56 protein-coding genes and 1 pseudogene (1 of these 57 only partly in view) are annotated in these 54996 nt (G+C 67.8%); 38 read left to right on the top strand and 19 right to left on the bottom strand.

The window, feature by feature from the left end; genetic code table 11:
- On the bottom strand, positions 1–985 hold the 5' portion of the coding sequence (locus tag J0J10_RS22470) for a phosphoserine transaminase (protein WP_291649394.1). It extends 218 nt beyond the left edge of the window; the window shows 985 of its 1203 coding nt (coding positions 1–985); it begins with the start codon at positions 983–985; its stop codon lies off the left edge, out of view.
- A 407-nt stretch (positions 986–1392) separates the two neighbouring features.
- On the opposite strand from J0J10_RS22470, the gene J0J10_RS22465 reads away from it, so the two are divergent.
- The 12 genes from J0J10_RS22465 (at position 1393) to J0J10_RS22410 (ending at position 13031) form a co-directional block, all read left to right on the top strand.
- Complete coding sequence (locus J0J10_RS22465; protein ID WP_291649392.1) at positions 1393–2106, top strand: 2OG-Fe dioxygenase family protein; 714 nt, start codon at positions 1393–1395, stop codon at positions 2104–2106.
- A gap of 64 nt (positions 2107–2170) precedes the next feature.
- The gene (locus J0J10_RS22460; protein WP_291649390.1) at positions 2171–2869 is read left to right on the top strand and encodes a phosphatidylserine decarboxylase; all 699 of its coding nucleotides are present in this window, start codon (positions 2171–2173) and stop codon (positions 2867–2869) included.
- 169 nt (positions 2870–3038) lie between these two features.
- On the top strand, positions 3039–3857 hold the full coding sequence (locus J0J10_RS22455; RefSeq protein ID WP_291649388.1) for a glutamine amidotransferase: 819 nt from the start codon (positions 3039–3041) through the stop codon (positions 3855–3857).
- Complete coding sequence (glyA, locus tag J0J10_RS22450; RefSeq protein ID WP_291649386.1) at positions 3854–5089, top strand: serine hydroxymethyltransferase; 1236 nt, start codon at positions 3854–3856, stop codon at positions 5087–5089. Before J0J10_RS22455 ends, glyA begins: the two co-directional genes overlap by 4 nt.
- A gap of 172 nt (positions 5090–5261) precedes the next feature.
- The gene (gene hemA / locus J0J10_RS22445) at positions 5262–6512 is read left to right on the top strand and encodes a 5-aminolevulinate synthase (protein WP_291649384.1); all 1251 of its coding nucleotides are present in this window, start codon (positions 5262–5264) and stop codon (positions 6510–6512) included.
- Between the two features lie 327 nt (positions 6513–6839).
- Positions 6840–7682, top strand: coding sequence for a hypothetical protein (locus J0J10_RS22440; protein ID WP_291649382.1), 843 nt, complete (start codon positions 6840–6842; stop codon positions 7680–7682).
- A gap of 126 nt (positions 7683–7808) precedes the next feature.
- On the top strand, positions 7809–8594 hold the full coding sequence (locus J0J10_RS22435; protein ID WP_291649380.1) for a DeoR/GlpR family DNA-binding transcription regulator: 786 nt from the start codon (positions 7809–7811) through the stop codon (positions 8592–8594).
- A 47-nt stretch (positions 8595–8641) separates the two neighbouring features.
- Positions 8642–9673, top strand: a complete 1032-nt coding sequence (phnD, locus tag J0J10_RS22430) for a phosphate/phosphite/phosphonate ABC transporter substrate-binding protein (protein WP_291649378.1) — start codon at positions 8642–8644, stop codon at positions 9671–9673.
- Positions 9673–10512 carry a phosphonate ABC transporter ATP-binding protein gene (gene phnC, locus J0J10_RS22425; protein ID WP_291649376.1) on the top strand — a complete coding sequence of 280 codons (840 nt, stop codon included), beginning with the start codon at positions 9673–9675 and terminating at the stop codon, positions 10510–10512. Before phnD ends, phnC begins: the two co-directional genes overlap by 1 nt.
- A complete protein-coding gene (phnE, locus tag J0J10_RS22420; protein WP_291649374.1) occupies positions 10509–11315 on the top strand; it encodes a phosphonate ABC transporter, permease protein PhnE in 807 nt (268 codons plus the stop codon). The genes phnC and phnE (J0J10_RS22420) overlap by 4 nt, the downstream gene beginning before the upstream one ends.
- Entirely contained in the window at positions 11312–12148 is an 837-nt protein-coding gene (gene phnE, locus J0J10_RS22415; RefSeq protein ID WP_291649372.1) for a phosphonate ABC transporter, permease protein PhnE, read from the top strand. Before phnE (J0J10_RS22420) ends, phnE (J0J10_RS22415) begins: the two co-directional genes overlap by 4 nt.
- A complete protein-coding gene (locus J0J10_RS22410) occupies positions 12126–13031 on the top strand; it encodes a TIGR01459 family HAD-type hydrolase (RefSeq protein ID WP_291649369.1) in 906 nt (301 codons plus the stop codon). The genes phnE (J0J10_RS22415) and J0J10_RS22410 overlap by 23 nt, the downstream gene beginning before the upstream one ends.
- Positions 13032–13145: 114 nt before the next feature.
- Here J0J10_RS22410 and J0J10_RS22405 read toward each other — a convergent pair whose 3' ends face one another.
- Positions 13146–13598 (bottom strand): hypothetical protein, encoded by a 453-nt coding sequence (locus J0J10_RS22405; protein ID WP_291649367.1) that lies wholly within the window; start codon positions 13596–13598, stop codon positions 13146–13148.
- Between the two features lie 135 nt (positions 13599–13733).
- Here J0J10_RS22405 and J0J10_RS22400 point away from each other — a divergent pair, with 135 nt between their 5' ends.
- Both J0J10_RS22400 and J0J10_RS22395 read left to right on the top strand, forming a co-directional pair.
- Positions 13734–13943, top strand: a complete 210-nt coding sequence (locus J0J10_RS22400; protein WP_291649365.1) for a hypothetical protein — start codon at positions 13734–13736, stop codon at positions 13941–13943.
- 102 nt (positions 13944–14045) lie between these two features.
- Entirely contained in the window at positions 14046–14693 is a 648-nt protein-coding gene (locus J0J10_RS22395) for a hypothetical protein (RefSeq protein WP_291649363.1), read from the top strand.
- Positions 14694–14726: 33 nt separating this feature from the next.
- Here the strand turns inward: J0J10_RS22395 and J0J10_RS22390 are convergent, their stop codons facing one another.
- Entirely contained in the window at positions 14727–14999 is a 273-nt protein-coding gene (locus J0J10_RS22390) for a hypothetical protein (RefSeq protein ID WP_291649361.1), read from the bottom strand.
- A 256-nt stretch (positions 15000–15255) separates the two neighbouring features.
- Between J0J10_RS22390 and J0J10_RS22385 the strand changes: the two genes are divergently transcribed.
- Positions 15256–16002, top strand: a complete 747-nt coding sequence (locus tag J0J10_RS22385; protein ID WP_291649359.1) for a transporter substrate-binding domain-containing protein — start codon at positions 15256–15258, stop codon at positions 16000–16002.
- Between the two features lie 3 nt (positions 16003–16005).
- Here the strand turns inward: J0J10_RS22385 and J0J10_RS22380 are convergent, their stop codons facing one another.
- From J0J10_RS22380 to J0J10_RS22355, 6 genes are all read right to left on the bottom strand, one after another.
- The gene (locus J0J10_RS22380) at positions 16006–16950 is read right to left on the bottom strand and encodes a threonine ammonia-lyase (protein WP_291649357.1); all 945 of its coding nucleotides are present in this window, start codon (positions 16948–16950) and stop codon (positions 16006–16008) included.
- Positions 16947–17987 (bottom strand): succinylglutamate desuccinylase/aspartoacylase family protein, encoded by a 1041-nt coding sequence (locus J0J10_RS22375; RefSeq protein ID WP_291649355.1) that lies wholly within the window; start codon positions 17985–17987, stop codon positions 16947–16949. Before J0J10_RS22375 ends, J0J10_RS22380 begins: the two co-directional genes overlap by 4 nt.
- A 111-nt stretch (positions 17988–18098) precedes the next feature.
- A complete protein-coding gene (locus tag J0J10_RS22370) occupies positions 18099–18881 on the bottom strand; it encodes a transporter substrate-binding domain-containing protein (protein ID WP_291649352.1) in 783 nt (260 codons plus the stop codon).
- A gap of 40 nt (positions 18882–18921) precedes the next feature.
- Entirely contained in the window at positions 18922–19653 is a 732-nt protein-coding gene (locus tag J0J10_RS22365; protein ID WP_291649351.1) for an amino acid ABC transporter ATP-binding protein, read from the bottom strand.
- The gene (locus tag J0J10_RS22360; protein WP_291649350.1) at positions 19640–20290 is read right to left on the bottom strand and encodes an amino acid ABC transporter permease; all 651 of its coding nucleotides are present in this window, start codon (positions 20288–20290) and stop codon (positions 19640–19642) included. Before J0J10_RS22360 ends, J0J10_RS22365 begins: the two co-directional genes overlap by 14 nt.
- On the bottom strand, positions 20287–20949 hold the full coding sequence (locus tag J0J10_RS22355) for an amino acid ABC transporter permease (protein WP_291649348.1): 663 nt from the start codon (positions 20947–20949) through the stop codon (positions 20287–20289). The genes J0J10_RS22360 and J0J10_RS22355 overlap by 4 nt, the downstream gene beginning before the upstream one ends.
- Positions 20950–21111: 162 nt before the next feature.
- Here J0J10_RS22355 and J0J10_RS22350 point away from each other — a divergent pair, with 162 nt between their 5' ends.
- The 3 genes from J0J10_RS22350 (at position 21112) to J0J10_RS22340 (ending at position 22676) form a co-directional block, all read left to right on the top strand.
- Positions 21112–21897, top strand: a complete 786-nt coding sequence (locus J0J10_RS22350; RefSeq protein WP_291641770.1) for an IclR family transcriptional regulator — start codon at positions 21112–21114, stop codon at positions 21895–21897.
- A 122-nt stretch (positions 21898–22019) separates the two neighbouring features.
- Positions 22020–22229, top strand: a complete 210-nt coding sequence (locus tag J0J10_RS22345; protein WP_291641772.1) for a hypothetical protein — start codon at positions 22020–22022, stop codon at positions 22227–22229.
- A 120-nt stretch (positions 22230–22349) separates the two neighbouring features.
- Complete coding sequence (locus J0J10_RS22340; protein WP_291641774.1) at positions 22350–22676, top strand: polyhydroxyalkanoic acid system family protein; 327 nt, start codon at positions 22350–22352, stop codon at positions 22674–22676.
- Positions 22677–22685: 9 nt separating this feature from the next.
- Here J0J10_RS22340 and J0J10_RS22335 read toward each other — a convergent pair whose 3' ends face one another.
- Genes J0J10_RS22335 through J0J10_RS22325 form a run of 3 tightly spaced genes read right to left on the bottom strand, consistent with a single transcriptional unit; the run spans position 22686 to position 25650 of the window.
- Positions 22686–23621, bottom strand: a complete 936-nt coding sequence (locus J0J10_RS22335; RefSeq protein WP_291649346.1) for a site-specific tyrosine recombinase XerD — start codon at positions 23619–23621, stop codon at positions 22686–22688.
- A gap of 10 nt (positions 23622–23631) precedes the next feature.
- Complete coding sequence (locus tag J0J10_RS22330) at positions 23632–23775, bottom strand: histidine kinase (protein ID WP_291641778.1); 144 nt, start codon at positions 23773–23775, stop codon at positions 23632–23634.
- A gap of 30 nt (positions 23776–23805) precedes the next feature.
- Positions 23806–25650 carry an aminodeoxychorismate synthase component I gene (locus tag J0J10_RS22325; RefSeq protein WP_291649344.1) on the bottom strand — a complete coding sequence of 615 codons (1845 nt, stop codon included), beginning with the start codon at positions 25648–25650 and terminating at the stop codon, positions 23806–23808.
- 145 nt (positions 25651–25795) lie between these two features.
- Here J0J10_RS22325 and J0J10_RS22320 point away from each other — a divergent pair, with 145 nt between their 5' ends.
- From J0J10_RS22320 to J0J10_RS22310, 3 genes are read left to right on the top strand one after another with little or no spacing between them, the layout of a single operon-like run.
- Entirely contained in the window at positions 25796–26377 is a 582-nt protein-coding gene (locus tag J0J10_RS22320; RefSeq protein WP_291649342.1) for a shikimate kinase, read from the top strand.
- Positions 26374–27519, top strand: coding sequence for a 3-dehydroquinate synthase (aroB, locus tag J0J10_RS22315; RefSeq protein ID WP_291649340.1), 1146 nt, complete (start codon positions 26374–26376; stop codon positions 27517–27519). Before J0J10_RS22320 ends, aroB begins: the two co-directional genes overlap by 4 nt.
- A gap of 10 nt (positions 27520–27529) precedes the next feature.
- Positions 27530–28837 carry an HlyC/CorC family transporter gene (locus J0J10_RS22310; RefSeq protein ID WP_291640782.1) on the top strand — a complete coding sequence of 436 codons (1308 nt, stop codon included), beginning with the start codon at positions 27530–27532 and terminating at the stop codon, positions 28835–28837.
- A gap of 6 nt (positions 28838–28843) precedes the next feature.
- Here J0J10_RS22310 and J0J10_RS22305 read toward each other — a convergent pair whose 3' ends face one another.
- Entirely contained in the window at positions 28844–29173 is a 330-nt protein-coding gene (locus J0J10_RS22305; RefSeq protein WP_291649338.1) for a DUF1330 domain-containing protein, read from the bottom strand.
- Positions 29174–29276: 103 nt separating this feature from the next.
- Positions 29277–31085, bottom strand: coding sequence for a glucan ABC transporter ATP-binding protein/ permease (locus tag J0J10_RS22300; protein ID WP_291649336.1), 1809 nt, complete (start codon positions 31083–31085; stop codon positions 29277–29279).
- A gap of 239 nt (positions 31086–31324) precedes the next feature.
- Here J0J10_RS22300 and J0J10_RS22295 point away from each other — a divergent pair, with 239 nt between their 5' ends.
- Positions 31325–32095 (top strand): motility protein A, encoded by a 771-nt coding sequence (locus tag J0J10_RS22295; protein ID WP_291640776.1) that lies wholly within the window; start codon positions 31325–31327, stop codon positions 32093–32095.
- A 14-nt stretch (positions 32096–32109) separates the two neighbouring features.
- Entirely contained in the window at positions 32110–32934 is an 825-nt protein-coding gene (locus J0J10_RS22290; RefSeq protein ID WP_291649335.1) for an OmpA/MotB family protein, read from the top strand.
- Between the two features lie 18 nt (positions 32935–32952).
- Here the strand turns inward: J0J10_RS22290 and J0J10_RS22285 are convergent, their stop codons facing one another.
- Both J0J10_RS22285 and J0J10_RS22280 read right to left on the bottom strand, forming a co-directional pair.
- Positions 32953–33435, bottom strand: a complete 483-nt coding sequence (locus J0J10_RS22285; RefSeq protein WP_291649333.1) for a CAP domain-containing protein — start codon at positions 33433–33435, stop codon at positions 32953–32955.
- 43 nt (positions 33436–33478) lie between these two features.
- On the bottom strand, positions 33479–36082 hold the full coding sequence (locus J0J10_RS22280; RefSeq protein ID WP_291649331.1) for a DUF3772 domain-containing protein: 2604 nt from the start codon (positions 36080–36082) through the stop codon (positions 33479–33481).
- 441 nt (positions 36083–36523) lie between these two features.
- Between J0J10_RS22280 and J0J10_RS22275 the strand changes: the two genes are divergently transcribed.
- The 7 genes and pseudogenes from J0J10_RS22275 to J0J10_RS22240 all read left to right on the top strand — a co-directional run bounded on the left by J0J10_RS22275 (position 36524) and on the right by J0J10_RS22240 (position 42462).
- Positions 36524–36991, top strand: a complete 468-nt coding sequence (locus J0J10_RS22275) for a (2Fe-2S)-binding protein (RefSeq protein WP_291640769.1) — start codon at positions 36524–36526, stop codon at positions 36989–36991.
- 90 nt (positions 36992–37081) lie between these two features.
- A complete protein-coding gene (locus J0J10_RS22270; protein WP_291649330.1) occupies positions 37082–39271 on the top strand; it encodes a xanthine dehydrogenase family protein molybdopterin-binding subunit in 2190 nt (729 codons plus the stop codon).
- 116 nt (positions 39272–39387) lie between these two features.
- On the top strand, positions 39388–39849 hold the full coding sequence (soxX, locus tag J0J10_RS22265) for a sulfur oxidation c-type cytochrome SoxX (protein WP_291649314.1): 462 nt from the start codon (positions 39388–39390) through the stop codon (positions 39847–39849).
- Positions 39812–40305 (top strand): annotated as a pseudogene (locus J0J10_RS22260) (thiosulfate oxidation carrier protein SoxY). Before soxX ends, J0J10_RS22260 begins: the two are co-directional and overlap by 38 nt.
- 4 nt (positions 40306–40309) lie before the next feature.
- Positions 40310–40636, top strand: coding sequence for a thiosulfate oxidation carrier complex protein SoxZ (soxZ, locus tag J0J10_RS22250; protein WP_291649288.1), 327 nt, complete (start codon positions 40310–40312; stop codon positions 40634–40636).
- A gap of 7 nt (positions 40637–40643) precedes the next feature.
- Positions 40644–41402 carry a sulfur oxidation c-type cytochrome SoxA gene (gene soxA, locus J0J10_RS22245; protein WP_291649280.1) on the top strand — a complete coding sequence of 253 codons (759 nt, stop codon included), beginning with the start codon at positions 40644–40646 and terminating at the stop codon, positions 41400–41402.
- Positions 41403–41475: 73 nt separating this feature from the next.
- On the top strand, positions 41476–42462 hold the full coding sequence (locus J0J10_RS22240) for an alpha/beta hydrolase (protein ID WP_291649278.1): 987 nt from the start codon (positions 41476–41478) through the stop codon (positions 42460–42462).
- Positions 42463–42467: 5 nt separating this feature from the next.
- On the opposite strand, the gene J0J10_RS22235 is transcribed toward J0J10_RS22240, so the two are convergent.
- Complete coding sequence (locus J0J10_RS22235) at positions 42468–43586, bottom strand: ROK family protein (protein ID WP_291649276.1); 1119 nt, start codon at positions 43584–43586, stop codon at positions 42468–42470.
- A 203-nt stretch (positions 43587–43789) separates the two neighbouring features.
- On the opposite strand from J0J10_RS22235, the gene J0J10_RS22230 reads away from it, so the two are divergent.
- From J0J10_RS22230 to J0J10_RS22215, 4 genes are all read left to right on the top strand, one after another.
- On the top strand, positions 43790–44269 hold the full coding sequence (locus tag J0J10_RS22230; RefSeq protein ID WP_291649273.1) for a DUF2938 domain-containing protein: 480 nt from the start codon (positions 43790–43792) through the stop codon (positions 44267–44269).
- A gap of 39 nt (positions 44270–44308) precedes the next feature.
- A complete protein-coding gene (locus J0J10_RS22225) occupies positions 44309–45544 on the top strand; it encodes a metal-dependent hydrolase family protein (protein WP_291649271.1) in 1236 nt (411 codons plus the stop codon).
- A gap of 4 nt (positions 45545–45548) precedes the next feature.
- Entirely contained in the window at positions 45549–46286 is a 738-nt protein-coding gene (locus J0J10_RS22220; RefSeq protein ID WP_291649264.1) for a spermidine synthase, read from the top strand.
- Between the two features lie 72 nt (positions 46287–46358).
- Positions 46359–46547 carry a DUF3008 family protein gene (locus tag J0J10_RS22215; protein ID WP_291649263.1) on the top strand — a complete coding sequence of 63 codons (189 nt, stop codon included), beginning with the start codon at positions 46359–46361 and terminating at the stop codon, positions 46545–46547.
- A 15-nt stretch (positions 46548–46562) separates the two neighbouring features.
- Here J0J10_RS22215 and J0J10_RS22210 read toward each other — a convergent pair whose 3' ends face one another.
- A complete protein-coding gene (locus J0J10_RS22210) occupies positions 46563–47753 on the bottom strand; it encodes an MFS transporter (RefSeq protein WP_291649262.1) in 1191 nt (396 codons plus the stop codon).
- Positions 47754–48133: 380 nt separating this feature from the next.
- Between J0J10_RS22210 and J0J10_RS22205 the strand changes: the two genes are divergently transcribed.
- Positions 48134–49387, top strand: coding sequence for an MFS transporter (locus J0J10_RS22205; RefSeq protein ID WP_291640743.1), 1254 nt, complete (start codon positions 48134–48136; stop codon positions 49385–49387).
- A gap of 21 nt (positions 49388–49408) precedes the next feature.
- On the opposite strand, the gene J0J10_RS22200 is transcribed toward J0J10_RS22205, so the two are convergent.
- The gene (locus J0J10_RS22200; protein WP_291649261.1) at positions 49409–49783 is read right to left on the bottom strand and encodes a hypothetical protein; all 375 of its coding nucleotides are present in this window, start codon (positions 49781–49783) and stop codon (positions 49409–49411) included.
- Positions 49784–50107: 324 nt separating this feature from the next.
- Between J0J10_RS22200 and cas9 the strand changes: the two genes are divergently transcribed.
- The 3 genes from cas9 to cas2 are packed head-to-tail and all read left to right on the top strand — an operon-like array spanning position 50108 to position 54705.
- A complete protein-coding gene (gene cas9, locus J0J10_RS22195; RefSeq protein WP_291649260.1) occupies positions 50108–53392 on the top strand; it encodes a type II CRISPR RNA-guided endonuclease Cas9 in 3285 nt (1094 codons plus the stop codon).
- 3 nt (positions 53393–53395) lie between these two features.
- The gene (gene cas1, locus J0J10_RS22190; protein WP_291649259.1) at positions 53396–54370 is read left to right on the top strand and encodes a type II CRISPR-associated endonuclease Cas1; all 975 of its coding nucleotides are present in this window, start codon (positions 53396–53398) and stop codon (positions 54368–54370) included.
- Positions 54367–54705: a CRISPR-associated endonuclease Cas2 gene (cas2, locus tag J0J10_RS22185; RefSeq protein ID WP_291649258.1), complete on the top strand. Its 339-nt coding sequence runs from the start codon at positions 54367–54369 to the stop codon at positions 54703–54705. The genes cas1 and cas2 overlap by 4 nt, the downstream gene beginning before the upstream one ends.
- Positions 54706–54996: the final 291 nt, after the last annotated feature.

Raw genomic sequence — 54996 nt, 5'->3', positions numbered from 1 at the left:
GCCCCTGCTCGGCTGCGTCGAGCGCCCGCACTTCCGGCGCAACGATCTGGAGACAGAGCGCGGTGCAGGACCGCGTCTCGGCGTTCTGCGCCAGGAGCCCGGCCCATGCGCTGCGCTGCACCCAATCCGAGACGATGGCGAGATTGCCCTCGCAGCGCCTGATCAGCGCGGGCAGTCCACCGAGCTCCTCGGCCCAGGCCAGCCCGTCGATCGCATCCTCCACCGCCAGCAGGGAGGGCGTATTGATGGTCTCGCCTTCAAAGATCGTCTCGATCAGCCTGCCGCCCTTGGTCATGCGGAAAAGCTTGGGCATCGGCCAGGGCGGCACATGGCTCTCGAGCCGCTCGACCGCACGCGGGCCGAGCACCAGCATGCCATGGGCGCCTTCGCCGCCGAGCACCTTCTGCCAGGACCAGGTGACGACATCGAGCTTGCGCCAGGGTAGGTCCATGGCGAAAGCAGCCGAGGTCGCATCGCAGATCGTCAGCCCGGCGCGATCATCGGCGATCCAGTCGCCATTCGGCACGCGCACGCCCGAGGTCGTGCCGTTCCAGGTGAAGACGACGTCGCGCGCGGCATCGACCTGCCCGAGATCGGGCAATGCGCCATAGGCGGCGGTCATCACGCGGGTGTCCGCGATCCGAAGCTGCGTGGTGATGTCGCTCACCCATTCCTGCCCGAAGCTCTCCCAGGCGAGGACATCGACGCCGCGCGGCCCGAGCAGCGACCACAGCGCCATCTCGACCGCACCGGTATCCGAGGCGGGAACGATGGCGATGCGATAATCCTCCGGCACGCCCAGAATGGCGCGCGTCCGGCCGATCACCTCAGCGAGCTTGGCCTTGCCGGGCACCGATCGATGCGAGCGGCCGATGAGGGCCTCGCTCAACACCGCCGGCCCCCAGCCATAGCGCTTGGCGGAGGGCCCCGACGAGAAATGCGGATTGCGCGGACGTTCGGTCGGCTTGATCGGCTGATTGGACACGTGTCTGCCTTTTGAGCGGCTCGGGCGGCGCAGAGCGCCGCTTCCGCCCGACGATCTGCCGACCGGGCCGCGGGCTCATGGGAGAAGCCGAGATTCGACCGTGCGCCGGGCGGATTGAAGCGCCGGATCACAACGCGGCGCTGGGCCGGTTCGGTGCCGGAGCCGAGGCGGCTCGCCCGACCGGCTCCTCGCATTTCTGCAAACCGGACCTGTCTGCCGGGCCACTGCGCTCCTAGCCATCGAGCGTGTTCCTCCGGAGATGGAGCCTGTTCAGCTTGACTGCGACCCGTCCGCCGCCTCTGCCGGTCCTCACGCGCCCGGCCCGGTCACCCCGCTCCCGATCGCGAGGCGCGCCCGGGCCAGACGGCTCCGCCGCATCGCAAACCGCGGGCAGGCGCGATCCGGAAATGCCCGGCCAGCTCGCACAGGAACTGGACGAGCACGGCTTCGTGCGCATGTCCGGCGCTCGCATGCGCGGTTTGCTGGGCGCGGGACCGCTGTCCGAATGGTCGCGCCTGAGAGCGAGCTGGGAGCTTCTACCTATCGAGGAAGGCATCGCCGCCAATGGCGGCTCTGCGCGACGACGGGGCGCGGTCTTCCTCATCGGCCAGAATTTCATCTGGCGCCGGACGCCGAGATCGCAATCTCAGGATGGCGAGCGCTTGCGGTTCCCGAGTGAGATCGGAACCGGGGTGGCGCCGATGGCGGCCGATGCCACCAGCGGCGCGCTGATCAACGCACTCCTGCAGCTCGCGCGAACGACTTTCAGCGTCGCCGACGCCGCCAGCCTCTGGCATGTCGCAATGCATCAGCTCCGCGTCGAAACCGGGCCGGACAGGACCAGCACTTCGCTCCGGGCCCTGCATCGCCAGGCCCACGAGCGGATCGTCGTGCTCGCCGTCAAACGCTCCGGCATAGCCGGCGGCATGGCGCAGCTTGTCGCGCCAGGCGGCATCAGGATCGCCGCCCTGTCCCTTGGGCGGCCCCTCGAAGCCCTCATTCTCGACCCCCGCCGCGTCAGGCTCGGCATCACGCCGATCCACCCGCGCAAGGGGGCGCTGGCCGGCCACTGGGACATCCTCCTCATGACTTTCAGAAAGACCACCGAATGGAATTCCTGATCCTGCGCACCCCGCAGCCAAGGCCGCTCGCCCGACTGTTCGATTGCCTCGAGGAACGCCTTTCGTGAGTATCGTCGCCTCCATCCGCAGCAGCCTCGTTCCGGTCCATCGCGCCGGCTACCCCTTCATCGCCATCGGCCTGATCCTCACCATCGCCGCCGGTTTCGTCTCGAGCGCCCTCGCCTGGATCGCCGCCATCATCACCGGCTGGGTCATCCACTTCTTCCGCGATCCCCCGCGCACGACGCCGCAATCGGCCGAGCTGATCGTCTCTCCCGCAGATGGCCGCGTCAGCATGATCGTCGAGGTCCTGCCACCGCCCGAACTCCAGCTTCCGGCGAAACCGATGCTGCGGGTCTCCGTGTTCATGAGCATTTTCGACTGCCATGTGAATCGCATGCCGATCGCCGGACGGGTCAGCCGCATCGCCTATACGCCGGGCCGTTTCGTCAACGCCGATCTCGACAAGGCGAGCGAGCATAATGAACGCAATGCCCTGGCGATCGCCTCGGCCCACGGCCCGATCGCCGTCGTCCAGATCGCCGGCCTGATCGCGCGCCGCATCGTCCACTGGGTCGCGCCGGACGACGAACTCGCCGTCGGCGAGCGCTTCGGCCTGATCCGCTTCGGCTCGAGGCTCGACGTCTATATGCCCGTCGGCAGCGATGTGCTCGTCGCGGTCGGCCAGCGCGCCGTTGCCGGCGAGACCCCGCTCGCGGATCTGAGCACCGCCAAAACGCAGCGCGTGTTCCGGACCACCTGACCCCGCCCGCCTTCGAGGCCACCAGCCGGCGGCAACGCCAAGAGCCGGCCCAGCCGCCTTCGCGAACCCGGCACGCCCTGCAGCACCTGGCGTGCTCTATAGCATCGGACCGAAAAGTGGAATCCACTTTTCGGGAAACTCCGATGCAATAACAACAAGATAGATCACCGTGACCGCGTCCGAACGGACGCGCGGCGATCTAGCGCTGGGCCCGAACCCGCAAGCGCGCATCCCGATCGTGAAGGACCTGTCGATGGCCGCAGCGCCCAGGAGAGTTCCAGCCACGCTGAAGACCGCGATCGTCATCCGGCATCTCGATTTCGAGGATCTCGGCACCTTCGAGGCGGTGCTGACGGCACGCGGCTATCGCATCCATTACTACGACCTCGACGTGAACGAGCTTTGGACGCTCGACCCGCTCCTGCCCGAGCTGCTCGTGGTCCTCGGCGGCCCGGTCGGCGTCTACGAGGACGAGACCTACCCTTTCCTCAGGCAGGAGCGGCGGATTCTCGCCGCACGCCTGGCGTCGAACCTGCCGACCCTGGGCATCTGCCTCGGCGCCCAGCAGATCGCCGCGACGCTCGGCGCAAAGGTGGCGCCGAGCGGCGTCAAGGAGATCGGCTTCTCGGAGCTGATCCTGACGGCGGCCGGCCACGCCGGCCCGCTGCGCCATCTCGACGGTGTCCCGGTGCTCCACTGGCACGGCGACGCATTCGAGATCCCCGAGGGCGCGGACAATCTCGCCGCGACGCCGCTCTGCGCGACGCAGGGCTTCGCGCTTGGCCGCAATGTCCTCGGCCTGCAATTCCATCCCGAGGTCAATGCCTGCGCCGGAATCGAGCGCTGGCTGGTCGGCCATGCCGTCGAGCTGGCGGCGGCCGGGATCGCTCCCCGAAATCTGCGTGCGGATGCCGAGCGTTTCGGCCCGGCTCTGCGCGAGGCCGCCCGGCAGATGCTGGCGGATTGGCTCGAAGGACTGTCTAAATGAACGATCTACCCGATCCCGCGCTTTCGGCGGCGCTGGCCGAAGAAGCTGAGCGTCAACACCGCCATATCGAATTGATCGCCTCGGAGAACATCGTCAGCCGGGCGGTCCGCGCCGCCCAGGGCTCGCTCCTGACCAACAAATATGCCGAGGGCTATCCGGGCCGCCGCTATTACGGCGGCTGCGAAGCGGTCGACAAGGTCGAGCAACTCGCGATCGAGCGGATCTGCGAGCTGTTTGGCGCGGCCTTCGCCAATGTCCAACCGCATTCCGGCGCCAACGCCAACATCGCCGTTCTCTTCGCGCTGCTGAAGCCGGGCGACCGGATCATGGGCCTGGACCTGTCCTGCGGCGGCCATCTCACCCATGGCTCGCCGGTCAGCCTGTCCGGCCGCTGGTTCGAGGTCGTGCCCTATGCAGTGCGCAGGGACGATGAGCTCATCGACTATGAGGAGATGGCGCGCATCGCCAGGGAGAGCCGGCCGCGCCTGATCTTCGCCGGCGGCTCCGCCTATCCGCGCGCCATCGATTTTGCCCGGATGCGCGCCATCGCCGACGAGGTCGGCGCCTATCTCGTCGCCGATGTCGCGCATTATGCCGGGCTGATCGCGACCGGGCTCTATCCCGATCCGGTTCCGCACGCGCATGTCGTGACCTCGACCACGCACAAGACGCTGCGCGGGCCGCGCGGCGGGCTCATCCTGACCAATGATGCCGAGATCGCCAGGAAGATCGACAAGGCCGTCTTCCCGGGCACGCAGGGCGGTCCCCTCATGCATGTCATCGCCGGCAAGGCCGCAGCATTTCACGAAGCTCTGCAGCCCTCCTTCGCGGATTACTCCGGGGCTGTCGTCGAGAATGCCCGGGCCCTCGCCGAGACGCTCAGCGCCGGCGGGCTGCGGCTCGTCACCGGCGGCACCGACTGCCATCTGCTCCTGGTCGACCTCCAGCCCTTCGGCATTTCCGGCAAGGTCGCCATCGAGGCTCTGGAGCGGTTCGGCCTGACCGCCAACAAGAACACCGTGCCCTACGACCCCCAGCCGCCGACCATCACCTCCGGCATCCGCTTCGGCACGCCCGCCGGAACCTCGCGCGGCTTCGACGCCGAGACCTTCCGCGCAGTCGGCGAGCTCATCCTCGCCGTCCTGCGCGGCGCGCGCGGCGAGACCCTCGACGAGCCCGCGATCAGGGAGGAGATCCGGCGTCTGACCGACGCCCATCCCGTCACGGCCTGACCTAAAGCCGATGGCGGTCGGAACTCCGGCGGCGCCCGGTCGGAACGCCGCCGCGCCTGCTGGAGACGCAATGCCTTCACACCGGTCGCTGCGGTCGCAGGCACCGGGCGCCGGCACAACCAAGCGGAGCCCGCCGCGTCATGACGGGCGCCGCCAAGCATATGGCGAGACGATGGATTTCGATTATTCCCGCTTTTTCAGCGGCGCGCTGGACAGCCTGAAACGCGAAAGGCGCTATCGCGTCTTCGCCAATCTCGAGCGCCTGCCCGGCAACCCGATCCGCGCCTATGACCACCGCGTCCAGCGGCCGGTGACGATCTGGTGCTCGAACGACTATCTCGGGATGAGCGTTCATCCGGCCGTGCTCGACGCGGCCCGCAGTGCCCTGTCGAGCTTCGGGGCCGGTGCGGGCGGCACGCGCAACATCTCCGGCACCAGCCATGAGCATGTCCGGCTGGAGGAAGACTTGGCCGATCTCCACGCCAAGGAAGCCGCCCTCGTCTTCACCTCGGGCTATGCCGCCAATGACGCCGCCCTCTCGACGCTCGTCAGGCTGCTGCCGGATTGCGTGGTCCTCTCGGACACGCTGAACCATGCCTCGATGATCGAGGGCATCCGCCGTTCCGGCGTCGCCAAGAAGCTGTTCCGCCACAATGACGTCGAGGATCTCGAGCGCAAGCTGAAGGCGATCGAGCCCGGCCGGCCGAAGCTGATCTGCTTCGAGAGCTGCTATTCCATGGATGGCGACTTCGCGCCCATGGCGGCGATCTGCGATCTCGCCGAGCGCTACAACGCCCTGACCTATCTCGACGAGGTTCACAGCGTCGGCCTCTACGGCCCCCGTGGCGGGGGTATCGCCGAGGCGGAAAGCCTGATGAGCCGCATCGACATCGTCCAGGGCACGCTCAGCAAGGGTTTTGGCGCGATCGGCGGCTATATCGCCGGCGGGGCGGAGGTCGTCGATTTCGTCCGCAGCCATGCGCCCGGCTTCATCTTCTCGACGGCGCTGCCGCCGGCGACCGTCGCCGGTGTCCGCGCCGCGATCGCGCATCTGAAGTCCAGCTCCGTGGAGCGCGAGACGCTTCATCGCCGGGTGCGTTCGGTCAAGGCCGGGCTGGAGGCTTTGGAGCTTCCCGTCCTGCCGAGCCCGAGCCATATCCTGCCGGTCATGATCGGCGATGCCGGCCTCGCCAAGCACCTGACCGACGAATTGATGGAGCAGCACGGGATCTATGTGCAGCCGATCAACTACCCGACCGTACCACGCGGAACGGAGCGACTGCGCGTCACGCCCAACCCGTTCCACACCGATGAGGACGAGGCCGCCTTCCTGGATGCGCTCTCGCAGGTCTGGCAGCGCAACGATGTCCCGCGCTGGACCCGCAGCCAGATGAGCCGGCTGACGGAGATCGGGGCGGCCTGACCGCCACGACCGGATGGCCGGCACAGCCTGGTCGAAGATGCGCCCGGGACGGCGGTGCCCGCGCCCGGGACGGTCGCTCCAAGCGATCGGCGCGCATCAGCTGCGATCGCGACAAGGCTGCGGAGGTTGAGAGCGATCCGTTAACCTCGACGACCAAAATGAGGCGAAATGCGGCCCGATCCGGTATCCGACGCGGTGATCTTCACGCCGGTTTAGGAACGTATCGGCCATGGCAGGCTTTCTGGCTGACATGGCGAGTGCACAATCTTGTCGAACTTCCTATCTTCCCTTTGCGCATTGGCTACCGGCCTCGCGATCACTCTCTCCATGCTCGCTCCGGCGCAAGCGATCGAAGGCCGGCCCGATCCGGCAGCCGCCAGATCGGTCTGCGATAGCGACGACGACGCTCCCACCGACGCCTTCGGCTTCACCGACGGCTCCGGCATCGCCGATCTCGGCCGCGGCAGCCTCGGCCTGACGCTCAATGCCGATGGCGGCGTCCGCCGCGGCCGCTCCCTGGGCCGCGGCGCGATGCTGCAGGGCTCCTATGGCTTGCTGCCTTGCCTCGAGGTCAGTCCCTATCTGCTCGGCGGCACGACACGCTCGCAGATCGAGCGCCAGGGGCTCAAGGACAAAGCCTATGGCGGCGGCTTCGAGGCGCGCTATCGCCTGCTCAACCATGGCCGGCACGGCTTCGGCCTGACCATGGGCATCGATGCCGGGCTCGAACGCAATGAGAGCCATGGCGAAGGCCGCTTCTCGACCTACAACACCACCATGCGCGTGCTGGCCGACAAGGTCCTGATCCCCAACACGCTCCATGCCGCCTTCAACCTCTCGCACAACCTGATCTGGTCCGGCCCCTCGCCGCATGAACGGGCCTCCACTTTCACCATCGGCGGCGCGCTCGCCTGGCAGGTCGTCGAGGATGTCTATCTCAGCGGCGAAGTGCGCCATATGCGCCAGCACGACACGCTCGGCTTCGGCAAGCTCGCCGGGCACGCCACTTTCGTCGGCCCGGGCATCTACTGGCAGGCGACCGATCAGCTCGCCATCTCGCTAGCCTACAACGTCCAGGTCTATGGCGAGGAGAGGGGCCAGCCCGGCCGGCTCGACCTGACCAATTTCAGCCGCCACCTCGTGCAGATGGATATCGGCTGGACTTTCTGACAGGCCGGCGCGGCGGTCCCGGGCTGGACAAGCGGGCGTCGTACGGGTCTCGATGACGCCGTTCCCCTCGCGGCGGCCGCCGCGGCCGGGTCTGCGACACCCAAGCCAAGGGGATTGCCGGCTCCCATGACCAGCCCAGACATTCGCGAGACCAGCGCGCTGACACCGCGCCAGCAGCAGATCCTGGCGATCGTCCAGCAGGCCGGCTTCAGCACCATCGAGACGCTCGCCGAGCGCTTCGGCGTCTCCGCCCAGACGGTGCGCCGGGACATCATCCAATTGCAGGCCAGCAATTATCTGCAACGCTTCCATGGCGGCGCCGGTCTCGCCACGGGCGGCTTTCGCTCGGCCTATGCCCAGAAGCTGACGGTCTCGCCGCAAGGCAAGCAGCGCATCGGTACGGCCGTCGCCGGGATCGTACCGGCCGGCGCCTCGATCTTTCTCGATGTCGGCACGACGGTCGAGGCCGTGGCGCGGGCCCTTGTCGGCAAGCCCGACCTGCGGATCGTCACCGCCAGCGTCTCGGTTGCGCAGATCCTATGCCAGCACGGCGTTTTCGACGTGGCTGTCACCGGCGGCAGCACCCGCGGCGCCAATGGCTCGCTGGTCGGCGGGGCAGCGGTCGCCTGCATCATGGGCTTGCGCTTCGACTACGCCGTGCTGGGATTTGGCGGCTTCGACGATGATGGCGCGCCGATGGATTTCGACCTCGAGAAGATCGCGGTGCGCCAGGCCGCGATCAGCCGTGCCGGCATGGTCCTCGGCGTGGCGGACAGCTCCAAATTCGACCAGACGGGCACGGCGCGGATCGCCGATCCCAGGGCGTTCGGCATGATCGTCACCGACGCCGAGCCGCCGGCGCGTCTGTGCGCCGCCTGGCAACGCACGGGTATCCACTGGCTGGTCGCGTGAAGCCTTGCTTAGCCGGCCAATTTTGATCAGGATGGAAGAAATCTTACATGCGCCCGACCAACGGAGCGCTGCACTCCAGGGAGGTTGCCATGCTGCGCGCCAAGATCGCGTCGCTTTGCCTGATCGCGCTCGGCTTCGGCCTGGCCAGCCCGGCACAGGCTCAGAATTGCCCCAATCGCGGTACGCTCGATGCCCGTTATTGCGACGCCGATGGCGATCTGCTCGCCGACATCCCGGCCGACAAGGCGCGTCAGAAGGATCCGGACACGCTGATCTTCTCCTATACGCCGGTCGAGGACCCGTCGGTCTACGAGAACGTCTTCGCCGACTTCCTGGCCCATCTCTCCAAGATCACCGGTAAGAAGGTCAAATGGTTCGGCGCCGAATCCTATGCGGCGCAGGTCGAGGCGATGCGCTCCGGCCGCCTGCATATCGCCGGCGTCGCCAGCGGACCGACGCCCTTCGCGGTCAATCTCGCCGGCTTCCGGCCGATCGTGGCGATGGAAAAGCATGACAACTCGATCGGCTACACCCTGCAGCTGATCGTGCCGAAGGGCAGCCCGATCCAGTCGATCGCCGACCTCAAGGGCAAGCGCGTCGCCCATGTCGCGCCCTCCTCGAATTCCGGCGACACCGCCCCGCGCATCCTGTTCAAGGAAAAGGGCATCGTGCCCGGCAAGGACTACGAGGTCCTCTATTCCGGCAAGCACGACAATTCGATCATGGGCGTGGTCAACAAGGACTATGACGCCGCCCCCATCGCCTCCAGCGTGCTCGAGCGCATGGCCGATCGCGGCATGTTCAAGCGCGACGACGTCCGCATCGTCTACGAATCCGCGCCCTTCCCGCGCACCGCCTTCGGCATCGCCCATGACCTCAACCCGGAGCTCCAGGCCAAGATCAAGGAAGCCTTCCTCTCCTTCGACTTCCTGAAGTCCGGGCTCGCCAAGGAATTCAAGGACACCAAGGGCTTCAAGGAGCTGAGCTACAAGGCCGCCTGGTCGGACATCATCGTCATCCAGCGCGAGAGCGGCATCAGCTATACTCAAGACGGCCTCGCCAAGCTGAAGGGCGACTGATGTCTCAAGGCTTCCATGCGGCGACGGGCGGCGCCTCGCCGCTCCTCGCCGTCGAAGGGCTGACCAAGGTCTACCCGACCGGCAAGAGGGCGCTCGGCGGCATCGACGTGGTGATCGACCGGCCGCAGCTCGTCGCGGTGATCGGCTCCTCCGGCGCCGGCAAGAGCACCTTCATCCGCTGCATCAACCGGCTGGTCGAACCGACGGCCGGGCGCATCCTCCTCAACGGCGAGGACATCGTCGCGCTCGACCGCAAGGGCCTGCGCGCCGCCCGGCGCCGCATCGGCATGATCTTCCAGGAATACAACCTGGTCGAGCGGCTGAGCGTGATGCAGAACGTGCTCTCCGGGCGGCTGGGCTATGTCGGGCTCATCGCCTCGCTGCGCTGGCGCTTTCCGCTGGAGGACATCCAGGCCGCCTTCGCCCTGCTCGACCGCGTCGGGCTCGACGGCTATCACAACCAGCGCGCCGATGCCCTCTCCGGCGGCCAGCGCCAGCGCGTCGGCATCGCCCGCGCTTTGATGCAGCGGCCGGACCTGCTTCTGCTCGACGAGCCGACCGCGAGCCTCGACCCCAAGACCTCGCGCCAGATCATGCGGCTGGTGCGCGAGCTCGTCGCCGAGCGCCAGACGCCGGCGATCATCAACATCCACGACGTCGCCCTCGCCCGTGCCTATGCCGACCGGATCATCGGCCTGCGCGACGGCATCGTCGTCTTCGACGCCGAGGCTTCGGCGCTCACCGAAGCGGCGCTGACCGAGATCTACGGCGCCGAGGACTGGGCCCCCGCACCGAGCGAGGATGACGACGAGCCCGCGCTGATCGGCATGCGGCCGTGAGCGCTCCGGCTTCCAGCTACCCGAGCCAGTGGCGCGCGCCGAGCATCTTCGGCAGCCCGGGGCGCCGCCTCGCCTTCTGGCTCGCGCTCGCGGCCTATCTCACCTGGTCTCTGTCGACGCTGAACGTAGACACGGCCCGCATCCTCGCCGGCCTGCCGCGAGCCTGGAACATCCTGGAGCGGATGGTCCCGCCGGATTTCAGCCGCTGGCAGCTCTTGCTCACCGGCATGGTCGAGAGCGTCCAGATCGCCATCGCCGCGACCATCGTCGGCGCGGTGTTCTCGATCCCGATCGGCATCGCCGCCGCGGCCAATCTCTCGCCGCGCCCGCTCTATCTCGCGGCACGCGGGCTGATCGTGGTCGGCCGGACCTTCCACGAGGTCATCATCGCGATCTTCTTCGTCAAGCTCTTCGGCTTCGGCCCGGTCGCCGGGCTGCTGACGCTCGCCTTCTCCTCGGCGATCTTCCTCGGCAAGATGCTGGCCGAGGACATCGAGAACATGAAGCCCGGCCCGGTCGAGGCGATCCGGGCGACCGGCGCCAGCTTCGGCCAGATCTTCGGCTACGCCGTGGTGCCGCAGGTCCTGGTCAAGACGCTCGGCGTGCTGATCTACCGGCTCGATTCCAATCTGCGCCATTCGACCGTGATCGGCATCGTCGGCGCCGGCGGCATCGGCCAGACCCTCTCGGCCTCGTTCTCGCGCTATGATTTCGACTTCGCCAGCGCCATCCTCTTGACCATCGCCGCCATGGTCGCCTTCGGCGAATGGTTCAGCGACTGGGCACGGCGGAGATTGAGATGACCGTGCATCAGCCCGAGCCGCGCGGCACGCCGGTGCCGGCCCGCCTCTACCCCGACAGCTGGGAGCGCTATTCGTTCAAGGAGCGCCTCGTCCACTGGCTCTGGCTCGGCGGCATCGCGTTCGCCGCCGCCTGGTCGGTCTCGGCGCTCGACATCGAATGGGCCTTCTTCGCCGATGCGCATGAGCAGGCGGCGGACCTGATCGCGCGCATGTGGCCGCCGCGCTGGTCCTATTTCCCGCGCATCATCCAGCCGCTGATCGAGACGCTGCATATCGCGACGCTCGGCACGATGATCGCGGTGCTCTTCGCGCTGCCCGTCGCCTTCCTGGCCGCGCGCAACACCACGCTGAACCAGGGCACTTGGCTGATCGGCCGCGCCATGCTGGTGCTCTCGCGCTCGATCAACACGGTGATCTGGGGCCTGCTCTTCGTCGCCATCTTCGGTCCGGGTCCGGTCGCCGGCATCTGCGCCGTCGCTGCGCGTTCGGTCGGCTTCATCGCCAAGCTCGTCGCCGAGGCGATCGAGGAGGTCGACGCCGGACAGATCGAGGCGGTCGAGGCCTCCGGCGCCCGTACCTTCCAGGTCTATGCGGTGGCGATCCTGCCGCAGACCCTGCCCGTTCTGATCGGCACCACGATCTATCGCTGGGACATCAATGTCCGGGAATCCAGCGTGCTCGGCTTCGTCGGCGCCGGCGGCATCGGCCTCCTGCTCTATGCCTCGATCAACCAGTTCGCCTGGTCGCAGGCCATCGTCATCCTGATCGCCATCCTCGGCATCGTCATCATCAGCGAAGCGCTCTCCGCCTATGTCCGTTCACGCATCGTCTGAGCGGCGCAGCCTCCCCGATTTCCCGGCCGGCATCGGCGCTCTGGTCTCGCGCTATGACGGTTTCCTGCTCGACCAATGGGGCGTGCTGCATGACGGCAGCGCACCCTATCCGAAAGCGCTCTCCTGTCTCGAGCGCATCCGGCAGGCCGGCAAGACGGTGATCATCCTCTCGAATTCAGGCAAGCCCGGCAGCGAGAACGAGGCGACGCTGGCGCGGCTGGGCTTCCCCCGCGCACTCTACGATCACGTGGTCTCGGCCGGGGACGATGCGCGCGACGCGCTGATGGCGGGCGGCGAGCCGGCCTATCGCGAGCTTGGCCGCAACTGCCTGCTGCTGGTGCGGCCGGGCGAGGAGCGCCTCGCCGACGGCCTCGGGCTGACGCCGACCGACGATCCGGACGCCGCCGACTTCATCCTGCTGATGAGCATGGAACCGCCGGCCCAGTCCGTCGCCGGGTGGCAGCCCCTGCTCGCGCGCGCCGCCTCCCGCGGCATCCCGATGATCTGCGCCAATCCCGACCGCCACCGCGTCCACGCCGATGGCCGTCTCCACGAGGCTCCGGGCCTCGTCGCCCAAGCCTATGAGGCGATGGGCGGGACGGTTCATTCTCACGGCAAGCCGCATGCGCGGATCTACCGGACCTGCCTGCGCCTGTCGGGCATCCCTGCCGCGCGCCTGCTGGCGATCGGCGACTCGCTCGAGCACGACGTCGCCGGCGCGGCGGCAGCCGGTATCGACGCTGCCTTCATCGCCGGTGGCATCCACCGCGGCGCGCTACGTTGGACGGCGGCCGGCGAGGTCGATCCCGAGAGCTGCCGGCGCCTGTTCGCGCGCGAAGGACCGGCGCCGCAATTCGCGCTGCCCTGGTTCCAGTGGGATTGAAGCCGGCGGGCCGGAGCGTCGCAGGCATCTCGCCGGCCAGGAACGCTTCACCCCCGACGCAAGGCGCCGGGGGTGCGATCACTGCCGATACGATGGCCGAGAATGCGCTGACACTCAGCTCTTCAGCTTGGCGTTGCACTGGCTCCAGTAGCCGCCGCCCTTCTCGATCCATTTCAGCTCGCCATTGGCGTTCGCCGCCTTGTTGGCGTTGTACTGGTCAGCGCAGGTCTTGAGGCGTGCCTTGCCGGCCGTCTCGTTGCTGTATTTCGGCGCGACCGCCTTCGGGAACACCGCAGCCTTGGCCTTGCCAGCAGGCTTGGCCGGAGCGCTCGCAGGCGCGGCGGCGGGCGTCTCGGTCACGGCGGCGGCGGCATCGGCCTCGCCGGCGTCGTCATCGCCGCATTGCGCCTTGCGGAAATCGTTCCATTTCTGCCCCTTCAGCGTATTCGCCTTCTTCGCCTCCTGATATTTCGCGCTGCATTCCTTCATCGTCAGCGCCGAGGCGGGCGCAGTCATAAAGCCTGCGGCCAGGCAGGCGAGCGCAGTCGAAAGAACGAGGTTTCTCATGGGAAGTCTCCTGCGGGCGATGAGTCGCACTCACCAGCGCGAGATTAAGCCGCGATGCCTCATCCTGTCATCGCCATGCAGGAACTTCCGCGCCCCCGATGCGTTCCCAACGCCACACTATTTCGGGAGCGTCAGATGAACCGGCCTGCTGTCTTCGTCACCGCCGTGAGCCTCGCGTTTGGCCTGGCCGCCTGCAACACCGTCGAGCAGCGCGTCGGTGGCGCCGCGGTCGGCGCCGGCACCGGCGCGGTCGTCGCGGGACCGGTCGGTGCGGTCGTCGGCGGAGCGGCCGGCGCGATCAGCGCTCCCACCGTCGTCCGCACCACCAGGCGCGCCACGCGCTGATCCCTAGATCGCGCTGACGCCGCCCTTTTATGCCCTTTCGAACGGAACCCTGCCGTAGCTGCCTCGTTTCCAGAGGGAGCCCTGCAAATGGAGTTTCAAGTGATGGACAGCGACAAGCGTATGCCACCGGACGTGCCACGCAGCGCCGGCGAAGCGAGGGACGAGATCGAGCGCGCCGCCAACGGCGTCGCCGAGCGGGCGAGCGAGCTGGCCAGCCGTGCAGCCGACACCGTCAAGGGCAGCTATGAGCGGGCTCGCGACAAGGTCGCCGAGATCGATCCGCGCGAGAGCCTGCGCGATGCCGGGCGTTATGTTCAGGAAACCGGCGAGGCTGCGGTCGAGACGGTCGAGCGTCATCCCCTGGCGGCCTTCGCGCTCGGCGCGGTCAGCGTCGGCCTGATCGCCTGGGCGATGACCGGGCGGCGCTCGACGAGCTGGCAGCCGGACACCAGCGGCTGGAGCCGGATGCTGCGCGATTATGGCGACGACGCGTTGCGGGCCGGCCGCCAGCTCCTCGGCAATGGGCGTGAGCAACTCGATCAGGGCCGCGACTACCTGGCCCGCGGCCGCGATTATGTCGATACCGGCCGCGACTATGCCCGCGAGGGCGGGCGCATGCTGGTGCAGCGGACCGAGCGCGAACCGCTCGCGGCGGTACTCGGCGTCGGCATCGCGCTCTACGTGCTGGGCTCGCTCTTCACCGGCAGCACTGCGCCGCAGCCGGCGAAGCGGCGCACGGCCAAGCGCTAACCGCTAAGGCGAGGCCAGGAACGGGCGCCGGGGTCAGCCCTTGCGCCCGGACTTGTCCTTGCCGGCTTTCTCGACCGCCGGCTTGCCGGAGCGCACGATCGACGTGATTGCCAGGCTCGGCTTGCCGGATTTCTCCGCGATCACGCGGTCCTGTTCGATGACCGCCTCACGCGCCGGCTCATCGCCGTCGAGCCCGCCGAGGAGATGGCTCGGCACGCGCCGGTTCGAGGTGCGCGAGCCATCTTCGTAGAACACGTCGAACATGACGAATTCAGCATCGAGCGGCTTCGATTTCTTGCGGGACATACCAAATCCTGTTCGTCGGTTGGACGCTCGGCAGTCTCGACGCGCCGGGACTTCCTTGACGCGCCGGAACTCCCTTGACGCGCACGGGCGCGGATCCGCGACTGCGGGCGGTCAGCAGGGCAAGCGAGCGATCACCCAGCGAGGTAGAGGCCATTGACCCACAAGGCAAGTCCTGAAGGCATGACGCAGCGCCTGCTTGCCCATGCCGCGGCGCTAGGCGCATAACTGCCCGGCTCGCAGTCGCAGGAAGAATGCCATGGAATTTCGGCCCGATATCGGCACGCTTTCGCCGACGCTGCGCGAGCATCTGGTACCCGGCAACCTGCTGCGCGCCGGCATCAACCTCTCGAACTTCCTGCTGGTTTCGAGCCGGTCCCCGGAAGGCGAGCCGCAAGGCGTCTCGCCCGATCTGGCGCGCGCACTGGCCGAACATCTTGGGTCCGGCCTGCGCCATGTCCCCTATGACAATCCCGGCCTGCTCGCCGATGCGGCGCTCCGCGACGAATGGGATGTCGGGCTGATCGGCGCCGAACCGCAGCGGGCCGAGACGATCAGCTTCACACCGGCCTATGCCGAGATCGAGGCGACCTATCTCGTCCGGGACGCCTCGCCGCTGCGCCAAATCTCAGATGTCGACGCCGATGGCGTGCGCATCGCCGTGACCGGCCGCGCCGCCTACGGGCTCTGGCTCGACCGCCATATCCGCAAGGCGACGCTGATCCGCTCCGGCACGCTCGACGAGGCGGCCGTCGACTTCGTCGCTCAAAAGCTCGAAGCTTTGGCCGGCCTGCGGCCGCGCCTGATCTCCGACCGTGCCGCAATCCCCGGCACACGCCTGCTCGACGGCCATTTCATGACCGTGCAGCAGGCGATCGGCGTGCCCCGGCCGAAGGCCGAGGCGATGGACTACCTCACCCGCTTCGTCGAAGCGGCGAAAGCCTCGGGCTTCATCGCCGCGCTGATCCGCAAGCACGGCGTCGATGGGCTCAGCGTCGCGCCCTGAGGCTCAGGCGCCGGTGCCGTCCGTTCCGGCGCCGCAGACCAAAGCGCAGACCTTGCTTCCGGGCTCCGGAACGAAGCGCTTCGATTGCAGCGCCGCGGCCGCAGCCGCCCCGGACAGGTCGGCTGCGATGCCGAACTCGAACCAGAGCGAGCGGGCCGCCTGCTCCATCTCCTCGTCGCTGACCAGCACGACTTCGTCGACATTGCGGGCGGCCGCCTCGTAGATCGCCTGGTCGGTCTGGCGGCAGGACATGGTGGCGACGCGGGTTTCGAGCTTGTCGAGCGTCACCAGCTTGCCCGCGGCGAGGCAGGCATGCAGGGTCGGCGAGCCGTAGGGCTCGATGCCGATGATGCGGGTCTTCGGCCGGAGCGCCTTCACCGCGGTCGAAAGGCCCGTAATCAGGCCGCCGCCACCGATGGCGACGAGGATGACGTCGACCTCCGGCATCTCGTCGAGGATATCGAGGCCGAGCGTGCCCTGGCCTGCGACCACGACCGGGTCGCTGAAGGGGTGGGCATAGGTCGCGCCGGTCTTCTGGGCATGGGCGAGCGCCGCAGCATTGGCGTCGTCCCAGACCGCGCCGACGATCTCGACATCGGCGCCCCATTTCCTGAGCTTGGCGACCTTGTCGGCGACGACATTGGACGGCAGGAAGATCTTGGCCTTGGCGCCGAGCACATGGGCCGAGCGGGCGATGGCGAGGCCGTGATTGCCACCGGAGGCGGTGACGACGCCGGCCTTGAGCTGCTCGGGCGAGAGCGTCAGCAGGCGGTTCATCGCGCCGCGCCCCTTGAACGAGCCCGCCGCCTGCAGCAATTCGAGTTTCAGCGTGACCCCGCCGCCGAAATCCTCGCCCGTGCTGGTCTGCGCATAGGGCAGCAGCGGCGTCTTGCGGATATGCGGCGCGATGCGCCAGCGCGCATCCTGGATGTCTTCGAGGCTGATCACGACAGCGTCCCCCGGTAAGGCGCCGCGACGATCAGGCAGCAATTGCCCGGCTTGACCCGGCCCGGCTGACGCCGGCCATAGAGGATGCCATCGGCGGCATAGTGCAAGGTTTCGGGCGGGCGCGTCGGATCCCAGGTGCAGTGGATCCGCCCGGCCGGCTGGCCGGCGCTGACCTTCTCGCCATTGGCGTGGAAGGGCTCGAAGACGCCGTCGGCGGTGGCGTAGACATAGGCGGCCGTGCCCGGCAGTTCGAGCACCTGGCCGTCGCCGCGCCGCGGTTCGCGCTTTTCGAGCGCGACGATGCCGAGATGGTCAAGGACGTTGGCGACGCCGCGCCGGCAGACCTTCAGCGCCTCGAGCGAGACCGTGCCGGCCCCGGCCATTTCGGTGCCGACCGTGACGAGCCCGTTGCGGCAGGCGGCGGCGGTGGCGGTACGCGGCTCGCCGAGATTGGAGATCACCACCGTCATCGGCGCATCGAAGGCCTGCACCGCCGCGACATTGCGCTTGTGCAGGGCCGGATCATCGGTCGGCTCGACGATCGCGCTCGGGATGATGTCGAGCGAGGAGCCGCCGGAATGAAGGTCGAGGAAGGCGTCGCCGAGCGGCATGATATGGTCGTTGACGAAGGCCGAGATCTGCTGGGTGATGGTGCCGCGCGGATCGCCCGGGAAAGTGCGGTTGAAGTTCAGCCCGTCGACCGGCGAAGTGCGCTGGCCGGCGATCACGGCATGGACGTTGTTCGCCGGCATCAGGATCAGCCGCCCCTGCACGCGGCCGGGATCGAGATCGCGGATCAGCTCGCAGATCGCGATCGGCCCCTCATATTCGTCGCCGTGATTGCCGCCTTCGAGGATCGCGGTCGGTCCCTCGCCGTTCTTGATCACCGCGACCGGGATGCGCGTCGCGCCCCAGGCGTCGTCATGCGGCGAATGCGGGATCATCAGGAAGCCGACCTGCTTGCCGTTCTTCTCGGGATCGACGGTGAGGAAGGCTGAGGACGGGCGCGGGGCGGTCTTCTGGCGGGAACTGGTCATGGCGGGGCTCGCGGACGCGAAGGGGCGATCAGGGCCGGCCGGGCCCCGTGCTATCGCCGGAAAAGAAAGGAGGCCAGGCACGAAGTGCCTGGCCGGAAGAAAGCTGGCTGCTCAGAGGGTCGGCAGCGGATCCATCGGCATGTCGAGATACTTCTTGTGCAGCCGGTCGAGCTCGCCGTTCAGGCTGTTGAAGAAGATGAAGCCGTCGAGCCAGCGCACCAGATTGTGCTGGTCCATCTGCACGCCCATATGGGCCGGGCTGCGGCGGATGGTGAACTTGCGCTCGAATTCCTTGTTCGGGTTCTGCTTGGCGAGCGCCTGGGCGACGATCGAGTTGGTCGCGAGCAGATCGGCCTGGCCGGTGATGTAGGCGGCGGCGGCGGTCGCATCGTCCTCGGTGCGCATCACATTGGCCTTGGGCGCCGATTCGGTGATCGCGAGTTCCTGGGTCGTGCCCTTGGCAGCGGCGACGCGGACCGAGCCGAGGGTCGCTGCGCTGTTCACGGTCGAGGATTTCGGGCCGTAGACCGCGAGGAAGGTGTTGGCATAAGGCGCCGTGAACTGGATCTGGCGGGCGCGCTCGGGCGACAGGCCCATCACCGAGATGACGATGTCGACCTTGTCGGTGAGCAGGAACGGAATGCGGTTGGCGCCGGTGATCTGCTGCATTTCGAGCTTCACGCCGAGGCCCTTGGCGACCATCTCGGCGAGCTCGATGTCGAAGCCGATCGGCTTGCGGTTGGCGTCCTGCGAGCCGAAGGGCGGCGCATCGAGCGGCACGCCGATGCGAACCACGCCCTTGGACAGGATGTCCTGGAGCTTGTCGGCGCGGGCTTCCGCGGCACCGAAGGCGGCGATGGCCATGGCCGCCAGACCTGCAAACAGCTTACGCATGTGTTTTCTCCCCTCGTGGACCGGAACTGGTTTCTTGGCCTCAGTGCAGCACGGCGCTGAGGAAGGTCTTGAGCTCGGGCGTCTGCGGCTCGGCGAGCACCGCCGCGGCCTGGCCTTCTTCGTGGATCCGGCCCTCGTGCATGAACACGACACGCGAGCCGAACCGGCGGGCGAACCCCATCTCGTGGGTGACGAGGATCATGGTCATCCCCTCCTGCGCCACGGATTCCAGCACCTTCAGCACCTCGCCGGTCAGTTCCGGGTCCAGCGCCGAGGTGACCTCGTCGAACAGCATCAGCTTGGGCTGCATGGCGAGCGAGCGGGCGATGGCGACGCGTTGCTGCTGGCCGCCGGATAGCTGCGAGGGAAAGGCGTCAAGCTTGCCTTCGAGGCCGACGCGGCGCAGCACATCGGCGGCGACCTCGCGGGCCGCTTCCGGGGCCTGCTTCTTCACCACCCGCGGCGCGAGCGTGATGTTGTCGCAGACCGAGAGATGCGGGAACAGGTTGAAGCTCTGGAAGACGATGCCGACCTGCTGGCGCAGCTTGCGCAGATCGGTGGCGGGATCGTTGACCTGAACGCCATCGACGCGGATCGTGCCGGCCTGGATTTCCTCCAGCCCGTTGACACAGCGCAGCAAGGTGCTCTTGCCCGAGCCGGAGCGGCCGATCACGGCGACGACCTCGCCCTTGGCGACGTCGAGCGAAACGTTCTTCAGCACCTGATTGGAGCCGTAGCTCTTGCTGATTTCCCGGATTTCAACGAGCGACATCGAGCTTCCGCTCGAGCGAGCGGCTCCATTGGGTCAGAGGGAAACACATCAGGAAGTAAATGCAGGCGACGGTGATGTAGACCGCGAAGGGCTTGTAGGTGCCCGCCGCCGTCAGCTGGCCCTCACGGGTCAACTCGACCAGCCCGATCACCGCCGCGAGCGAGGTGTTCTTGATCAGTTGGACCAGGAAGCCCACAGTCGGCGGGATCGCGACCCGTACCGACTGCGGGATGATGACGTAGCGCAGCTGCTCGGCGAGCGAGAGCCCGAGCGAGGCACCGGCCTCCCATTGCGTCCTGGCGATCGAGACCAGGGCGCCGCGCCAGATCTCGCCGAGGAAGGCGCTGCCATAGACCGAGAAGGCGACGGCCGCCGCGAGCCAGGGATTGACCGAGATGCCGATCAGCGGCAGCCCGAAGAAGATCAGGAACAGCCAGACCAGCAGCGGCGTGCCCTGGACGATGTGGATGTAGCCGGCAGCCAGCCAACGCACCGGCGCGAAGGGCAGGATGCGCGCGATCGCGATCGCCAGACCGATGACGGATGCGCCGGCGAAGGCCGTGACGGTCAGCAGCAGCGTCCAGCGCGCCGCGCCGACGAGGTACATCACGTCGATGAAGCCGAATTCTCTGATCATCGCTGCACGAAAGCCAGGCGGTAGATCACCGCGAAGAGGCCCCGGAAGGCGAAGGCGAGCGAAAGATAGAGCACGCCGATGACGGTATAGACCTCGAAGTCGCGGAAGGTGCGCGACTGAACGATCGAGGCGGCATGGAACAGATCCTCGACCGAGATCTGCGAGACCACGCTGGTCGCCAGCATCATCAGCACGAACTGGCTGGCGAGCGCCGGGAACATCGCCTTCAGCGCCGGGAAGACCACGATATAGCGGAAGACCTGCAGACCCGAGAGCCCGAGCGAATGCCCGGCCTCGATCTGCGCCTTCGGCACCGCTTCGAGGCCGGCGCGCACGATCTCGGTGGTGTAGGCGCCGAGATTGATCACCAGCGCGATCATCGCCGCGGTCAGCCCGTCGAGCCGCAGGCCGAGGCTGGGCAGACCGAAGAAGATCAGGAAGAGCTGGACCAGGAGCGGGGTGTTGCGGATCACCTCGACATAGGCGCCGACGAGGCGGCGCAGCCAGCCCGGGCCGTAGACGCGCGCCGCGGCGCAGAGGACGCCGATCGCCAGACCGCCGACCATCGCGACGCCGGACAAAAGCAGGGTGATCCAGACGCCATCGAGAATCGACTCCCAGGCGGCGAAGACGTCGCGGAACTGGAGACCGTACTTCATCGCGTCAGGCCCACCAGGCCCGCGGACCGGCGGTCCGGTGCCCGACGACTGCCCACGCTTGCTGCGGCAATGGCGTCATGTCTCCCCCTCTTTACGGGGAGGCTGATTGACTTCTTATTTGATGTCAAGCTTCATATATGAAACCAGATTGGTGTGGGCATCATGAGCGACCCCGTCGAAGCCGAGACCGACGACAAGGCCAGCTACGCGGCGCCGGCCCTGGAGAAAGGGCTCGATATCCTCGAACTCCTGGCCGAGGTCGGCGAACCGCTCTCGACCCGCACGATCGCGGAGCAGTTGCGGCGCTCGAAGAGCGAGATCTTCCGCATGGTCTTCGTGCTGCAGCAGCGCGGCTATCTCGAACGTGAGGCCGGGACCGATCGGCTCGGTCTGTCGCGTCGCCTGTTCGATCTCGGCATCCGGACGCCGGGCGGCAAGCAGCTGACCGCGGCCGTGCTGCCGCTGATGGAGCGTTTCAGCGAGGAAAGTGGCCAGGCGGCCCATCTCGTCGTCCTCAGCCGGGCGCAGACCGTGGTGCTGGCGACCACGGCGGGCCATCTCGACGCCAGCGTGATCGTCCGGCCCGGCTATGGACGCCCGGCGCTGGAGGCCAATTCCGGCCTGCTCATCCTCGCCTTCCAGTCGGAAGCACGGCGGCGCGCGCTGATGCGCGAGGCCGAGCCGGAGTTCCGCAAGCGGCTCGACCAGCCCGAAACCGAGGCGATCTTCGCGGAGATCCGCGAGCAAGGCCATCGCATCGCGCCGAGCCGCGACATCCTCGCCGTCACGGACATCGCCTGCCCGGTGGTCGGCCTCTCCGGCTATGCCGAGGCCGCGATCCTCGTGCCTTGCCTGAAGCGCCACGGCGTCGCCACCGATGAAGAGGCGATCCTGCTCACGCTGAAAGCCTGCGCCGCCGAAGCCGGCTTGCGCCTGCCTCTCGGCTGAGCGCCGAAACCGAGAAAATCCTCGGCTTTTGCCGCAGGGATACCCTGCCCTTGCCACATGCTTTCCAAGATTGGTCGCGATTTTCCCTCTGACCGCAACAAACGGCACGGAGGAGGACCGCAATGGCCGAAACCGCGACGAACACGCAAGCGCCCGTGATGACCGATCCCGAATGGATCGCGCTGGAGAGCATCAGCGAGGAAACCCGGCGCTTCATCTTCGGCGAAGCGATGCTGCGCCTGCTTCAGGGACGGGGCCTCGCCGAGCCCGGCGACGAGCGCTGGAACGTGACCCAGGAAGGCCAGCAGGCCCTCCAGGCCCGCAGCAACTGATCAGGCGCCCCCCCTCGTCGTCGTCCTCGACTGGCCGGAACCACCCGGCCGGTTGCAACGGCCTGAGACGATGCGCATCTCTGCGGCTGCGACAGCCAAACGCATGAGCCGGAGCCGCCGATGAAACGCCCCGTCACCATCACCGTTTCCCATACGCTCGGGCGAGAAGCCGCCCGGGCGCGCCTACAGGGCGGCGTCGACAAGGTCCGCGACAAGCTCGGCACGCTGCACATGCAGCTCACGCAGGAGGACTGGCAGGGCGACACGCTGCATTTCGGCGTCGCCGCCCTCGGCCAGACCGTGAACGGCAAACTCGACATCGAGGACAGCCTCGTCCGGGTCGAGGTGATGCTGCCCTGGATGCTCGCCGTCTTCGCCGAGAAGCTGCGCCTCGGCGTCGAGAAACAGGGCCAAATCCTGCTGGAGCACCAGCCGACCAAGGCCTGAGCGCCTGCTCTACCCCTTGCCATCCATCAGCGGGTGCAGGTCGCGCACCAGGCTCTTCAGCCGCTCGTCGAGGATGTGCGTGTAGATTTGCGTCGTCGCGATGTCGGCATGCCCCAGCAATTCCTGGACGACGCGCAGATCCGCGCCGTTCTGCAGGAGATGGCTGGCGAAGGCGTGTCGCAATACATGCGGGCTGACCTTGGCCGGCGACAGCCCCGCCTCCGCGGCGAGCGTCTTGAGATCGCGCCCGAAGGCCTGCCGGGTCAGATGCCCGCTCTCGCCATCCGACGGAAAGAGCCAGCGCCCGCCGGCATCGCCCTGCTGGCGCAGGAAGGCGAGATGCGCGGCGGCCGCCAGCCGTGCCGCCTCGTTGAGCGGCACCAGCCGGTCCTTGTCGCCCTTGCCGCGCACCACCAGGAAGCGCTCGCGCGTCGTCGCGGCCGAGAGCGGCAGCGCGATCAACTCGGAAACGCGCATGCCGGTGGCGTAGAGCATCTCGATCAGGCAGCGCATCCGCCGGCTGCGCGCCTGCGCCGCCGGCGACTGGCCTTCGCGCTCCGCCGCCTGCTGCGCGGTCGCGATCAGCCGGTCGACCTCGGCCACCGAAAGCACCTTGGGCAAGGGCCGCCCGAGCCGCGGCCCCTCGATCGCCGCGGTCGGGTCGCTGCCGACCAGCCCCTCGGTGTAGAGGAAACGATGGAACTGCCGCACCGCCGACAGCCGCCGCGCCGCGGAAGAAGCCTTGAGCCCGCGCTCCGAAAGCTCGGCCAGGAAGGCCCGGATATCGGCTGCCGCGACGCCGGCCGGGCCACCATGCCCGGCGGAAAATTCGAGATAGTCGTCGAGGTCGCGCTGATAGGCCTCGATCGTGTTCTTCGCCGCGCCGCGCTCGGCTGCGAGCATGTCGAGGAAGGCGTTAACCCAGGCGCGCGCCTGCTGGGTCATCTTCGGCGACTCATTTCTGCAGCTTCGAGGGCGGGACGACCTCGACCATCTCGCGCGGCTCCGGCTTGACGAAGGTGACGAGCGCGACCATGCCGCCGAACACCAGGCCACCGATCACGGCGAGGAAAGTCAGGAACTTGAACAGCGTCGGCACGGCCGGCGATTTCCTTGTTAACCTTATCGGTTATTCCCGATCCGCCACCGCCGATGCAAGCCTTGGATGGTCGAGGAGCAGGCGCGCTCGTCGCAGGCCGCGCAGGCTGCTGCCGACGAACCAGCACGCCTCGCCCCGCAAATCCTCGACCCGCAGGGCGGCCTCCCGTGCCTGGCCCGCCTCCAGCAGCTCGCGGCGTAGCACACCTTGTAGCAGGCCATGCGCGAGGGGCGGCGTCAGCAGCACGCCGTCGCGCTCGAGAAAGACGTTCGCCCGGCTGGCCTCGGTGACGAAGCCCTCGCGGTTGAGCAGGAGCGCATCGTCGCAGCCTTGCGCCTCGGCAGCGGCGAAGCAGCGCTCATAGCGCCCCCGGCGCGTCGTCTTGTGCCGCGCGAACGGATCGGCGGCATCGCTCCGCTCGGCCGCGATGCCGATCGTCAGCGTCCGCTCCGTCTCCTTCGGCAGCGGCGCATGCCGGATCGAAACGGAACCGTCGCGCCGCAGCTCGAAGCGGACACGCTGTTCGCATCCCTCTCCGAAACCGCCGGCGCATTCGGCCAGCTGCGCCCTCAAGGCCTCGCCGTCGAAGCGGAAACCCAGCTCCGCCGCCGAGCTGGCGAGTCGTCCGAGATGCAGCTCCAGCCGGCGATAACCTGCCCCCCGCGACCAGAGCAGCGTCTCGAACAGCCCGTAATCCTCGGCGAGATCGGTCAGCACTCGGGCCTTCAGCCGGCATTCCGCGAACTCGCTCGCCGGATCGGAATCGACGACGATGCCGCCGCCGACCCCATAGACGCCTCGCCCGTCCGGCAGCAGCGTCGCCGTCCGGATCGCGACGTTGAAGCGTAGATCGCCATTCGGCGTGATCGCGCCGATCGATCCGGTGTAGGCGTCGCGCGGCCAGGCCTCGAGCTCGCGGATGATCTCCATGGCGCGCAGCTTGGGCGCGCCGGTCACCGAGCCGCAGGGGAACATCGCCCGGATCAGCTCGCCCGCCGACAGGCCCGGCCGCAACCGGCTCGTCACCTCCGAGGTCAGGGTGTGCAGCGTCGGATAGGTCTCGACGCTGAAGAGCTTTGGCACGGCGACGGAGCCGATCTCGCTGACCCGGCCGAGATCGTTGCGCAGGAGATCGACGATCATCAGGTTCTCGGCACGCTGCTTCGGATCGGCCCGTAGCGCCGCCATCGCAACGGCATCGCCCGCCGCATCCGTACCGCGTGCGACCGTACCCTTCATCGGTCGCGTCGTCGCCCGCCCGCCTTGCGTCTCGACGAAGAGCTCCGGCGAGACCGAGAGGAGCGTCGCCGCGCCCGTCGCGACGATGCCGCCATGGGCGACCGGCTGGCTGGCGCGCAGCGCCGCATAGAGGGCGAGCGGATCGCCGCCATAGCGGAAGCGGATCGGAAAGGTGAGATTGACCTGATAGGCATCGCCCGCTCGCAGATAGTCGAGCACATGCCTGACGGCGGCGGCGTGCTGCGCCTCATTGAGACCGAGCGCGACGGCGTCCAGCGGCGGTGGCGCGGCGACGCCGGCGAATTGCCGGTCGAGCGCGGCGGCATCCAGCGCCTGCGCCTCGCGGAACAATCCGATCCAGAGCAGCGGCAGGGTCCGACCCTCCGGCAGGAATGGCGCCAGGCGCGGCTCGAAGGCGTAGCCGAGCTCATAGGAGAGAAAGCCCGCCGCATGCAGCCCCGCCGCAAGCCCCGCCTCGATCCGGGCCAGCGCCGCCGCGACCTCGGACAGCCCCTCGGCTTCCACCACCTCAACTGGTTCGGCGTAGAGCAAAGCCGAGCCAGTGCTGCGATCGTCGAGCAACACGAAGGGCGCGCGTAGAGCTGCGATCTCGACCTCTCCTCCCGGCCTCGGCATGCCGCTTTCCTCCTGTCCCTGCATCGGCCGGTAGCAGTCTGACTCGTCGCGGCCGGTCAAGGCGCGGCAGGACCTGCGCGGCGCATCAGGAGGACGTGGCGGCAAAGCATCGCACATGCTAGAGCGGCAAGGAGGAAACGTTGCGATGCTGATGGCCGATACTGTCGAAACGCTTGATGTCGCCGCCCTGCGCTCCGCGCTCGGCCGGCGCTCCGTCGTGCTCGTCGGCATGATGGGGTCGGGCAAGAGCTCGGTCGGCAAGCGGCTCGCCACACGTCTCGGCCTGCCCTTCGTCGATGCCGACACCGAGATCGAGACGGCCGCCGGCATGTCGATCCCCGACATCTTCGCCCAGCGCGGCGAGACCGAATTCCGCGACGGCGAGCGCCGCGTCATCGCGCGCATCCTCGCCACCCGTTCGCCCCTGGTGCTGGCGACCGGCGGCGGCGCCTATATGAATCCCGACACCCGCGCCCGCATCGCCGAATTCGGCATCTCGGTCTGGCTCAAGGCCGATGTCGACGTGCTGATGCGCCGCGTGCGCAAACGTAGCAACCGCCCGCTGCTGCGTACCGCCGACCCGGAGGGGACGATGCGCCGCCTCCTCGCCGAGCGCGAACCGGTCTATTCCCAGGCCGACATCACCGTGATTTCCAGCGATGATCCGCATGAGATCGTCGTCGAAGCCGCGCTCGCCGAGCTCGAGCGTGCAACGAGCAGCCGATGACCAAGCAAGCAGCAGATGCCGCGCGCGCAGAGCGCATTCTCGTTCCCGTTCCGCTCGGCGAGCGCGCCTATGACATCCTGATCGGGCGTCACCAGCTCTGCGAAGCCGCTGGCGTCATCGCCAAGCTCGCTCCGGGTGCCCGCGCCGCCATCGTCACCGACGACAATCTCGCCGCGCTGCACGCGCCGGCGCTGGAAAGCTGCCTGCACCAGGCCGGCATCGCGACGACCCGCCTGACGATCCGGCCCGGCGAGGCCTCGAAATCCTATCCCTGCTTCGTCGAGCTCTGCGACGGGCTGCTGGCCGCCAAGATCGAGCGCAACGATCTCGTCATCGCGCTCGGCGGCGGCGTGGTCGGCGATCTCTCGGGCTTTGCCGCCTCGGTGCTGCGGCGCGGCGTGCGCTTCGTCCAGATTCCGACGAGCCTGCTCGCCCAGGTCGATTCCTCGGTCGGCGGCAAGACCGGCATCAATTCCGGCCATGGCAAGAACCTGATCGGCGCCTTCCACCAGCCGGCTCTGGTGATCTGCGACACCGCTCTGCTCGATACGCTCAGCGAACGCGAATTCAAGGCCGGTTATGCCGAGGTGGTGAAGTACGGGCTGATCGACGACGCCGCCTTCTTCGACTGGTGCGAGGCGAACTGGCGGCGCGTCATCGCCGGCGGGCCGGAGCGCGACCATGCAGTCGCCACCGCCTGCCGCGCCAAGGCGGGAATCGTGGTGCGCGACGAGCGCGAGGATGGCGACCGCGCCTTGCTCAATCTCGGCCACACGTTCGCCCATGCGCTGGAACGGCTGACCGCCTATGATTCCAGCCGCCTCGTCCATGGCGAGGCGGTCGCGATCGGCCTCGCGCTGGCTTTCCGCTTCTCGCAGCGGCTCGGTCTCTGCCCGGGCCAGGATGCCGGGCGCGTCGCGGCACATCTTGGCGCGGTCGGCCTGCCCTCGCGACTGCAGGACGTGCCGGGCGGCGTCGGCAGCGCCGCCGAGATCGTCGAGGCCATGACCCAGGACAAGAAGGTCAAGCGCGGCGCACTGACCTTCATCCTCGCCCACGGCATCGGCAAGAGCTTCATCGCGCCGGGCGTTCCCGCCGACGAGGTGCGCGGCTTCATCGAAAGCGAACTCGCGGGGGCCTGATCGCACGCCAATGGCCGCGCTCGTCCCCATCGATCCCTGGCTGGCGGTCGCGATCGTCGTTCTCGGCCTGTTGCTGACCGGCTTCCTCTCGGCCAGCGAGGCGGCGCTCAACGCGACATCCCGCGCACGACTCACCGCACAGGAGAAGGCCGGCAGCCGGCGCGCCGCGATCGCGCTGCGCGCGCTGTCGAATCGCGAGCGCCTGAGCGGCGTCCTCCTGCTCGCACGCACCTTGGTCAAGACCGCGACGGCGGCCTTCGCCACCTATGCCGCCGCGGTCCTCTATGGCGCATCGGGCGCGCTCTGCGCCGCAGCGGCCGTCGCGCTGCTCGCCATTCTTTTCGGCGAGCTCGCGCCGCGCATGGTGGCGGTCGCCAAGCCGGACCGCACGGCGCTCTTCTTCGTCCGGCCGGTGGCGCGCCTGCTCACCGTGCTCGGCCCGCCGCTACGCCTGCTGCAATGGCTGGCGCGGCGCTGCATCGGCCTGTTCGGGCTGCGGATCGATTCGCAGCGCCCCGTGCTCGCCACCGACGAGGTGCTGCGCGACCAGGTCGAGCTGATGCGCCAGCAGGGCACGGTCGAGAAGGCCGATGGCGACATGGTCAGCGGCCTGCTCGACCTGAAAGACCTCGAAGTCGCCGACGTGATGATCCACCGCACCAAGATGCGCACGATCAATCTCGATCTCGGCCCCGAGGCGATCGTGCGCGAGGTCCTCGCCTCGCCCTATACGCGCCTGCCGCTCTGGCTCGAAAAGCCGGAGAACATCGTCGGCATCCTGCACGCCAAGGATTTGCTGCGCGCGCTCGACGCCGCGGGTGGCGATGCCGGCAGGCTCGATGTCGGCGAGATCGCGCTTTCGCCCTGGTTCGTGCCGGTGACGACCTCGCTGCCCGAGCAGCTCAAGGCCTTCCTCGCCCGCAAGACGCATTTCGCCCTCGCCGTCGACGAGTATGGCGAGGTCATGGGGCTGGTCACGCTGGAGGACATCCTCGAGGAGATCGTCGGCGATATCCGCGACGAACACGACATCGCCCTGCCCGGCCTGCGCCCGCAGGCGGACGGCTCGGTCATCGTCGATGGCGGGGCGCCGATCCGCGACCTCAACCGCGCCATGGACTGGAACCTGCCGGACGAGGAGGCGACCACTGTCGCCGGGCTCGTCATCCACGAGGCGCGCGCCATTCCCGAAGCCGGCCAGGCCTTCACCTTCCACGGCTTCCGCTTCGAGGTGATGCGCAAGAGCCGCAACCGCGTCACCGCGCTGCGGATCACGCCGACGGGCAACGGCCCGGCCGAGCCGCCTCCCGCGGCCTGAAGCGGATCAGCCGAGCTTCGCCAGGAAATCGGTCGCCCGGTATCCCTCCGGCGCTCCTTCGACGATGAAGGCGGCGCTGCGCGAATTGCGCGTCCGGAGCGGCAGGATCGCCTGATAGCCCGGCGAGGCGTACCAGGCCTGCGCGGCTTCACGGTCCGGAAAGGCGATGACGACGAGATCGCCCTCCCAGGGCCCTTCCAGAATCTCGGGCGTCACGCCATGGATCAGGAAGCGGCCACCGAAGGGCGCGAGGGTCTCGTCGATGCGCAGGATGTAGTCGATGATCTCGGCGTTGCGATCGACGTCGCGCAAATGGGCGATGGCATAGGCGGTCATGGCAAGGTCCCCTTGGAGCGGGCCTCGACCCGCGATATCGGGGACCATGCGGGCAATGGAGCGGCCGGTCGATTACCTCACAGGTAAGCGAAGCCGCCCTGGCTCACCCTTCGACGATGCCCTTGGCCGCAAGCGACGACTCCCGCGCCTCGGCGGGCTTGTCGGTCACGAGATACTGCGCCCGCGCCAGCGCCTCGAAGCGCCCGCCCTTGGCGACGAGTTCCTCGAAGGAGCCCATCTCGATCACCCTGCCCTGCTCGAAGACCAGGATGCGGTCGGCATTGCGGATCGTGGCGAGGCGGTGGGCGATGACGAAGGTGGTGCGGCCCTTCATCACCTCGTCGAGCGCCTTTTGCAGCTTCACTTCGGTCGCGGCGTCGAGGGCCGAGGTCGCCTCGTCGAGGATCAGGATCGGCGGGTTCTTGAGCAGCGCCCGGGCGATCGAGAGGCGCTGGCGCTCACCGCCGGAGAGGGTGCGGCCGCGCTCGCCGACGATGGTGTCGAGCCCGTCGGGCTGGCGCGCCATCACCTCCGTCGCCTGAGCGCGATCGAGCGCTTCCATCATCTCGGCATCGGTCGCGTCCGGCTTGCCGACGGTCAGGTTTTCGCGGATCGAGCGGGCGAACAGCATCGGCTCCTGGAAGACGACGCCGATGTTCCGGCGCAGCGAGAGCAGCGAGATCTCGCGGATATCCCGGCCATCGGCGAGGATCCGGCCCGATTGCGGATCGAAGGCCCGGTGCAGCAGGCCGAGCGTGGTCGATTTGCCCGAACCGGTCGATCCGACGATGGCGATCGTCTCGCCGGGCATGACCTCGAAGGAGACGTCGGCCACGGCTGCACGTTTGCCGTCATAGGAGAAGGAGACGTCGTCGAAGGTGATGCGGCCTTCGAGCCGGCCGGCATCGGGCGCGCCCGGCAGGTCGCGCACCGCCGGCAGCGTGTCGACCACCTCGAAGAACTCCCGCATCTTCGGCGCCTGCATGAAGATGAAGTTGACGAAGGCGACGATCTGCTCGAGCCGGCCGACCAGCATGGTGGCGAAGCCCATGAAGGTGACGATCTCGCCGACCGTGGTCTGCCCCTGCATCAGGAGCCAGGTGCCGACGACGAAGATCGAGAGCACGGTCAGCGTCGCCGAGGCGCGCGTTGCCACCGTCGCCACCGCCCACCAGGTCAGGACCGGGATCTGCGCTTCGAGCAGGCTGGTGATCGTCGAGCGCAGGCCGCGTACCTCGGCCTCGATCCGGGTGAAGCTCTGGATCACCGGGACGTTGCCGAGCGCGTCCGAAGCCCGCTCGGCGAGGCTCGAATGATAGCTCTCGACATTGCTCTGCAACTTGTCGGTCTTGCGCAGCACATAGGCCGTCAGCGAGCCGAACAGCACGACCAGGAAGATCAGCAGGAGCCCGAGCTGCCAGTTCTTCCAGAGCGTGAAGGGCAGCAGGATGAAGAGCGCGACGAAGCTCGCGCAATGCTCACGAAAGAAGGAGAGCCACAGCGCCCACATGCCGCTGGTGCCTTCCAGCATCACCTTGAGGACGCGGCCGGAATGGGTCTGCGTGTGATAGGCGAGCGGCAGCGTCAGCGCATGCTCGAAATAGTTCGCCATCACCGCGAGCCGCCGGCGATGCGCCAGACGATCGGCGAACAGCGCGACGAACACGCCCGCGGCGATGTTGAACAGGCCGAAGCCGACCCAGGCGGCGATCAGGAGGTTGATGTCGCTCCAGCTCGGCCGGTTGCCGGCGTTCTGGACGCTGGTCAGCTTGTCGATCAGCGCACCGAACAGCATCGGCTCAGCGAAAGCCGCCGCCGCCAGGGCGATATTGGCCAATGCCAGGATCAGCCCGAGGCGCCTCTCCGGACCGAGTTCGCCGAGCACGCGGGCATAGAGCGCAAACAGGGACATCGCAGGACCTTAGAGTACGGGCGCGAGCAGACGACACCGGTTGTGGTGAAAATCCGGCGCGAAATCAAACGGGCTCCATCGCGATTCGGCGAAACCGCCTTCAGATCCCTGCAGCGCCTGCCGGCATGAGGAGTTTCTCAACCTTAACGCTTCCTTCAACCCGCGCGCCCTATCGTTTGGAGCATGCGAGAGGCCGGGCGAGCAGCGTCGGCGGCGACGCGCATCAGGATAGCCTTTTCATGGATCTCGCAACCGGCGTCGGCATTATCGGTGGCATCGCGACGATCGTCTCGCTGATCTTGATCGATGGCGGCAATTTCGCCGCCTATTGGGACAAGCACGCCGCGATCATCATCTTCGGCGGGGCGTCGGCTGCCACCCTGCTGCGCTTCCCTTTCTCGGTAATCGCCAATGGCCTGCCCATGGGCATCCGCTTCGCCTTCACCATGCGCGCCATCCATCCGCGCGAGCTGATCGACGAGATCACCCGCGTCGCCGAGATCAACCGCAAGAGCGGCCCGGTGGCGCTGGAAAACGTCGAGGTCTCCGACCCGTTCCTGGCCCAGGGTCTGCGCTACATCGCCGACGGCTACGACAAGGATTTCATCCGCGACACGATGGAGCGCGACCGCGACAACTTCCTGCAGCGGCTCGACGAAGGCTCGAAGGTCTACCGCGCCATCGGCGACTGCGCCCCGGCCTGGGGCATGATCGGCACCATAATCGGCATGGTCACCATGTTCGCCAACATGTCCGACCCTTCCAGGCTCGGCCCGGCCATGGCGACCGCACTGCTGGCGACGCTCTACGGCGCCATGGTCGCCAACATGCTCACCCTGCCGATCGCCGACAAGCTGCACATCAAGCTCGAGGAGGAGGAGATCTCGCGCACGCTGATCATCGACGGCGTGCTGCAGATGCGCGACGCCAAGAGCCCGACCCTGGTGCGCGAAATGCTGCTGGCCTATCTGCCCGATCATCATCGGGCCGAAATGGCGCAAGCCAGCTGAAGGGCGGCTGAACGATGGCCAGGAAGAAGCGCGGCGGCCATGGCGGTCACGGCTGGTTCGTGACCTTCGCCGACCTGATGGCGCTGCTGATGGCCTTCTTCGTCATGGTCGCGGCCTATTCCAGCCAGGACAAGCAGAAGCTCCAGATCGTCGCCGGCTCGATGCGCGACGCCTTCGGCACGCAAAAGGACGTCCGCCTCGCCGGCATCGTCGAGGTCGACGGCATCCCGACCAAGACCCACATTAAGAATTCCTATGTCCGGCCGATCGAGGACGCTTCCGACAACACCGCACCCAACCACAACCAGCAGAAGGAAGACGGCCTGATCTCGGCGACGCATGATCGCGGCTTTGCGCTCGCCGCCGCCTCGCTGCGTCAGGCCCTGCGCGAGATGCCGGAGATCGGCGAGCTCTCGCGCAACATCCTCGTCGAGGTCTCGGAGACCGGCATCGACATCCAGCTCGTCGACCAGGACGGGCGCGCCATGTTCGACGAAGGCTCGACCCAGCCCAATGCCCGCATGCGCAAGCTGCTCGCTGCGATCGCCCCGACACTGCGCCGCATGCCCAACAAGATCGCGATCACCGGCCATACCGCGACGCCGCGGCCGGGCACATTCCTCCGCGGCAATCCCTGGGCACTCTCGGTCGGCCGCGCCTCGGCGGTACGCGAGATACTCGGCACTGCCGGCGTGCCCGACGAGCGCTTCGCCTCGGTCGCCGGCAAGGCCGACACCGAGCCGCTGATCAAGGACAATCCCTATCTGCCCTTCAACCGCCGCGTCGCCATCGTGCTGAAGGCGGACGCGCCGCCTTTGCCCAACGGCGCCAAGCCCTGACGCCTGCCCCGGCCGGGATCAGGGCGCGACGATCAGCGCCCAGTAGACCTGGTATTTCGAACCTGGCGCATAGGCCGAGGCGATGCCCATCCGGGTCGCGCCCGGCGCCTTCATGACGCGGTCGTGCTGGGGCGAATCGCGCCAGCCGGAAAAGGCCTCTGCCAGCCGCCGGTAGCCGGCCGAGAGATTGGCCTCGGCTCCGGACTGGCCGGCGCGCGCCAGACGTGCCTTGACCGCTTCGGCCTGCGCCGGCTTGTCGGCCGCCGCCATCGCCTTCGCCTCCTGCTCGGCCGCCTGCATCAGCTCCGGATCGAGCTTCAGCGTGGCGAGGCCGGCATTCAGGCGATAGGCCGAGATCGTCGCGCGCGCCGCCTCCGCATCGACGCGCGCCGAGGGCGAGCCGAGATCGCGATAGAAGGCCGGCTGGGTCCGTACCGGCTCGATGCAGCCGGCGATGTTGAACAGCGCCAGGGCGCCGGCCAGCGCGGCAGGGCAGCTCATTGCGCGCCCACGGGCGGGACGAGCGGAAAACGAAAGCATCGCATCATTCCTTGTTGTCGTCCTTGCCTGCGGCCTCGTCCTTGCCGGCCTCCGGCGCAGAGCCGTTCCTGGTGGGAGCTGCTTCCTCGGCCTCGTCCGCTGCGACTTCGTTCGCCGCGCGGGACCGGCTCGCCTTGACTTTGCTCGCCCCCTTCCGCGCGGGAGCCTTGCGCTCGCCGGCGACGGCGGTCGCGATGCTGCCGAGCGACTCCTCGATGCCCTCCAGCCCCTTCACCGTCAACTCGGCGGCCGCTGCGGGCTTCTCGAGCTCGGCGAGGCGCTTGTGGATGACGTAGTTGAGATCGCTGGTGACGCGGCCGACCTGGTCGACGTCACCGACCACGCAGATCAGGTCGAAATCCAGGGTCGTCGGGGCGATCTTCTTGAACAGCACGTTCGGCGGCGGCTTCTTCAGCACGTCGCCATGCTCGGTGCCGGCGTCCGCCAGCAGGGAACGCACCTCGGTCGGATCGAATGTGCGCGGCACGCTGATCGAGATTAGCACGCGCCCCGTGCGGTCGGAGCGGACACGGTTGCGCACCACGCCGGAGACCAGGTTCGAGTTCGGCACGACGACCGTGGAGCGGTCGAAGGTCTCGATCTCGGTCGAGCGCACATTGATCCGCTTGACGATGCCCTCGGCGTCGCCGACCAGCACCTGGTCGCCGACCCGGATCGGCCGCTCCCAGAGCAGGATCAGCCCCGAAACGAAGTTCGACACCACCGATTGCAGGCCGAAACCGATACCGACGGAGAGCGCCGAGGCGACCAGCGTCAGCCGCTCCAGGCTGAAGCCGAGCGTCGAGACCGCGAGCGCTACGGCAGCTGCATAGCCGAGATAGCCGGCGGCGGTGGTGATCGAATTGCGCAGGCCGGTGTCGAGCTTGGTCGTCGGCAGGAACTTGTCGTTGAGCCAGCCCTGCAGCGAGCGCGTCGCGGCGAGACCGAGCGCGAACATCGCGGCGGCGACGAAGATCGAAGACAGCGAGACGGTGACGCCACCGACCTGGAAACCGAAGAACGCCGCCCGCAGCGAGGTCAGCAGATCGGTCGATTCCAGCCCCCAGGGCGCCAGGACCAGCATGATCGTCACGACGATCAGCACGATCTTGAGCACGCCGGTGAGCACCACCGCGAATTTCTGCAAAGTGGCGGCGCGCAGGCCGACGCCCGTCCGCAGGGTCAGCGCGAAGCGCCCCTCGCCGGTCAGGAGATTGCCGATGCCGAGTTCGATCAGTTGCATCAGCAGCACGAAGAGGCCGGCGAGGATCCCGAGCCAGAGCACCTGCTCGGTCAGGAAGGTGGCGAGCACGACATAGCCGAGCAGCACCGCCAGGATGATGGCGACGCCGACCACCCAGGACAGGATGCGCACCGGACCGAGACTGGCCCCGTCGACCGGAACATAAGGGCCGAGGCAGGCTTCCTGCTCGATCTCGTCATTGTCGCGCAGCCGGTAGAGGCCGACGACCAGCGTCAGCGCAAAAAGCGCGGCGAGGACGCTGCGCACGATGATCGACAGCGTCAGACCGGCGGCGATCGCCTGCAGCCAGGCTTCGAGAACCTTGCCGCTCGCCATGACGATGGCGAGCCAGCCGGCCATCCAGACCACGGTGCGCGCGGTCGATTCCATCACGCTGACCAGCCGGCGCTGCGGCTCCCCCGGGGCGAACAGCGCGTCGGCCAGTGCCTGGACGAAGGCGAAGAGCGCGAGCCCGTAGACGATGGCGAGGATCACCGGCTGGATGCGGGGCGGCAGCAGGCCGGCCGTGTTGAGCGCGGCATAGATCAGCCAGCTCGCCAGCGCCGGCGGCGCCGAACGGGCGAACAGGCGGATGATCGCGCCATAAAGGCAACGGACCTCGCTGTCGGTCTCATGCGCTGCGAGACGATTGCTCAACCGCGGCAGATAGCGCGCACGGGCAATATAGAGGCCGATCGCGCCGATGAAGCCGAGCAGCACGAGCACCCCGCGTGGGCTCAGCAGCGCGGCGCTGAAAACCGAGAGCCAATCACCCAAGACGAGATGCGAGGCGCGGAGATCCGACGGCAGGGTCGTGACCGTCGCGGCCCAGGTTTCCGGGCTCAGCGGCGAGGGGCCGGGTGCGAACAGCATCTTGGCGAAGCGCTCGCGCCTGAGGTCGCTGATCGCCGTCTGCAGCTGCTCGGCCTGAAGCTGGGTCGCCCGGGCGAGCTTGAGCGACTCGTCGGCCTCGGAGAACCCCTTTTCGCGTGCATCGCGCTCCTTGGCGACTTCAGCGGCTTCCGGCGGCGCCTTGGCGTCCGGCTTCGGCCCGAGCTGCTCGAGCCGCGCCCTCGCCTGCTCGAAGCGCGGTGCCTGTTCCTCGGTCAGGGCGCGGATCTGGTCGAGCAGGGGCTGCAGGCGCAGCCTCTGCCGCTGCAGCTCGGCATCGGAGGCATTGGGATTGCCCAGCGCCGACTCGATCTGGGTCAGCTCGCCCCTGATCGAATCGACTCTGGCGCGCGCGGCCGCCGGGTCGGCCGGCTGGGCCAGTACCGAGAGCGGCAGCAGCAGGAAGAGCCCGAACATGGCGGCGCCGAGTCGGCCGCCCAGAACGGCGAAGGCGTTACGGGCTTTCGACGTCACTGGCATTCCGATCTCGCCGGGCTGATTCGCGTCCTTGCGCAGCCTCGCCACCGCTGCGCGGCGAAATCAAGCATGCCGGAGAAAAGCGGTTGCGGGCGGGCTTCGCGGCGACGCCGCGCCGGCCGGCAAGGTTCGGAGAAGGACATCACATTCCCGTGAAAACGAGCCGGATACTGCGGTCACGCAGCGCCATTTCGGCAAGAAACCGGACAGCATGATGGCGGAACCTCGTCGCTGCGGCGGCTTCGCGCTCCGGCCACGGCGTTACCCCGCCCCCGCGAGACCGTGATCGCCGCCATGCCGCAGAGGTACTGGCGCTCCCGCGCCAACTCGGTTTGTATTTCATCCAATATAAATCTGGCCCGGAGCGGCCGGAACGACCGAACGGCGAGGCGCGCTGGCTCTCTCGCCAGCTCTGGAATCGAAACCGGGAGGTTTGCGATGGCTAAGCTCAACATCAACGGCAAGACGATCGATGTGGAGGTCGACGGCGACACGCCGCTACTCTGGGTCATACGCGAGCAAATCGGCCTGACCGGCACGAAATATGGCTGCGGCGTCGCTCAATGCGGCGCCTGCACCGTGCATGTCGACGGTGTCGCCACGCGCTCCTGCTCCATGCCGGTGAGCGCCGTCACGGCCGAGCAGAAGATCGTCACCATCGAGGGGCTGTCGCCCGATGGCAGCCATCCGCTGCAGAAGGCCTGGATCGAGCACGACGTGCCGCAATGCGGCTTCTGCCAGAGCGGCATGATCATGGCCGCCGCAGCCATGCTCCAGGCCAATCCCAAGCCGTCGGAAGCCGATATCGCGGCCGAGATGACCAATATCTGCCGCTGCGGCACCTATAACCGCGTCAAGGCCGCCATCCAGCAGGTCGCCGCCGGCGGCGAGCTCGGCCGCGGCTGAACCCTGTTTCCCTTCACAGCGCCGGGCTCGATCGCGATCCGCCGAATGGCCGCTCGCCTCGCCCACGCCGACCAGAATCTGGAGGACGCCATGACATCCGCCTCTGCCGTCGAGATGAAGCTCTCCCGCCGCAGCCTGCTTGCCGGCTCGGCCGCCACCGCCGGTGCCTTCAGCTTCGGCTTTTCCGTGCCCTTCGCCGACGAGGCGCTGGCCCAGGGCGCAACGCCCGAAATCAACGCCTGGGTCGTCGTCCAGCCCGACGACAAGGTGGTGATCCGCATCGCCCGCTCCGAAATGGGCCAGGGCACGCTCACCGGCCTCGCCCAGCTCGTCGCCGAGGAGCTGGAATGCGACTGGGCCAAGGTGACGACCGAATATCCCACGCCCGGCCAGAACCTCGCGCGCAACCGCGTCTGGGGCAATTTCTCGACCGGCGGCAGCCGCGGCATCCGTGAATCCCACGACTATGTCCGCAAGGGCGGCGCGGCCGCGCGGATCATGCTGGTCCAGGCCGCTGCCGCCGAATGGAAGGTCCCCGCCGCCGAATGCAGCGTCGCCAAGGGGGTGATCACCCATAAGGCGTCTGGCCGTTCGCTGCGCTATGGCGAGGTCGCGGCCGCCGCCGCCAAGCTCTCGCCGCCGAGCGAGGTGCCACTGAAGGATCCGAAGGACTGGACCATCGCCGGCAAGCCGCTGAGACGGCTCGACACCGCCGACAAGACCAACGGCAAGAAGATCTACGGCATGGACTTCAAGCTGCCGGGGATGCTCAACGCCGCGATCAAGGACTGCCCGGTCTTCGGCGGCAAGGTGAAGAGCTTCGACGCCGCCAAGATCAAGGACATGCCCGGCGTGAAGCATGTCGTGCCGGTCGGCGACAGCGCCGTCGCGGTCGTCGCCGACACCTGGTGGCGCGCCAAGACCGCGCTCGACGCGCTGCCCATCGTCTGGGACGAGGGCGAGCACGCCAAGGTCTCGAGCGAGAGCATCGCCGCCTGGCTGAAGGAGGGGCTCGACGCGCCGCAGGCAGCCGTCGGCAACCAGGTCGGCGACGTCAAGGCGGCGATCGCCGGCGCGGCGCGGACGATCGAGCAGGTCTATTCCTATCCGTTCCAGAACCATGCCTGCATGGAGGTGATGAACGCGACCGCACTCTATACGCCGGAGCGCTGCGAAGTATGGACGCCGACCCAGAACGGCGAGGCAGCACTCGCCGCGACCGCCGAGGCCTCTGGCCTGCCGCTGGCGAAATGCGAGGCCTACAAGATCGATCTCGGCGGCGGCTTCGGCCGGCGCGGCGCGGTGCATGACTGGATCCGCCAGGTCGTCGCGATTGCCAAGCAGATCCCGGGCACGCCGGTAAAGCTGATCTGGTCGCGCGAGGAGGACATGCTGCATGGCCGCTTCCATCCGGTGACCCAGTGCAAGCTGACAGGTGCGCTCGACAAGGACGGCAACCTGACCGGCCTGCACATGCGTATTTCCGGACAGTCGATCGTCGCCGGCATCTTCCCGCAGAACATCCAGAACGGCCGCGACCCCGCCGTCTTCCAGGGCCTCAACCCGCCGGGACCGGAAGCCTCGATCGGCTACACCATCCCGAACCTCCTGATCGACCACGCCATGCGCAATCCGCATGTGCCGCCGGGCTTCTGGCGTGGGGTCAACCTCAACCAGAACACGATCTATCTCGAATGCTTCATCGACGAGCTCGCCCATGCCACCGGCAAGGACCCGCTCGAATTCCGTCGCGCGCTGATGAAGAGCCATCCCAAGCACCTCGCCGTGCTCAACGCGGTGGCCGAAAAGGCCGGCTGGGGCACGAAGGCGCCCGAAGGCGTTTATCGCGGCATCTGCCAGACCATGGGCTTCGGCTCCTATGTCGCGGCGGTCGCCGAGGTCTCGGTCAGCCCCGAGGGCAAGCTCAAGGTCCACAAGATCACTGCCGCGACCGATCCAGGCCATGCCGTGAACCCGGCGCAGATCGAGCGCCAGGTCGAGGGCTCCTTCGTCTACGGCCTCTCCGCCGCGCTGTTCGGCGAATGCACCGTCAAGGACGGGCGCATCGTCGAGGAGAATTTCGACAGCTATCCGGTGATGCGGCTGGAGGACATGCCGGCGGTCGAGACGGTGATCGTGCCCTCGGGCGGCTTCTGGGGCGGCGTCGGCGAGCCGACCATCGCGGTCGCGGCGCCGGCCGTGCTGAACGCGATCTTCGCCGCCACCGGCAAGCGGGTGCGGTCCATGCCGCTCCGCCACGCCGATCTGCGCAAGGCGTGAGGTTGCGCGACACTGCGAGAGGCAAGTTGCCTTTCGCGAAAATACGAGATCATCCCGGCCGGAGCGAAGCGAAGAGCCGGGATCCATGCCGGAACGCTGACCTGAAAAGCTCAGGCATGGATCCCGGGTCGACCTGCAGTCGCCCGGGACAACTGGCGCTTGTTCTGGCAACGCTTCTCGCTACTCCCGCAGGCGCCCTCGAAGCCTACACCATCGCCGGCGACGCGATCCCGGCGCCGCTCGGAGGCGAGATCGGCGATCCAGCGCGCGGCCGGGCGCTGGTGCTCGACCGCACGCGCGGCAACTGCCTGATCTGCCACCGGGTGCCGGTGCCGGACGAGCCTTTCCAGGGGACGATCGGCCCGCCACTCGCCGGCGTCGGCGCAAGGCTTACTGCCGGCCAGTTGCGGCTGCGCCTGGTCGACACCAGCCTGCTCAACCCGGAAACCGTGATGCCGCCCTATTTCCGCACCGAAGGATTACGAGACGTCGCCCCGCAATTTCGCGGTCTGCCGGCCCTCAACGCCCAGGAGATCGAGGATGTCGTCGCCTATCTCGTCAGCCTGCGCACGCCCTGAAGCCCGCCCCTCGCGCCGCGAGGTGATGGCGGCCGGCGCCGCCGGCTTCGCGCTGGCCATCTCGCCCGCAGCAGCTTATGCCGCCGCGCCTCCCACCCTCGCCGAGCTGATCGGGCGTATCACCGAGGGAGCCGTCCCGGCTCGCGGCGGCATCGTCTTCGACATCCCGCAGCTGGTCGAGAACGGCAATTCGGTCGATGTCGCGATCCAGGTCGAATCTCCGATGACCGAGAGCGACCATGTCCGCTGGATCCATGTCATCGCCGAGAAGAACCCTTATCCCGACATGGCGGCTTCCATCTCGGTCCTCGCAGCGGCAGGGCCGACATCCGCGCCACCCTGCGTCTCGCCACCTCGCAAAAGGTCGTGGCGATCGCCGCGCTGAGCAGCGGCGGCTATGTCATGGCCGACGCCGATATCGTCGTGACGCTCAGCGCCTGCATCGACGGAGGCTGATGTCATGTCGACGTTCAACGCCCGCATCACCATGCCCGCCGAGGCCAAGGCCGGCGAGATCATCGAGATCCGGGTGCTCGTCCGCCATCCCATGGATCGCGGCGGGCAGGTCGACGCGGAGGGCCGCATCGTGCCGCGCAAGATCCTCAACCGCCTCACCGTGACCTATGCCGGCGAACCGGTCTTCCGCTTCGACATGCATACCGGCATCTCGGCCAACCCCTTCGTCAGCTTCACCACCCGGGCCGTCGAAACCGGAGACCTGCTTTTCGAATGGCGCGAGGATGGCGGGGTGGTCTTCACACGCACCGCGCGCCTCGTCGTGACATGAGCAGCCAGTGACGACACGCGCGGCACTGTTCATCGGCTTGTCGCTCGCTGCGACTATGGTCTCAGCCCAGGAGATCAAACCGGGCAGCGCCTTCCTCTCGCCGGAGATGCTCCGGCAGCAATCCGACGAGGCCCGCAATCCCGGCTTCCTCTGGGTCGAGCAGGGCGGGGAACTCTTCAGCCGGCGCAGCGGCGGGGCGCCGGCCTGCATCGCCTGCCATGCCGGTCCGGAGCGAAGCCTGAAGGGCGCCGCGACCCGCTATCCGCAGGTCGATGCCGCCAGCGGCAAGCTGCTCAATCTCGAAGGGCGCATCGAGCAATGCCGCACGCAACGCCAGAACGAGCCGGCCTTCGGCTATGAAAGCCCTGAACTGCTGGGGCTCACCGCCTATGTCGCCTCGTTCTCGCGCGGCCTGCCCATGGCCGTCGCGACCGAAGGGGCGGCCAAGCCCTATCTCGAAGCCGGCAAGGCCTTCTATGAGCGCCGGCAGGGCCAGCTCAACCTCTCCTGCCGGCAATGCCATGACGGTCTCGTCGGCGAAAAGCTGCGCGGCGACACGATCAGCCATGGCATCGGCACCGGCTATCCCGCCTATCGCCTCGAATGGAACGGCGTCGGCTCGCTGCACCGGCGCCTGCGCGCCTGCTCGCTCGGCGTCCGCGCCACGCAGTTCGACTATGGCGCCCCGGACTATCTCGCGCTGGAACTCTATCTCGCCGCGCGCGCCAAGGGGCTGCCCTTGGAGAGCCCCGGCCTGCGACGCTGATCAGCCGGATTGGCTTGGCCCGGCGGGCCGAGCCCGCCACGATGGCGGCACATTCCTGTCGGAGATGCGGCGGATGCTGCGCCTGTCTGCCCTGTTCGTCCTGCTGATCTGCGCCACCCCCGCGCTCGCGCAGCCGGTCGCGGAACCGCAGGCTCCGGTCGTCGCGGCTGGCCCTGCCGCAAATCCCGCCGCCGCAACTGCCGCTGCGCCGCCGCTCGCTGCGAACCCCGCCCCCTTCGTCCTCAAGGACAACGAGGTCAGGACGATCCGCGCCAAGACGCTGCAGCGCGATTACGAGATCTATGTCGCCCTGCCGCCATCCTACCATTCTTCGCCGCGGCGGCGCTTCCCGGTGCTGTTCGTCAGCGACGGCGACTATTCCTTCCCGCTGGTCCGCAGCATCGCCCAGCGCGTCGGCAACCGCGCCCAGGGGCTGGAGGAGTTCATCCTCGTCGGCCTCTCCTATGCGATCGGCGATACCAGGCAATACAGCCGGCGGCGCGACTATACGCCGACGCCGAACGGCGAGAAGACGAGGGACGAATCCGGCCGCCCGCCGCTCTTCGGCGAGGCGGAAGGCTATCGCCGCTTCCTCGCCGACGAGCTGATGCCCTTCGTCGCCGCGACCTATCGTACCGACACCACCCGCAGCATCTATGCCGGCCACTCCTATGGCGGCCTGTTCGGCGTCCACATCCTTCTGACCGAGCCGAAGATGTTCTCGCACTACATTCTCGGCAGCCCCTCGCTTTGGTTCGACCAGAAGGTGATGTTCGCCCGCGAGAAGGCCTATGCCGACGCCAACAAGGATCTGAAGGCGAATGTGCTGATGGCGATCGCCTCCTATGAGACGATCAACAAGGCCTCCAACGACCCGCGCTTCAGCCGCAACCTAGACATGATCGCCGACATGCAGGACTTCGAGAAGGCGCTGCGATCGCGCGAATATCCCGGCCTGTCGCTGACCAGCGAGATCATCCCCGGCGAGGACCACCTCACCGTCTTCCCGGCGGTGATCACGCGCGGGCTGCTGTGGGCGCTGCCGGCGAAGCGGGATTGAAGCACTCAAGCCTTCTTGCCCTTACCCGCTTTCTCCATCTCGTCCGTGTCCTTATCCTTGTCCTTCGGCTTCTGCCGGTTGCGGTAGCTCGCATTGCCGAGCCCGGTGCCGATGGTCAGCACAGCCCAGTTCTCGACATCCTGCATGAACGGCATTTCGCTGAGCCCCTGCACCACGGCGTCGTTATGCATCACCACCACGGTCTCGTGCTCGCCGATCTCCGGCGCCATCTCGCGGATGCTCTCGACCAGGTTGAAGCGGCTGCTCGACCAGTTGCCCGGCAGGTTCTGCGCCCCGCGATCGATCGCGCCATCGGCCTCGATCAGCCCGGGACAGCCGACACCGATGAAGGGCGCGACGCGCAAGCCCTCCTTCCCGGCGTGCCTGATCTGCTCGCGCAGCATCTTGCCGAGCCGGCTCACCGCCTCCTCGCGACTTGGCTCCTCGTCGGCATGACGCCAGAGCTCGGTTTCCCAGACCCGTGCCTTGCTGAGATCGTGCGCCTTATCCTGGCGCAGCTCGACAATGCCGGCCCGGATGTTCGAGCCGCCGATATCGACGGCGACCAGGCTGTCATAGGCCTCGAAGATCCATTTCGGCGCGAGATGGGCGCTGCCGACCAGACCGGCCTCGTCCGGATGGTGCCGGACCGGCACGAGCTCGATCGCATGCCCCTCCGATTGCAGGAGGATGCCGGCACGGGCGATGGCGAGCTCGCCGACGCGGCTCTGGCGAAAGCCACCGCCGACCACGATGCGCTCGACCGGAGCCCAGGCCTTCTGCCGTAGGAAGCGACGAATCACGAAGGACAGCGACTGGGCGAAGCGCTCGACCGCGGAGAGCACCAGCGCAGCTTCGCGTGCCTCGCCCTTGCTGATCAGTTCGTCGAGCTCGGACTTGCTCGGAGCCGCGTCGGCGTCGCCGAGCGGATCCTCGCCATTCTCGGCGAGATGGCCGCGCAATTCGGCGAGATGGTCCATGAAGGCGCCGCGGCTCGCCTTGTCGCCGATGAAGCCGTCACCGTCGCGGATTTCGAGATTATAGCTGGTGACGGTGACCGAGGGCAGTTCCTGCGCACCATGCCCACCCTTTGTGCCCGCCTTCGCCGCCGTTGCAACCGCCATCGTTCGCTCCCCTGCCGTCGCCGAGGAAACGAACGGTGCCGCCCGAGGTTCCGGCTGCGACCGATGGCCCATGCCCGGCGCATGCCGCCCCTGCGCCTGCAAGGGGGATAAGGTCGCCCTTTCCGTTGACCTCGTCCCCCGCTTTCCCCTCCATAAGACTCGCTTGGGGACGCGGCCTTCGGGACCGCTGGGAGGGGTGAAGCATGCTTGAATTTCTCGGCCGCGCGATCGTGATCGGCGTCGGCGCTACCGCCATTCTCGACCTCTGGGCCCTGCTGCTCAACCGCACACTCGGCATCCCGCTCGCCAATTGGGCGATGGTCGGGCGCTGGTTCGCGCATCTGCCGCGGGGGCGCTTCATGCACGACCCGATCTCGGCCTCGGAGCCGGTTTCCGGCGAACTCTCGATCGGCTGGATCATGCACTATCTCGTCGGCGTGCTCTTCGCCGCCGTGCTGCTGCTGATCTGGGGCATCGGCTGGGCCAAGGCGCCGACATTGATCCCGGCGCTGATCGTCGGCATCGTCACCGTCGGCTGCGGCTGGTTCATCCTGCAGCCCGGCATGGGCTTCGGCGTCGCCGCCTCGAAGCGGCCGAACCCCGGCCAGATTCGGCTTATCGGCCTCGTCAACCACGTCGTCTTCGGCCTCGGCCTCTATCTCACCGCGCTGTTGACGCGCTGACCGCCGCCTTCGCCCGCACTCGCTCCAAGGACCGCCATCATGGCCGCGACCCTGTTCCAGAACGCCCGCATCGTCGACGGAACCGCGCCCGAGCGCGGCGAGCCGGTCAACGTTCTCGTCGAGGACGGGCTGATCCGCGAGGTCGGCAGGTCCTTGCGCGCCGACAAGGCCAGGGCGATCGACCTCAAGGGCCGCACCCTGATGCCCGGGCTGATCGACGCCCATGTCCATGTCATCGCCGGCCTCGCCGATCTCGGCCGCAATGCGGCGCTGCCGGACTCGCTCGTCACGGTGCGCTCGCTGGTGATCATGCGCGAGATGCTGCTGCGCGGCTTCACCACGGTGCGCGATGTCGGCGGGGCCGATTTTGGCCTGAAGCAGGCGACCGAGGAGAGTGATTTCCCGACGCCGCGCCTCGTCATCTCCGGCAAGGCTCTGAGCCAGACCGGCGGCCATGCCGATTTTCGCGGGCGCTATGACGACCGCACGGCGCCCGGAACCCGCCATCGCCTCGGCGCGCTCGGCCGCATCTGTGATGGCGAGGCGGAGGTGCGCCGCGCCGCCCGCGAGGAGCTGAAGGGCGGCGCCGACTTCATCAAGATCATGGCCAATGGCGGCTGCGCCTCGCCGACCGACCCGATCCATTTCCTCGGCTTCTCGGTCGGCGAATTGCAGGCCGTGGTCGAGGAGGCCCGCATGGCCGGCACCTATGTCTCCGCCCATGTCTATACCGACGAGGCAATACGCCGCTGCGTCGAGGCCGGCGTCCATTCGCTCGAGCATTGCAACCTGATCCAGGCCGAGACCGCGAAGCTCGCCGCCAGGAACGGCGCCGTCGCAGTGCCCACCCTCGTCACCTATGACAAGCTCGCCAGCGAGGGCGGCAAGCTCGGCTTCCCACCCGACTCGGTCGCCAAGGTCGAGAGTGTCCGCGCCGCCGGCATGGAGTCGCTCGCGATCATGAAATCGGCCGGCCTGCCCATGGCCTATGGCAGCGACCTGCTCGGCGAGATGCACCGGCACCAGTCGGAGGAGTTCGTCATTCGCGGCCGCGCCCTGCCCGCCCATGAGGTGATCGGCGCCGCCACCCATGTCGCGGCGAAACTGCTGAAGCGCGAAGGCAGGATCGGCATGATCGCGCCCGGCGCCCATGCCGACCTCGTCGTCGTCGATGGCGATCCACTGAAGGATCTGGCGCTGCTGACCCGCCAGGGCCGGCACATGCCTGTGATCATGAAGGCCGGGGCCTTCGTCAAACGGACGCGACTGGACTGAAGCGATGGCGCATTGGACACAGCTCGACGCCGCCCCGATCCCGGGCGGCGGCACGCTGAAACTGCTGCAGCGCGGCGATAGCGAGTTCTCGATCACGCTCGGCCATAACGAGTTGATGAATTCACGGCTGCGCGGCTCGGAGGAAGCGCTGGCGACGCTCGCCGCCGAGCGCCTCGGCCAGCGCGCCCGGCCGCGCTTCCTGATCGGCGGGCTCGGCATGGGCTTCACCTTGCGCGCCGCCCTCGCCGTGCTGCCGGCCGATGCCGAGATCATCGTCGCCGAATTGATCCCGCAGGTCGTCGCCTGGGCCCGCGGCCCGCTCGCTGCGATCTTCGCTGGCTGCCTCGACGATCCCCGCGTCAGTATCCGCGAGGCCGATGTCGCCTCGCTGATCCGTGCCGGCAAGTCCGGCTATGACGCGATCCTGCTCGACGTCGACAACGGCCCCGATGGCTTGATGGTCGAGGCCAATGACCGGCTCTATGATTTCGCCGGGCTCGCCGCCGCCAAATCCGCCCTGCGCAAGGGCGGCGTGCTCGCCATCTGGTCGGCGGGACCGGACCGCGCCTTCACCGAGCGCCTGCGCATGAGCGGATTTGCGGTCGAGGAGAAGAAGGTCCGCGCCAATGCCTCCGGCGGCGGCGCCCGGCATGTGATCTGGCTGGCGACGGCGGCAGCCGCCGATCGCGACCGGGGCCCGCCCGAAAGTACCTCCTCCCGGCGCGGTCCGCGCCGGCGCTGAAACCTGCCGGAACCATCGCGCCGCCCTCCGGTTGATCGGGCATCCCCGCCCATTCGGAGAAGGAGGCCAGCCATGCCTGCGAAATCCAAGGCGCAGCAGAAGGCGGCCGGAATGGCCCTGGCCGCCGAGCGGGGCGAGATCCCCAGGAGCGATCTCAAGGGCGCCTCGAAAGCGATGGAAGGGTCGATGACCGAGAAAGAGCTCGAGGAGTTCGCCTCGACCAAGCACGAGGGCAAGCCGGAGCATGTCGCCAAGCGCTGAGCCGACAGCGCCGCTTCAGGGATGAACCTCGCCTTTCGGCAGCCGGACCCCGAGCAGCATCAGGAAGGCGACGAGCGCGAGCCCGCTCGTCAGCCAGATCGCCTGCACGCCCCAGCGGTCGAGCGCCAGCCCGAACAGCAGCGGTGCGGCGGCCTGCAAGGCTCGCCCGGGACCGCCGATCAGCCCTTGCGTCAAGCCGTAGCCGGCCGGCCCGAACAGCGCGAGCGGCAAGGTCCCCTTGGCGATGGTCAGAACGCCGTTGCCGGCCCCGTGCAGGAAGGCGAAGGCATAGGCCCCGGGCGCGCCGAGCGCCAGCAGAACGCCGGCGCCGAGGGGATGCGTCAGCGTCGCCAGCCTTGCCGAGATCAAGGGATGCAGCTGCCGCATCAGCGTGAACTCGGCGAGCCGGGCGGCAACCTGGGCCGGCCCGATCAGCGCACCTGCGGCGACCGCCACCGCCGTCGTCGCCCCGGCCGCCTCGAGCAGCCGTGGCAGATGCGCCGCCATCGCCGTGCTGTTGAACCAGGTGATGGCGAACACCAGCGCCAGCAGCACCATGACCCAGCGCGATTTGCGGGCCTCCGCCCGGTCGCCGTCCTGCCCCGTCTTCACCGCAGCCGCAGGGGCGGAAATGGCTATATGGCCTGACGGCAGCAAGCAATTGAGCGGCAGCGCCAGAAAGAGATGCAGCCCGGCCCAGCCAAGGCAGGCACCGCGCCAGCCGATCTGCGCCTCCATCAGCGCCGATAACGGCCAGCCGATCGTGCTGGCGAAGCCGGCGATCAGGGTGATGCCGGTGATCGGCGAGCGTGCCTCCCGGCCATAGATGCAGGCGAGCGCGGCGAAGGCCGCCTCATAGAGCCCGATCCCCATGCCGAGCCCCATGGCGAGCCAGCCGGTCCAGAGCAGGACCGTCCCCTGCGCCAAGGCGAGGCAGGCGAGCCCGGCGGCGAAGATGAGATTGGAGCCGATCAGGACACCGCGCCCGCCGCGCCGGTCGATCACCGCTCCGCCCCAGGGGCCGATGACCGCCGACACCACCAGCGCCGCCGAAAAAGCGGCGAAAATCTCGACCGGGCTGGTCGAAAGATCGCGCGCCATCGGCGTCGCCAGCACTGCCGGCAAATAATAGCTCGATGCCCAGGCCACGGTCTGGGCGGTTCCGAGCGCGAGAACGGTCGCAGTGGTCGAACGTGGCGCGGCCATCAGCTTCGGCGGCTCTTCGTCCATGCCGGTGCGGAAACGCCCCTGTTCACAGTCTCCGACAAGTCCCGCTCCCTGGCCCGCTCGCGGCCTCGCCTCTCACCGCACTGAAGCCGCCCCTCGGCGCAAACCGCAAGGGCGCGCCGGTGAAAGGCGCTCCGCCCGCGGCTGCGCCCAGCGCATGACGGCGATGCCGCCACTCGGCCGGTCGGCATGCTCAGTTCCGCCAAAATTTGGGGGCTTATCCGGACGGACATGCTATTCCTGCCGGCAGCTACTGTGGCCGGCAATCGATTTCGCGAGAACGCCGTGTTGACCCAGAATTCGTTCTCGCCCCGCCGCCCCGCTTCGCGGCAGTTCGCCTGCACGGAATCGACCCGGCCGTGAGCGACGTCTCGAAACCGCAAACCGGCTCGGTCGCGGCGCTCGGCGCCATCGTCACCGGCGCGCTGATCCTGCAGGTCGCGAGCACGATCATGAACACGGTCGTGCCGCTGCGCATGGCCCTGGAGGAGCAGCCGCTGCTGCTGATCGGCCTGGTCGGCTCGGCCTATTCGGTTGGCTTCCTGCTCGGCTGCTTCTGGATTCCGGCGCTGATCCGGCGCGTCGGCCATATTCGCGGCTTTGCGGTGTTCGCCTCGCTGCAGGCGGCGCTGACGCTCAGCTTTCCGGTCCTGCCGGTCGAATGGTGGAGCCTGACGCGCTTCGTCATGGGCGTCGCGGCGGCCGGCCACAGCATCTGCATCGAGAGCTGGATCAGCGGCCAGGCCCGCTCGAGCCATCGCGGCCGGATCTTCGGCATCTACCAGATTCTGAACCGGCTGGCCCTGATCGGCTCGCAGGTCGGCATCGGCTATGTCGCGATCCAGACCCATGACGTCTTCCTGATCGCCAGCGTCGCCTTCTCGATCGCGCTGATTCCGGTGAGCCTTACCCGGGCGAAGGGCCCGGAATCGGCCGAACTGGTCTCGGTCCGCCTCAAGACGCTCTGGCAGCAGGCCCCGGCCGCCGTGATCGGCTGCCTCTATGTCGGCCTGGTCAGCGGGCCGCTGACCAATGTCGTTCCGGCCTATGGCATCCTGATCGGGCTCGGCCAGCAGCGCGCGCTCCTGCTGACCGCGGTGATCCAGCTCGGCGCGCTCCTGCTGCAATGGCCGATCGGCTGGCTCGCCGACCGGGTCGACAGCCGTCGCGTCCTGCTCGGTGCCACCGCGGCGACCGCCCTGTCCGCTGCAACGCTCGGCGCGCTTTTCCTGTCAGGCACGACGCAGCGCGACTGGTGGCTCTACGGCCTGTTCGCGCTCACCGGCGGCTGCAGCGTGCCGCTCTATACGGTGGCGGTGACCCACGCCTATTTCCGGCTCGGCCGCGACCAGGCCGTCGGCCTCTCGGCAGGGCTGCTCTTCCTGTGGAGCGTCGGGGCGACGATCGGCCCGCTGGTCGCGACCGCCGTGATGCAGATCGTCGGGCCGCAAGGTCTGCTGCTCTATATCGGCGTGCTCTCGCTGGCGGTCGCGAGCTATTTCGCGATGCGCATCCTGACCAATCCGATCGCGCCGGAGGCCGCCGCGGCCCGCACGCCCGCCGAGACCTCGCTCCCCGATCTCGGGCCGCGCCCCCGCCAAAGCGAACTCTGAGCCTTTTCGCGCGAAAATGCTTCAGGCCAAGCAGTCGCGGCCACCCCTGCGCGATGCGGCCGCCGCGCCTTCAGGCAGGCTCTCGCGAATCCTGCGCTTCACCTCCTCGATGTCGTGGCAGCGCCCGAATCCGGCCGCGGCAGCCCGGCGCTTTCCGGACATCGCCCAATGCCAGCGAGGCGAGCCGCGCGGCGCGTATTTGTCGTGCGTGATGACGGCGATCCGCTCGCCGCCTTCGGCCTCGACATGAAACAAATGGTCGATCTCCGGCCAGGTTCGCCGAATCCGCATCTCAACCGCCCTCATCCAGCTCCGATTCCAGAATGTTCTTATTTTGTTCTTGTCAAAAGTGCAAGCAAACGCCTCGCGCGACCATGGTTCGAACGGGTCGTGCATCCCAGCTCTGCGCTGGCCGGTTCATGGCCCGGCCATGAAAATCACCACCACCGGATGGTAGAAACAAAAAAGGCGACGCCGGAGCGCCGCCCTTATCTGGTGCAGACATGACTGCTTGTTAACAGCCAGACCGCGATCTCTGAAGTCTTTAAGATACAGCGGAATGCCCAACAGTCAATTACGTCCCCACAAGAAGAAATCTTGCGCCGCCTGAGAGTTTCTTGACGACGCGCCGAACCGGTGACTACCCTCGGCTTAGGCGCAACTCCCAACGCAATCCCTGATTGCGACAGCCAGGCGGAAGCGCCACGCTGGGGGCAGGATATGCGTTGGCGTCTGGGGGCCGATCTCGGCACGAATTCACTCGGCTGGGCGGTTATCCGCCTCGACGACCAGGGCGCTCCGGAAGGTGTCGAGGCCGCCGGCTCCCGCATCTTCTCCGATGGGCGCGAGCCAAAATCGGGGGCATCTTTGGCGGGCGGACGCCGCGACGCCCGCGCCATGCGGCGCCGACGCGACCGCTTCAAGCAGCGCCAGGCGGCCCTGCTCAAATATCTGACGCTGGCCGGCTTTTTCCCCGCAGATGACGAGACCCGCCGGGCCCTTGCCGCGCTCGATCCCTATGAATTGCGGACGCGGGCGCTGGACGAAGCCTTGCCGCCAGCCCATCTCGGCCGAGCGCTGTTCCACCTGAACCAGCGGCGCGGCTTCAAGTCGAATCGCAAGACCGACCGCGGCCGCAACGACGATGCCGGGATGATCAGGATCGGCGTCGCCCGGCTGCACGAGCAGATGGCGCAAGCGGACGCGAGGACGTTCGGCGAGTTCCTGCACAAGCGCCGGGCAGGCGCCGCCGATCCCAACGCGATCCCGCATGTGCGGACCCGGATCGTCGCCCCCGATGCCGAGGCGGGCAAGGCCGGCGAGGTCTATGATTTCTATCCCGACCGGCAGACGCTGGAAGAGGAGTTCGCTGCGATCTGGCAGGCGCAGGCGCTGCATCACCCCGCCGTGCTGACACCCGAAAGGCGCGAGCAGTTCTACGAGATCATCTTCCATCAGCGCCCGCTGAGGGAACCGAAGATCGGCTTCTGCACCTTGCTGCCACCGGAACCGCGCCTGCCCAAGGCGCATCCGCTGTTCCAGCGTCGGCGCCTGCTGGAAGAGCTCAACGCGTTGAGGATCGTGCTGCCTGGGGCGGAAGCACGCCCGCTCGACAGGCCGCAGCGCGACGCCCTGCTCTCGAAGCTCGGGCAGAGGAAGACGGTCACCTATGAATCGCTGCGCAAGGGGTTGAAGCTCGATCCCGATGCCCGCTTCAACAAGGAGAGCGAGAACCGCAAGGAGATGAAGGGCGACGAGGTCGCCGCCGAGATGGCCCATAAGAGCCGCCTCGGCCCGGCCTGGCTCGGCATCAAGCCCGAGGCGCAATGGCCGGTGATCGAGCGCCTGCTGACGCTCGAAAGCGATGCCGAGATCACCGAATTCGAGGATTGGCTGCAGCAGACCCACGGACTCTCCGGCGAGCAGGCCGCGAACGTCACCGGCGCACGCCTGCCCGAGGGCTATGGCCGCTTCGGCGAGACCGCGACGAAGGCACTGATCGCCGAGCTGGAGAAAGAGGTCGTCGTCTACAGCGAGGCGGTGCAGCGCGCCGGGCTCGGCCATCATTCCGATCTGCGCGATGGGCGGATCTGGCAGGACGACAAGGGCAATCCCGCCCTGCCCTATTACGGCGCGGTACTGGAGCGCCACATCCTGCCCGGCACCGCCGATCCCGATGAGCAGGACGAGGCGCTGCGCACGGGACGGCTGACCAACCCGACCGTGCATATCGGCCTCAACCAGCTGCGCCGCGTCGTCAACGCACTGATCCGCCGTTTTGGACCGCCGCAGGAGATCGCGATCGAGCTCGCCCGCGAGCTCAAGCTCGACGAGGAGCGCAAGCGCGAGATCAATGTCGAGAACAGGAAGAATCGCGAGGCGGCCGAGCAGCGCTCGCGGAAGCTCCAGGAGATCGGACAGGCCGACAAGGGCGGCAACCGGGCGCTGCTCAAGCTCTGGGAGGAGCTCAACCGCGACAATGTGCTCGACCGGCGCTGCGTCTATAGCGGCCGGCAGATCTCGCTCGACATGCTGTTCTCGGGCGCGGTCGAAATCGATCACATCCTGCCCTTCAGCGCCACGCTCGACGATTCCAACGGCAATCGCGTCCTCTGCCTGCGCGAGGTCAACCGCATCAAGCGCAAGCGCACGCCCTTCGAGGCCCGGGCCGATCTGCGCGCCCATTTCGGCCCGGATGCCGACTGGGAAGCGATCGCCGCCCGCGCCGCACGCCTGCCCAGGGAGAAGCGCTGGCGCTTCGAACCGGAGGCGCTCGGCCGCTTCGATGCGCAGGGCGGCTTCCTCGCCCGCCACCTCATCGACACCCAGCATCTTTCGCGGCTGGCGCGGGAATATCTTTCGGCGCTCTACCCCGAGACCGGCCAGGGCTCGAGCCATGTCTGGGTCTCGCCCGGGCGATTGACCGAGATGTTGCGGCGCAATTGGGGGCTCAACCATCATCTGCCGGACCACAATCTCGCCGGCGGCGCCAGCCAGCCGAAGAACCGCCGGGACCACCGCCATCACGCGATCGACGCCATCGTCGTCGCGGTGACCGATCGCGCCATGCTCAATCGCATCGCCCGCGAGGCCGGCAGCCAGGGCCATGAGGCCGCCGACCGGCTCGTCGCCGGCATCCCCGACCCCTGGCAAGGCTTCTCGGAGGCGGTAGGCGAAGCAGTGCGCGCCATCACCGTGAGCCATCGCCCGGACCATGGCAGCGCGAGCAAGGCCGGACGTCCGGCGAATCGCGATACGACGGCCGGGCGCCTGCACAACGAGACAGCCTATGGCCTCACCGGCGAGAAGGATGCGCGCGGGCTCGACATCGTCGTCACGCGCAAGCCGCTCTCGGCATTCAAGAAACCGGCCGATCTCGACGCGATCCGCGACGAGGATCTGAAACAGAAGCTGAAGGACTGGACCGCCGGCAGGGAGGGGGCGGCCTTCGAGCAGGCAATGCGCAGCTTCGGCCATCCCGAGCGCGGACCGCGCTCCTATCCAGGGCTACGCCGCATCCGCGTCGTCGAGCCGCTCTCCGTCATCCCGATCCGCAACCGGGAGGGGCGCGCCTACAAGGCCTATAAGGGCGACTCCAATTACCGCTTCGATGTCTGGGAATTGAAGACCGGCAGGTGGAAGGACGAGGTCGTCTCGATGTTCGAAGCACACCAGCCGGGTTGGAGCTCGCCGATCCGCGCCGACAACCCGACGGCGCGCAAGGTCCTCTCGCTCCAGCAGAACGACGTCGTCGCGATCGAGCGCGACGGTGAGCGCGAGCTGATGCGCGTCGTCAAGTTCTCCGCCGGTTCGCTCGTGCTGGCACCGCCGCAGGAAGCCGGCAGCCTGAAAGCCCGCGACGCCGACAAGGACGACCCGTTCCGCTATGTCTACGGCTCGCCCAGCTCGCTGCAGCGCTGGAAGGCGCGACAGGTCCGCATCGACGAGCTCGGCCGCATCCACGACCCGGGTTTTCCGGCTCGCAAGCCCCGTCCGAAGGGCTAGGGCATGGAGCGGGTCGTCGACATCGCCAGCGACGGCCGCCACCTCTCCGCCCTGCGCGGCTTCCTCCTCGTCAGCGAGGACAGGCAGGAGATCGGCCGCGTCCCGCTCGACGACATCGCGGCGGTGATCGTGCATGCGCATGGCGTCACCTGGAGCACCAATCTCGCCGTCGCCCTGGCCGAGCGCGGCGTGCCGCTGGTGCTGTGCGGGCAGAACCATGCACCGGTCGGCGTCCTGCTTCCGCTCGACGGCCATCATGGGCAGAATGCGCGCATGCGGGCGCAATGGGCAGCCGGCCGCCCGCTCGCCAAGCAGCTCTGGAGCCGGATCATCGTGGCCAAGCTGCGCTGGCAGGCCGCCATTCTCGCGGCGCATGGCAAGGAGCGCGCCGCGCTCGACATGCTCGTCCGCAAGGTGCGCTCGGGCGATCCCGACAATATCGAGGCGCAGGCGGCGCGGCGCTACTGGCCCTTGCTGATGAGGCCGGGCTTCCGCCGCGAGCGCGATGCGCAGGACATCAACGGGCCCCTGAACTATGGCTATACCATCCTGCGCTCGCTGGTCGCCCGGTCGGTGGTCGCGGCAGGCCTGCATCCCTCGATCGGCATCCATCACGCCAATCGCGGCAATGCCTTCGCGCTCGCCGACGATCTCGTCGAGCCCTTCCGGCCCCTGGTCGACGCGCTGGCGCTGCGCCTTGCCGCAAAAGGCTTCGACAAGGTCGACCCGGCCACGAAGCGGGCGTTCGCAGGACTGATCGCAGTCAATCTCTCGGGCGCGGACGGTGTCACCACGGTGACCGTGGCGGCCCAGCGCCTGGCGCAGTCGCTGGCGCGCACCTTCGAGACGAACGACGCCTCGGCACTGGTGACGCCCTTGCCACCAACGCCGATCGAGATCGCGGGCCTCGACCGGCTGATTCCCGAGTCGGAGCCCAAGCCCTCCTCGACCATGCCCGCGGCGGAACGCCCGCCATGACGCTCACCCAGCTCAGCGGTTACCGGCTCATGTGGATCTTCGTGATGTTCGACCTGCCCGTGACCAGCAAAGTCGAGAGCCGCGCAGCGACCAAGTTTCGCGAATATCTGCTCGACGAGGGTTTCGAGAAGAGCCAGTTCTCGGTCTATGCCCGCTTCTGCAACGGCAAGGAGCAGTTCGAGGCCTATCTGCGGCGGATCGAGGCGCATCTGCCCGCACGCGGCGACGTGCATATCCTGACATTCACCGACCGGCAGTATGAGAATATCGTCAGGTTCTCGGGCCAGCGCCGGAAACGCAGCCGGAAAAATCCGGATCAACTCGCGCTATTCTGAGCGGAAACATGCAGAAAAAACATCCCATCACCGCCCCTATCCTCTTTCTTTACAAGGGGATAGGGGCTGATGGAGATTAGCGTTTCAGAGATCGCGGTCCAGCGGCAACGGTCCTTTCCCTGCAACCGCACGGCGTTCAAGATTAGAGCCTCGGACGTTTAATCGGATGCATATCCGGCATGTCTGAAGAGGTTTCTGGATTCGGCCGGGGTGACGAGGTTGCAGATGTCTCCGGCGGCCTGCCAGAGCGCGTCGAAGGTTCTAGCCGCAGAGCGCCTGAGATGGGCCTTG

Origin of the sequence: Allobosea sp. (assembly GCF_017308075.1) — a bacterium.
Classification (GTDB): domain Bacteria; phylum Pseudomonadota; class Alphaproteobacteria; order Rhizobiales; family Beijerinckiaceae; genus Allobosea.
This window is presented reverse-complemented; position numbering and strand designations above follow the sequence as displayed.

Excerpts from the sequence above, each read along its gene's own strand:
- J0J10_RS22465 (WP_291649392.1), top strand. The coding sequence starts at position 1,393 with ATGCCCGGCCAGCTCGCACAGGAACTGGACGAGCACGGCTTCGTGCGC.
- glyA (WP_291649386.1), top strand. The coding sequence starts at position 3,854 with ATGAACGATCTACCCGATCCCGCGCTTTCGGCGGCGCTGGCCGAAGAA.
- hemA (WP_291649384.1), top strand. The coding sequence starts at position 5,262 with ATGGATTTCGATTATTCCCGCTTTTTCAGCGGCGCGCTGGACAGCCTG.
- J0J10_RS22440 (WP_291649382.1), top strand. The coding sequence starts at position 6,840 with ATGCTCGCTCCGGCGCAAGCGATCGAAGGCCGGCCCGATCCGGCAGCC.
- J0J10_RS22435 (WP_291649380.1), top strand. The coding sequence starts at position 7,809 with ATGACCAGCCCAGACATTCGCGAGACCAGCGCGCTGACACCGCGCCAG.
- phnD (WP_291649378.1), top strand. The coding sequence starts at position 8,642 with ATGCGCCCGACCAACGGAGCGCTGCACTCCAGGGAGGTTGCCATGCTG.
- phnC (WP_291649376.1), top strand. The coding sequence starts at position 9,673 with ATGTCTCAAGGCTTCCATGCGGCGACGGGCGGCGCCTCGCCGCTCCTC.
- phnE (WP_291649372.1), top strand. The coding sequence starts at position 11,312 with ATGACCGTGCATCAGCCCGAGCCGCGCGGCACGCCGGTGCCGGCCCGC.
- J0J10_RS22410 (WP_291649369.1), top strand. The coding sequence starts at position 12,126 with ATGTCCGTTCACGCATCGTCTGAGCGGCGCAGCCTCCCCGATTTCCCG.
- J0J10_RS22405 (WP_291649367.1), bottom strand. The coding sequence starts at position 13,598 with ATGAGAAACCTCGTTCTTTCGACTGCGCTCGCCTGCCTGGCCGCAGGC.
- J0J10_RS22400 (WP_291649365.1), top strand. The coding sequence starts at position 13,734 with ATGAACCGGCCTGCTGTCTTCGTCACCGCCGTGAGCCTCGCGTTTGGC.
- J0J10_RS22395 (WP_291649363.1), top strand. The coding sequence starts at position 14,046 with ATGGACAGCGACAAGCGTATGCCACCGGACGTGCCACGCAGCGCCGGC.
- J0J10_RS22390 (WP_291649361.1), bottom strand. The coding sequence starts at position 14,999 with ATGTCCCGCAAGAAATCGAAGCCGCTCGATGCTGAATTCGTCATGTTC.
- J0J10_RS22385 (WP_291649359.1), top strand. The coding sequence starts at position 15,256 with ATGGAATTTCGGCCCGATATCGGCACGCTTTCGCCGACGCTGCGCGAG.
- J0J10_RS22375 (WP_291649355.1), bottom strand. The coding sequence starts at position 17,987 with ATGACCAGTTCCCGCCAGAAGACCGCCCCGCGCCCGTCCTCAGCCTTC.
- J0J10_RS22370 (WP_291649352.1), bottom strand. The coding sequence starts at position 18,881 with ATGCGTAAGCTGTTTGCAGGTCTGGCGGCCATGGCCATCGCCGCCTTC.
- J0J10_RS22365 (WP_291649351.1), bottom strand. The coding sequence starts at position 19,653 with ATGTCGCTCGTTGAAATCCGGGAAATCAGCAAGAGCTACGGCTCCAAT.
- J0J10_RS22360 (WP_291649350.1), bottom strand. The coding sequence starts at position 20,290 with ATGATCAGAGAATTCGGCTTCATCGACGTGATGTACCTCGTCGGCGCG.
- J0J10_RS22355 (WP_291649348.1), bottom strand. The coding sequence starts at position 20,949 with ATGAAGTACGGTCTCCAGTTCCGCGACGTCTTCGCCGCCTGGGAGTCG.
- J0J10_RS22350 (WP_291641770.1), top strand. The coding sequence starts at position 21,112 with ATGAGCGACCCCGTCGAAGCCGAGACCGACGACAAGGCCAGCTACGCG.
- J0J10_RS22345 (WP_291641772.1), top strand. The coding sequence starts at position 22,020 with ATGGCCGAAACCGCGACGAACACGCAAGCGCCCGTGATGACCGATCCC.
- J0J10_RS22340 (WP_291641774.1), top strand. The coding sequence starts at position 22,350 with ATGAAACGCCCCGTCACCATCACCGTTTCCCATACGCTCGGGCGAGAA.
- J0J10_RS22335 (WP_291649346.1), bottom strand. The coding sequence starts at position 23,621 with ATGACCCAGCAGGCGCGCGCCTGGGTTAACGCCTTCCTCGACATGCTC.
- J0J10_RS22325 (WP_291649344.1), bottom strand. The coding sequence starts at position 25,650 with ATGCCGAGGCCGGGAGGAGAGGTCGAGATCGCAGCTCTACGCGCGCCC.
- J0J10_RS22320 (WP_291649342.1), top strand. The coding sequence starts at position 25,796 with ATGCTGATGGCCGATACTGTCGAAACGCTTGATGTCGCCGCCCTGCGC.
- aroB (WP_291649340.1), top strand. The coding sequence starts at position 26,374 with ATGACCAAGCAAGCAGCAGATGCCGCGCGCGCAGAGCGCATTCTCGTT.
- J0J10_RS22310 (WP_291640782.1), top strand. The coding sequence starts at position 27,530 with ATGGCCGCGCTCGTCCCCATCGATCCCTGGCTGGCGGTCGCGATCGTC.
- J0J10_RS22305 (WP_291649338.1), bottom strand. The coding sequence starts at position 29,173 with ATGACCGCCTATGCCATCGCCCATTTGCGCGACGTCGATCGCAACGCC.
- J0J10_RS22300 (WP_291649336.1), bottom strand. The coding sequence starts at position 31,085 with ATGTCCCTGTTTGCGCTCTATGCCCGCGTGCTCGGCGAACTCGGTCCG.
- J0J10_RS22295 (WP_291640776.1), top strand. The coding sequence starts at position 31,325 with ATGGATCTCGCAACCGGCGTCGGCATTATCGGTGGCATCGCGACGATC.
- J0J10_RS22290 (WP_291649335.1), top strand. The coding sequence starts at position 32,110 with ATGGCCAGGAAGAAGCGCGGCGGCCATGGCGGTCACGGCTGGTTCGTG.
- J0J10_RS22285 (WP_291649333.1), bottom strand. The coding sequence starts at position 33,435 with ATGAGCTGCCCTGCCGCGCTGGCCGGCGCCCTGGCGCTGTTCAACATC.
- J0J10_RS22275 (WP_291640769.1), top strand. The coding sequence starts at position 36,524 with ATGGCTAAGCTCAACATCAACGGCAAGACGATCGATGTGGAGGTCGAC.
- J0J10_RS22270 (WP_291649330.1), top strand. The coding sequence starts at position 37,082 with ATGACATCCGCCTCTGCCGTCGAGATGAAGCTCTCCCGCCGCAGCCTG.
- soxX (WP_291649314.1), top strand. The coding sequence starts at position 39,388 with ATGGATCCCGGGTCGACCTGCAGTCGCCCGGGACAACTGGCGCTTGTT.
- soxZ (WP_291649288.1), top strand. The coding sequence starts at position 40,310 with ATGTCGACGTTCAACGCCCGCATCACCATGCCCGCCGAGGCCAAGGCC.
- J0J10_RS22240 (WP_291649278.1), top strand. The coding sequence starts at position 41,476 with ATGCTGCGCCTGTCTGCCCTGTTCGTCCTGCTGATCTGCGCCACCCCC.
- J0J10_RS22235 (WP_291649276.1), bottom strand. The coding sequence starts at position 43,586 with ATGGCGGTTGCAACGGCGGCGAAGGCGGGCACAAAGGGTGGGCATGGT.
- J0J10_RS22230 (WP_291649273.1), top strand. The coding sequence starts at position 43,790 with ATGCTTGAATTTCTCGGCCGCGCGATCGTGATCGGCGTCGGCGCTACC.
- J0J10_RS22225 (WP_291649271.1), top strand. The coding sequence starts at position 44,309 with ATGGCCGCGACCCTGTTCCAGAACGCCCGCATCGTCGACGGAACCGCG.
- J0J10_RS22220 (WP_291649264.1), top strand. The coding sequence starts at position 45,549 with ATGGCGCATTGGACACAGCTCGACGCCGCCCCGATCCCGGGCGGCGGC.
- J0J10_RS22215 (WP_291649263.1), top strand. The coding sequence starts at position 46,359 with ATGCCTGCGAAATCCAAGGCGCAGCAGAAGGCGGCCGGAATGGCCCTG.
- J0J10_RS22210 (WP_291649262.1), bottom strand. The coding sequence starts at position 47,753 with ATGGCCGCGCCACGTTCGACCACTGCGACCGTTCTCGCGCTCGGAACC.
- J0J10_RS22200 (WP_291649261.1), bottom strand. The coding sequence starts at position 49,783 with ATGCACGACCCGTTCGAACCATGGTCGCGCGAGGCGTTTGCTTGCACT.
- cas9 (WP_291649260.1), top strand. The coding sequence starts at position 50,108 with ATGCGTTGGCGTCTGGGGGCCGATCTCGGCACGAATTCACTCGGCTGG.
- cas1 (WP_291649259.1), top strand. The coding sequence starts at position 53,396 with ATGGAGCGGGTCGTCGACATCGCCAGCGACGGCCGCCACCTCTCCGCC.
- cas2 (WP_291649258.1), top strand. The coding sequence starts at position 54,367 with ATGACGCTCACCCAGCTCAGCGGTTACCGGCTCATGTGGATCTTCGTG.